46 protein-coding genes and 1 rRNA gene (1 of these 47 running past the window's edge) are annotated in these 57,671 nt (G+C 61.5%); 38 read left to right on the forward strand and 9 right to left on the reverse strand.

Annotation, left to right across the window (positions count from 1 at the left end; genetic code table 11):
* A 5S ribosomal RNA gene (gene rrf / locus ACQ4W6_RS09010) occupies nucleotides 1-96 on the forward strand; the annotation flags it as partial.
* Between the two features lie 155 nt (nucleotides 97-251).
* Here the strand turns inward: rrf and ACQ4W6_RS09015 are convergent.
* On the reverse strand, nucleotides 252-812 hold the full coding sequence (locus ACQ4W6_RS09015) for an acyloxyacyl hydrolase (protein ID WP_436566852.1): 561 nt from the start codon (nucleotides 810-812) through the stop codon (nucleotides 252-254).
* Nucleotides 813-932: 120 nt separating this feature from the next.
* Here ACQ4W6_RS09015 and ACQ4W6_RS09020 point away from each other — a divergent pair, with 120 nt between their 5' ends.
* On the forward strand, nucleotides 933-1,817 hold the full coding sequence (locus ACQ4W6_RS09020; RefSeq protein WP_436567091.1) for an NAD(P)-dependent oxidoreductase: 885 nt from the start codon (nucleotides 933-935) through the stop codon (nucleotides 1,815-1,817).
* 12 nt (nucleotides 1,818-1,829) lie between these two features.
* Here ACQ4W6_RS09020 and ACQ4W6_RS09025 read toward each other — a convergent pair whose 3' ends face one another.
* On the reverse strand, nucleotides 1,830-3,023 hold the full coding sequence (locus ACQ4W6_RS09025; RefSeq protein ID WP_436566853.1) for a M20 aminoacylase family protein: 1,194 nt from the start codon (nucleotides 3,021-3,023) through the stop codon (nucleotides 1,830-1,832).
* A gap of 205 nt (nucleotides 3,024-3,228) precedes the next feature.
* Between ACQ4W6_RS09025 and ACQ4W6_RS09030 the strand changes: the two genes are divergently transcribed.
* From ACQ4W6_RS09030 to ACQ4W6_RS09045, 4 genes are all read left to right on the forward strand, one after another.
* Nucleotides 3,229-5,304, forward strand: coding sequence for a molybdopterin-containing oxidoreductase family protein (locus tag ACQ4W6_RS09030; RefSeq protein WP_436566854.1), 2,076 nt, complete (start codon nucleotides 3,229-3,231; stop codon nucleotides 5,302-5,304).
* A 10-nt stretch (nucleotides 5,305-5,314) separates the two neighbouring features.
* Entirely contained in the window at nucleotides 5,315-6,373 is a 1,059-nt protein-coding gene (locus tag ACQ4W6_RS09035) for an aminopeptidase (RefSeq protein ID WP_436567092.1), read from the forward strand.
* A 277-nt stretch (nucleotides 6,374-6,650) separates the two neighbouring features.
* Entirely contained in the window at nucleotides 6,651-8,333 is a 1,683-nt protein-coding gene (locus ACQ4W6_RS09040; RefSeq protein WP_436566855.1) for a long-chain fatty acid--CoA ligase, read from the forward strand.
* Nucleotides 8,334-8,393: 60 nt separating this feature from the next.
* Entirely contained in the window at nucleotides 8,394-10,076 is a 1,683-nt protein-coding gene (locus ACQ4W6_RS09045) for a long-chain-fatty-acid--CoA ligase (protein ID WP_436566856.1), read from the forward strand.
* Nucleotides 10,077-10,093: 17 nt separating this feature from the next.
* Here the strand turns inward: ACQ4W6_RS09045 and ACQ4W6_RS09050 are convergent, their stop codons facing one another.
* Both ACQ4W6_RS09050 and ACQ4W6_RS09055 read right to left on the reverse strand, forming a co-directional pair.
* Nucleotides 10,094-11,683: an alkaline phosphatase D family protein gene (locus ACQ4W6_RS09050; protein ID WP_436566857.1), complete on the reverse strand. Its 1,590-nt coding sequence runs from the start codon at nucleotides 11,681-11,683 to the stop codon at nucleotides 10,094-10,096.
* A gap of 16 nt (nucleotides 11,684-11,699) precedes the next feature.
* Nucleotides 11,700-12,065 (reverse strand): acyl-CoA thioesterase, encoded by a 366-nt coding sequence (locus ACQ4W6_RS09055; protein ID WP_436567093.1) that lies wholly within the window; start codon nucleotides 12,063-12,065, stop codon nucleotides 11,700-11,702.
* Nucleotides 12,066-12,201: 136 nt separating this feature from the next.
* Between ACQ4W6_RS09055 and ACQ4W6_RS09060 the strand changes: the two genes are divergently transcribed.
* From ACQ4W6_RS09060 to ACQ4W6_RS09110, 11 genes are all read left to right on the forward strand, one after another.
* Nucleotides 12,202-14,052 (forward strand): ABCB family ABC transporter ATP-binding protein/permease, encoded by a 1,851-nt coding sequence (locus ACQ4W6_RS09060; RefSeq protein ID WP_436566858.1) that lies wholly within the window; start codon nucleotides 12,202-12,204, stop codon nucleotides 14,050-14,052.
* Nucleotides 14,053-14,246: 194 nt separating this feature from the next.
* Nucleotides 14,247-15,203: an amino acid ABC transporter substrate-binding protein gene (locus ACQ4W6_RS09065; RefSeq protein ID WP_436566859.1), complete on the forward strand. Its 957-nt coding sequence runs from the start codon at nucleotides 14,247-14,249 to the stop codon at nucleotides 15,201-15,203.
* A gap of 100 nt (nucleotides 15,204-15,303) precedes the next feature.
* Nucleotides 15,304-16,053 carry an amino acid ABC transporter permease gene (locus ACQ4W6_RS09070; RefSeq protein ID WP_436566860.1) on the forward strand — a complete coding sequence of 250 codons (750 nt, stop codon included), beginning with the start codon at nucleotides 15,304-15,306 and terminating at the stop codon, nucleotides 16,051-16,053.
* Between the two features lies 1 nt (nucleotide 16,054).
* A complete protein-coding gene (locus ACQ4W6_RS09075) occupies nucleotides 16,055-16,747 on the forward strand; it encodes an amino acid ABC transporter permease (protein ID WP_436566861.1) in 693 nt (230 codons plus the stop codon).
* A 19-nt stretch (nucleotides 16,748-16,766) separates the two neighbouring features.
* Nucleotides 16,767-17,492 carry an amino acid ABC transporter ATP-binding protein gene (locus ACQ4W6_RS09080; RefSeq protein ID WP_099376217.1) on the forward strand — a complete coding sequence of 242 codons (726 nt, stop codon included), beginning with the start codon at nucleotides 16,767-16,769 and terminating at the stop codon, nucleotides 17,490-17,492.
* Between the two features lie 157 nt (nucleotides 17,493-17,649).
* Complete coding sequence (gene pyrC / locus ACQ4W6_RS09085; RefSeq protein WP_436566862.1) at nucleotides 17,650-18,702, forward strand: dihydroorotase; 1,053 nt, start codon at nucleotides 17,650-17,652, stop codon at nucleotides 18,700-18,702.
* Between the two features lie 7 nt (nucleotides 18,703-18,709).
* On the forward strand, nucleotides 18,710-19,525 hold the full coding sequence (locus ACQ4W6_RS09090; protein ID WP_436566863.1) for a DUF3025 domain-containing protein: 816 nt from the start codon (nucleotides 18,710-18,712) through the stop codon (nucleotides 19,523-19,525).
* A 1-nt stretch (nucleotide 19,526) separates the two neighbouring features.
* Nucleotides 19,527-20,528 carry a Gfo/Idh/MocA family protein gene (locus ACQ4W6_RS09095; RefSeq protein WP_436566864.1) on the forward strand — a complete coding sequence of 334 codons (1,002 nt, stop codon included), beginning with the start codon at nucleotides 19,527-19,529 and terminating at the stop codon, nucleotides 20,526-20,528.
* A 13-nt stretch (nucleotides 20,529-20,541) separates the two neighbouring features.
* The gene (locus tag ACQ4W6_RS09100) at nucleotides 20,542-21,756 is read left to right on the forward strand and encodes an MFS transporter (protein WP_436566865.1); all 1,215 of its coding nucleotides are present in this window, start codon (nucleotides 20,542-20,544) and stop codon (nucleotides 21,754-21,756) included.
* The gene (locus ACQ4W6_RS09105) at nucleotides 21,756-21,881 is read left to right on the forward strand and encodes a hypothetical protein (RefSeq protein ID WP_436566866.1); all 126 of its coding nucleotides are present in this window, start codon (nucleotides 21,756-21,758) and stop codon (nucleotides 21,879-21,881) included. The genes ACQ4W6_RS09100 and ACQ4W6_RS09105 overlap by 1 nt, the downstream gene beginning before the upstream one ends.
* Nucleotides 21,882-21,902: 21 nt before the next feature.
* The gene (locus tag ACQ4W6_RS09110; protein WP_436566867.1) at nucleotides 21,903-25,217 is read left to right on the forward strand and encodes a DEAD/DEAH box helicase; all 3,315 of its coding nucleotides are present in this window, start codon (nucleotides 21,903-21,905) and stop codon (nucleotides 25,215-25,217) included.
* 5 nt (nucleotides 25,218-25,222) lie between these two features.
* On the opposite strand, the gene recG is transcribed toward ACQ4W6_RS09110, so the two are convergent.
* Nucleotides 25,223-27,325 (reverse strand): ATP-dependent DNA helicase RecG, encoded by a 2,103-nt coding sequence (recG, locus tag ACQ4W6_RS09115; protein ID WP_436566868.1) that lies wholly within the window; start codon nucleotides 27,323-27,325, stop codon nucleotides 25,223-25,225.
* Nucleotides 27,326-27,754: 429 nt separating this feature from the next.
* Here recG and queA point away from each other — a divergent pair, with 429 nt between their 5' ends.
* The 7 genes from queA to ACQ4W6_RS09150 all read left to right on the forward strand — a co-directional run bounded on the left by queA (nucleotide 27,755) and on the right by ACQ4W6_RS09150 (nucleotide 35,111).
* Nucleotides 27,755-28,810: a tRNA preQ1(34) S-adenosylmethionine ribosyltransferase-isomerase QueA gene (gene queA / locus ACQ4W6_RS09120; protein ID WP_436566869.1), complete on the forward strand. Its 1,056-nt coding sequence runs from the start codon at nucleotides 27,755-27,757 to the stop codon at nucleotides 28,808-28,810.
* A 2-nt stretch (nucleotides 28,811-28,812) separates the two neighbouring features.
* Nucleotides 28,813-29,952 carry a tRNA guanosine(34) transglycosylase Tgt gene (gene tgt, locus ACQ4W6_RS09125; protein ID WP_436566870.1) on the forward strand — a complete coding sequence of 380 codons (1,140 nt, stop codon included), beginning with the start codon at nucleotides 28,813-28,815 and terminating at the stop codon, nucleotides 29,950-29,952.
* Between the two features lie 196 nt (nucleotides 29,953-30,148).
* Nucleotides 30,149-30,478: a preprotein translocase subunit YajC gene (gene yajC / locus ACQ4W6_RS09130; protein ID WP_436566871.1), complete on the forward strand. Its 330-nt coding sequence runs from the start codon at nucleotides 30,149-30,151 to the stop codon at nucleotides 30,476-30,478.
* A gap of 95 nt (nucleotides 30,479-30,573) precedes the next feature.
* Complete coding sequence (secD, locus tag ACQ4W6_RS09135) at nucleotides 30,574-32,439, forward strand: protein translocase subunit SecD (RefSeq protein WP_436566872.1); 1,866 nt, start codon at nucleotides 30,574-30,576, stop codon at nucleotides 32,437-32,439.
* A 114-nt stretch (nucleotides 32,440-32,553) separates the two neighbouring features.
* Nucleotides 32,554-33,576, forward strand: a complete 1,023-nt coding sequence (gene secF / locus ACQ4W6_RS09140) for a protein translocase subunit SecF (protein ID WP_436566873.1) — start codon at nucleotides 32,554-32,556, stop codon at nucleotides 33,574-33,576.
* A 121-nt stretch (nucleotides 33,577-33,697) separates the two neighbouring features.
* Nucleotides 33,698-34,399 (forward strand): helix-turn-helix transcriptional regulator, encoded by a 702-nt coding sequence (locus tag ACQ4W6_RS09145; RefSeq protein ID WP_436566874.1) that lies wholly within the window; start codon nucleotides 33,698-33,700, stop codon nucleotides 34,397-34,399.
* Nucleotides 34,400-34,484: 85 nt separating this feature from the next.
* Nucleotides 34,485-35,111 (forward strand): glutathione S-transferase family protein, encoded by a 627-nt coding sequence (locus tag ACQ4W6_RS09150; protein WP_436566875.1) that lies wholly within the window; start codon nucleotides 34,485-34,487, stop codon nucleotides 35,109-35,111.
* Nucleotides 35,112-35,239: 128 nt separating this feature from the next.
* On the opposite strand, the gene ACQ4W6_RS09155 is transcribed toward ACQ4W6_RS09150, so the two are convergent.
* The 3 genes from ACQ4W6_RS09155 to ACQ4W6_RS09165 all read right to left on the reverse strand — a co-directional run bounded on the left by ACQ4W6_RS09155 (nucleotide 35,240) and on the right by ACQ4W6_RS09165 (nucleotide 37,018).
* Nucleotides 35,240-36,088, reverse strand: coding sequence for an HDOD domain-containing protein (locus tag ACQ4W6_RS09155; protein WP_436566876.1), 849 nt, complete (start codon nucleotides 36,086-36,088; stop codon nucleotides 35,240-35,242).
* A gap of 162 nt (nucleotides 36,089-36,250) precedes the next feature.
* A complete protein-coding gene (locus ACQ4W6_RS09160; protein ID WP_034745526.1) occupies nucleotides 36,251-36,535 on the reverse strand; it encodes a hypothetical protein in 285 nt (94 codons plus the stop codon).
* Nucleotides 36,536-36,583: 48 nt separating this feature from the next.
* The gene (locus ACQ4W6_RS09165) at nucleotides 36,584-37,018 is read right to left on the reverse strand and encodes a MarR family winged helix-turn-helix transcriptional regulator (RefSeq protein WP_436566877.1); all 435 of its coding nucleotides are present in this window, start codon (nucleotides 37,016-37,018) and stop codon (nucleotides 36,584-36,586) included.
* Nucleotides 37,019-37,151: 133 nt separating this feature from the next.
* Between ACQ4W6_RS09165 and ACQ4W6_RS09170 the strand changes: the two genes are divergently transcribed.
* The 9 genes from ACQ4W6_RS09170 to ACQ4W6_RS09210 all read left to right on the forward strand — a co-directional run bounded on the left by ACQ4W6_RS09170 (nucleotide 37,152) and on the right by ACQ4W6_RS09210 (nucleotide 51,099).
* On the forward strand, nucleotides 37,152-38,096 hold the full coding sequence (locus tag ACQ4W6_RS09170; RefSeq protein ID WP_436566878.1) for a GlxA family transcriptional regulator: 945 nt from the start codon (nucleotides 37,152-37,154) through the stop codon (nucleotides 38,094-38,096).
* A gap of 141 nt (nucleotides 38,097-38,237) precedes the next feature.
* On the forward strand, nucleotides 38,238-39,479 hold the full coding sequence (gene astC, locus ACQ4W6_RS09175; RefSeq protein WP_436566879.1) for an acetylornithine/succinylornithine family transaminase: 1,242 nt from the start codon (nucleotides 38,238-38,240) through the stop codon (nucleotides 39,477-39,479).
* A gap of 107 nt (nucleotides 39,480-39,586) precedes the next feature.
* A complete protein-coding gene (locus tag ACQ4W6_RS09180) occupies nucleotides 39,587-40,618 on the forward strand; it encodes an arginine N-succinyltransferase (protein ID WP_436566880.1) in 1,032 nt (343 codons plus the stop codon).
* Between the two features lie 13 nt (nucleotides 40,619-40,631).
* The gene (gene astA / locus ACQ4W6_RS09185) at nucleotides 40,632-41,696 is read left to right on the forward strand and encodes an arginine N-succinyltransferase (protein ID WP_436566881.1); all 1,065 of its coding nucleotides are present in this window, start codon (nucleotides 40,632-40,634) and stop codon (nucleotides 41,694-41,696) included.
* Nucleotides 41,674-43,179, forward strand: a complete 1,506-nt coding sequence (astD, locus tag ACQ4W6_RS09190) for a succinylglutamate-semialdehyde dehydrogenase (protein ID WP_436566882.1) — start codon at nucleotides 41,674-41,676, stop codon at nucleotides 43,177-43,179. The genes astA and astD overlap by 23 nt, the downstream gene beginning before the upstream one ends.
* An 18-nt stretch (nucleotides 43,180-43,197) precedes the next feature.
* On the forward strand, nucleotides 43,198-44,538 hold the full coding sequence (gene astB / locus ACQ4W6_RS09195; protein WP_436566883.1) for an N-succinylarginine dihydrolase: 1,341 nt from the start codon (nucleotides 43,198-43,200) through the stop codon (nucleotides 44,536-44,538).
* Between the two features lie 154 nt (nucleotides 44,539-44,692).
* Entirely contained in the window at nucleotides 44,693-49,432 is a 4,740-nt protein-coding gene (locus ACQ4W6_RS09200) for an NAD-glutamate dehydrogenase domain-containing protein (RefSeq protein ID WP_436566884.1), read from the forward strand.
* Nucleotides 49,432-50,451, forward strand: a complete 1,020-nt coding sequence (locus tag ACQ4W6_RS09205) for a succinylglutamate desuccinylase (protein ID WP_436566885.1) — start codon at nucleotides 49,432-49,434, stop codon at nucleotides 50,449-50,451. The genes ACQ4W6_RS09200 and ACQ4W6_RS09205 overlap by 1 nt, the downstream gene beginning before the upstream one ends.
* 138 nt (nucleotides 50,452-50,589) lie before the next feature.
* Complete coding sequence (locus ACQ4W6_RS09210; RefSeq protein WP_436566886.1) at nucleotides 50,590-51,099, forward strand: DUF1993 domain-containing protein; 510 nt, start codon at nucleotides 50,590-50,592, stop codon at nucleotides 51,097-51,099.
* A gap of 6 nt (nucleotides 51,100-51,105) precedes the next feature.
* Here ACQ4W6_RS09210 and ACQ4W6_RS09215 read toward each other — a convergent pair whose 3' ends face one another.
* A complete protein-coding gene (locus tag ACQ4W6_RS09215) occupies nucleotides 51,106-51,651 on the reverse strand; it encodes a glycine zipper 2TM domain-containing protein (protein ID WP_436566887.1) in 546 nt (181 codons plus the stop codon).
* 161 nt (nucleotides 51,652-51,812) lie between these two features.
* On the opposite strand from ACQ4W6_RS09215, the gene ACQ4W6_RS09220 reads away from it, so the two are divergent.
* The 5 genes from ACQ4W6_RS09220 to ACQ4W6_RS09240 all read left to right on the forward strand — a co-directional run.
* Nucleotides 51,813-52,925: an NADH:flavin oxidoreductase/NADH oxidase gene (locus tag ACQ4W6_RS09220; protein ID WP_436566888.1), complete on the forward strand. Its 1,113-nt coding sequence runs from the start codon at nucleotides 51,813-51,815 to the stop codon at nucleotides 52,923-52,925.
* Nucleotides 52,926-53,109: 184 nt separating this feature from the next.
* Complete coding sequence (locus tag ACQ4W6_RS09225) at nucleotides 53,110-54,693, forward strand: ATP-binding cassette domain-containing protein (protein WP_436566889.1); 1,584 nt, start codon at nucleotides 53,110-53,112, stop codon at nucleotides 54,691-54,693.
* Nucleotides 54,694-54,947: 254 nt separating this feature from the next.
* On the forward strand, nucleotides 54,948-55,406 hold the full coding sequence (locus ACQ4W6_RS09230; RefSeq protein WP_436566890.1) for a RidA family protein: 459 nt from the start codon (nucleotides 54,948-54,950) through the stop codon (nucleotides 55,404-55,406).
* 116 nt (nucleotides 55,407-55,522) lie between these two features.
* Nucleotides 55,523-56,953: an amino acid permease gene (locus ACQ4W6_RS09235; protein WP_436566891.1), complete on the forward strand. Its 1,431-nt coding sequence runs from the start codon at nucleotides 55,523-55,525 to the stop codon at nucleotides 56,951-56,953.
* Nucleotides 56,954-57,371: 418 nt separating this feature from the next.
* Nucleotides 57,372-57,671, forward strand: partial view of an amino acid permease gene (locus ACQ4W6_RS09240; RefSeq protein WP_436566892.1) — the 5' end (the start) only. Its footprint extends 1,176 nt past the window's final position; the window shows 300 of its 1,476 coding nt (coding positions 1-300); the start codon lies at nucleotides 57,372-57,374; its stop codon lies off the right edge, out of view.

Here is a 57,671-nt window from a genome sequence, read left to right on the forward strand (position 1 = left end):
GTTGGTCCCACCCCTTCCCATCCCGAACAGGACCGTGAAACAACTTTGCGCCGATGATAGTGCTGCAACCAGTGTGAAAGTAGGTTATCGTCAGGCTTGTTATTTGGAGAAATAGCCACGGCTGTTTTTCCTTGAGAAAAACCCAACCAGAAATGGTTGGGTTTTTTTTCGTCTGGTGATTTGAATTTCACGGCATAAGGACGTAAAAAAAGGCATCGCGTAGCGATGCCTTTGTCATTGCATCAAGCCAATTAAAAGTGATAAGCGACTTTGACATTCATATAATTGACGCCACTGTTCGGTTTCTTGTAGCCACCGTTCGAGAAATGCTGGATCTTGGCAGCGACTTCCCATTTATTATTGAAGATGTAGCCTACGCCGATATGGTCGCCGAACTGGAAATGGGTCGACAGGCGATTATCGTCGTTATCATACAGTTTCGACAGCATGTGCACGCCGATCCCGGCTTCCGCATAAAAACCCAGCCTATTGGTATTTTCAAAGCGGAATACGGGCGTAAGGCCCAGATCCCACAGTCTTTGATGCTGGCCAGGGACATTGCGATAGCTTTTGCCATCCCAGCCACCAATGCTTGCATCCCAGTAACCACTCAGTTGGGTGCCATTCGATACAAACCAGGCCTTATCCCAGTTCGAAGTCACGCCAGCGCGTACCATTTGCACTTTCACACCCTTGGCATATTCACCGTAGACAGAGTCGATCAGTTTGTCGTCGGCAGCAAAGCCGGTATTGGCTGCTATCAGCGCGGTAATGGCGGCGATGGATTTGAGGAGATTCTTCTTGAAGAACATAGAGACTTTCATCGTAAAATTGACCGACAGGCTATTGTCTTGTTTGCGCAGGCACTTAGCTATGCATGCCGTTCTCGCCACTCGTTGATCTCAGGGGTTTAATTGACACTTTCTACAAAAATTGCATTTCTCGGTATCGGCCTGATGGGCAATCCGATGGTCCGGTGCCTGCTACGCGCTGGATATTCTGTCACAGTTTGGAATCGCACGCACAGCAAGGCGCAAGTGCTGCGTGCGGCAGGCGCACAGCCGGTCATTGCCGTGGCTGAGGCGGTTGGCGGCGCGGACGTGATTATCTCGATGCTGGAAGCGGGCCCCATCGTGGCGCAAGTGTTGCAGGAGGCCATGCCAGCCTTGCCTGCTGGCGCAATCTGGATCGACATGAGCTCCACCAAGCAAGCCGAAGCCCAGCAATTTCATGCCAGCTTGCAAGCGGCTGGCCATGGTTTTGTCGATGCACCCGTGTCGGGCGGCGTCGGCGGGGCGCAGGCGGGGAGCCTGGCCATCATGGCTGGCGCCAGCGCCGGTGATTATGCCCGGGTCGAAGATATCCTGGCGGCAATGGGCCGGCCAACTCTGGTCGGGCCAGCTGGCAGTGGCCAGGTCGCCAAGCTGTGCAATCAGTTGATCGTGGGGGCCACGTTGAATATCGTGGCCGAAGCCTTGCTGCTGGCCCAGGCGGCAGGCGCCGATGCGGCTGCCGTGCGGACGGCGATCCGCGGCGGCTTTGCTGAGAGCAAGGTTTTGGAGGTGCACGGGCAGCGCATGCTGGAACGTAATTTTGTCGCCGGCGGCCAGGTAAAAAGCCAGATCAAGGATATGCACAATATCCTCGCGGCTGCCGAGGCCGCCCGCGTCACCCTGCCGCTGACACAACTGGTGACGCAGCGCTATGAAACCATCGCCGCTACCTACCCGACGGCGGATCATGCGGCGGCCTTGCTGGCCTTGGAAGCGTTGAATCCAGGCCAGCGCCTGGGGAACGGCCCGGACAAGCTGAGTTGATTACAAGCACAGTCAAGTGACGGGCAGGCTCGCCTCGGCCAATTTTACCCAGAAACTGGCGCCGATGGGCAACAGCTGGTCATTGAAGTCGTAGCTGCCGTTGTGCAAGACGCACGGCCCCAGGCCGTGGCCGCCATCGCGATGTTCGCCATCGCCATTGCCGATGAAGATGTAGCAGCCGGCTTTTTCTTGCAGGAAAAAGGCAAAATCTTCTGCGCCCATGGTCGGTTCGACATTAGCGTTGACCTTGTCGGCGCCCACCACGCTTTTCATTACCTCGACGGCAAAGGCCGTTTCCCTGGCGTGATTGACCAGCGGTGGATAGTTGCGCTTGAACTGAAAATCAACTTCGGCGCCAAAGGCGGCGGCCGTATGCACGGCGATGTCGCGCATGCGCTCTTCGATCAGGTCCAGCACGGGCGTGCTGAAGGTGCGCACGGTGCCGATGAGGCTGGCATCGTCGGGAATCACGTTGGTGGCGCTGCCGGCGTGGATTTGCGTGATCGACAGCACGGCCGTATCGAGCGGACTCTTGTTGCGCGTGATGACGCTTTGCCAGCTTTGCGCGATCTGCACGGCCACCATCACAGGGTCGATGCCCTTGTGGGGCTGGGCCGCGTGCGCGCCCTTGCCTTTGACGGTGACGTGAAATTCATTGCTGGAAGCCATCATTGGCCCTTCCACCACGCTCAGCGTGCCCGTTTCGGCGCCTGGCCAGTTGTGCATGCCGTAAATGGCATCCATGGGAAAACGGGTGAATAAGCCATCTTCGATCATTTCGCGCGCGCCGGCGCCGCCTTCCTCTGCGGGCTGGAAGACAAGATACACGGTGCCGTCGAAATGGCGGTGCTGCGCCAGATAGTGGGCCGCACCGAGCAGCATGGCCGTGTGGCCGTCATGGCCGCAGGCGTGCATCTTGCCCGGGTGGCGCGATGCATGCTCGAAAGTATTCATTTCTTGCATGGGCAGGGCATCCATGTCGGCGCGCAAGCCGATGGCGCGCTTCGAGGTGCCATTCTGGATGATGCCGACCACGCCCGTGCGGCCCAGGCCGCGCACTACGGGGATACCCCATTCGGTCAGTTTGGCGGCGACAACGTCCGAGGTGCGCTGTTCTTCGTAGCACAGTTCGGGATGCGCGTGCAGGTCGCGGCGGATGCCTTGCAGCTCGGATTGAAACGCCAATATGGGATCAACTAATTTCATCGGACTCTCCTGTGGATGCTGGCGCGCAGCCATGTAGGGCGCGCCGGACCGCGCATGTTTGATCAAAAACAGGCGCGGCTAATAGTGCATTGTAGCCCTTGTTTGCCGGGTAAATCCAGCGCACGGCAGAGCTTGCCTTAGCGCCAACAGCAAGTACGTGGAATGGTTTACAGTATTGCCTTCCCTCACGTTTTTGGATTGCCCCATGACCACCACCCAAGTGCGCGCCGCCTGCCCGCTCGACTGCCCCGATACCTGCGCCCTCTTGGTCACGGTGACCGATGGCGTGGCAACAAACGTCAAGGGCGATCCAGACCATCCCACCACGGCGGGCGTGCTGTGCACCAAGGTCTCGCGCTTCACGGAGCGGACCTACCATGCGGAGCGCCTGCTGACTCCGCTGCGCCGTGTGGGCAAGAAGGGCGAAGGCAAGTTCGAGCGCATCAGCTGGGAGGAAGCGCTGGCGGCCATCGCGGCGCGTTTACAACCCATCGCCGCGCGCGATCCGCAAGCGATCTTGCCGTACAGCTATTGCGGCACCATGGGCCTGGTGCAGGGCGAATCGATGTCGTCGCGTTTTTTCAACCAGCTGGGCGCTTCCTTGCTGGACCGCACCATCTGCGCCTCGGCCGGCGCTACCGGCTACCGCTACACTGTGGGCGCCAGCATCGGCACGGACCTGGAACAGTTTCAGAAGGCCAAGCTGATCATCATATGGGGCGGCAATCCGATCGCCTCGAATTTGCATTTCTGGATGCGCGCCCAGGAGGCCAAGCGGCACGGTGCCACCCTGATCGCCATCGATCCCTACCGCTCGCTGACGGCCGAGAAATGCCATCAGCACATTGCCTTGCTGCCCGGCACCGATGCGGCCCTGGCGCTGGGTTTGATGCATGTCATGATCACCGAAGATTGGCTCGATCACGATTACATCGAACGCTACACTGTGGGCTACGACGCGTTGAAACAGCGCGCTCTGGAATGGCCACCGGAACGCGTGGCCGAGGTGTGCGGCATCACCGCCACGGAAGTGGTGGAACTGGCACGCCTGTACGGCCAAACTTGCCGTAACGGCGAAGGTGCGGCCATTCGCGCCAACTACGGCGTGCAGCGCGTGCATGGCGGCGGCATGGCCGTGCGCAATATTGCCTGCCTGCCCGCATTGACGGGGGCCTGGCGCCATGCGGCCGGCGGCATGCAGCTGTCGAGCTCGGGTTCCTTCCCCATCAACCGCAAGGCCTTGCAGCGCCCAGACTTGCTGAAAGGCGCGCCGCGCACGATCAACATGAGCACCATCGGCGACGATTTATTGAAAGCAAGCTCACCCGAATTCGGTCCGCAAATCGAAGCCGTGATCGTGTACAACTCGAATCCGCTGGCGGTCGCGCCCGATTCCTCGAAAGTGGCGCAGGGCTTTGCCCGCGAAGATTTATTTACGGTCGTGCTCGAGCACTTCCAGACCGATACCGTCGATTACGCCGACATCGTGCTGCCCGCCACCACGCAGCTGGAACACGTCGATGCGCATGCCACTTACGGCCATTTGTACATGATGGCGAACAACGCGGCCGTGGCGCCGCTGGGCGAAGCGAAGGCGAATACGGAAATTTTCCGCCTGCTGGCGCAGCACATGGGTTTTGATGATCCTTGCTTCCAGGAAAGCGACGATGCGCTGGCGGCGCAGGCGTTCGATGCGACGGATGCGCGCGCCGTGCATTTCGACTGGGAATCGCTGAAACGCACGGGCTGGCAAAAGCTGGCCATGCCCGAGGCGCCATTTGTCACGGGTGGCTTCCCCACGCCGTCGGGCAAGTGCGAGTTGTATTCGGCCGCCATGGCGCAGGCAGGACTCGATCCCTTGCCCACCTACATTGCGCCGTATGAATCGCTGGCCAGCAATCCCGCGCTGGCGGCGCGTTATCCGCTGGCCATGATTTCCCCGCCGGCACGCAATTTTCTCAATTCCACTTTTGTGAACGTCAAAAGCCTGCGCGCGGCCGAGGGCGAGCCGCACCTGGACATGCATCCCGATGACTGCGCCGCGCGCGGCATTACGGCCGGCGACATGGTGCGCATCTTCAACGACCGTGGCACCTTTGTCGCCAGGGCCAGGGTGACGGACAAGGCGAGAAAAGGCTTGGTGGTGGGCTTGTCCGTGTGGTGGAAAAAGCTCGCCAGCGACGGCAAGAACGCCAATGAAGTGACCAGCCAGCGTTTGACGGACATGGGCCGCGCGCCCACCTTTTACGATACGCTGGTCGAAGTGGAAAAGGCGGCCTAAGGTGGCTCCTTTGGCACCCTTGGCGCGCTGGTCCGTCCGGTTTGCCTTGGGCATCGTGTGCCTGTCGCTGGGCGGCTGTACGCAGTTGCGCTATTACACCCAGGCGGCGCAGGGGCAATATGTGCTCTGGTCTGGCGCGCGCCCCATCGATGACTGGATGCAAGACCCGACCACCGAGCCGCGCCTGAAAGCGCGCCTGCGCAAGGCGCAGGAGATCCGCCGCTTCGCCGTCAGCGAGCTGGACTTGCCCGACAACGGCAGTTACCGGCGTTACGCCGCCTTGCCGCGTCCCTTCGTGCTGTGGAGCGTGGTAGCCACGCCGGAACTGTCGTTGCAGCCGCTGCAATGGTGTTTCCCCATCGCCGGCTGCGTCAGCTATCGCGGCTATTACAGCAAGGATGAGGCGCTGGCGTATGCCGCCGAACTGCGCGCGCAGCATTACGACGTGCAGGTGGGCGGCGTGCCCGCCTATTCCACCCTGGGCTGGTTCGATGATCCGCTGCTGTCGACCTTTATCAACTACAACGATGCGGAACTGGCGCGCCTGATTTTCCATGAACTGGCGCATCAGGTGGTGTACGTGCCCGGCGATTCGGCCTTCAACGAATCGTTTGCCGGTGCAGTGGAAGAGGCCGGTGTGCAGCGCTGGCTGGCGAGTGCAGGCAATGACACCATGCGCGCGGCCTATGTCCAGTACGCGGCGCGGCGCCAGGATTTCCTGGCCCTGCTGCTGCACTACCGGGGCGAACTGGAAGCCGTGTATGCGAGTGAGGCCAGCGATGCGGACAAGCGTGCGCGCAAGGCGCAGGTATTTGCGGCATTGCAAGATGCGTATCAGTTGCTCAAGCAAAACTGGGCTGGTTTTGCCGGTTATGACCGCTGGTTCGAGCAGCCATTGAGCAATGCGCACCTGGCTTCTGTCGCCACCTACAATGAATTTTTGCCTGCCTTCAAAAAATTGCTGGAAGAAAAAAAGAACTTTCGTGCTTTTTATGCTGCAGTGCACACAATGTCCCAGATCAAGAAGCCTGAGCGCAGGCGAGCGCTGGAACAATTGTCCAGCCCGTAACCCGTAAAGATTGTGCCGTGCGTCGAGTCGGGCGATCCTGCAACAGTGGATTTATCATGCTGCAAAGCAGCATAAAAAGCCTTTAGAGTTGCTGCTCGAATACTGTTGAAAGCACTTGCGTGGAAGCGCGGCGCCCGATAGCATCGCGTTAGTAGCATAGACAAATTGCTCGTTTAAATGCTCAAACTGACTGCAGGACGACAGAATCCACAGCAATGATCTGCGCCGGCAAGGTGCGCCGGCTCCCCCCACGATTATTCGAGACAAGAGGCACAGGATGGAAAAAATTTGGCTGAAGTCGTATCCTCCCGGCGTACCCGCCGACATCGATCCTGATCAATATCGTTCGCTGGTGCATTTGCTGGAGGAAGCGTTTCAAAAGTATGCAGACCGCAATGCCTATGTCTGCATGGACAAATTTCTCACCTATGCCGAACTCGATACCTATTCGCGCCAGCTGGGTGCCTGGCTGCAAAGCCGCGGCTTGAAAAAAGGCGCCAGAGTCGCCCTGATGATGCCCAACGTGCTGCAGTATCCGGTGGCCATTGCCGCCGTGCTGCGCGCCGGCTACACGGTGGTCAACGTCAATCCCTTGTATACACCGCGCGAACTCGAGCACCAGCTCAACGATTCGGGCAGCGAAGCCATCATCGTGCTGGAAAACTTCGCCCATACGCTCGAACAGGTGCTGGCCAAGACGGCCGTCAAGCACATCATCGTCGCCAGCATGGGCGAGATGCTCGGTGGCTTGAAAGGCATGATCGTCAATTTTGTCGTGCGTAACGTCAAGAAGATGGTGCCCGCATATTCCTTGCCGAACGCCATGCGCTTCAAGCAGGCGCTGGCACTGGGCAGCCGCATGAAACTCACGCCCGTCGAGCTGAACATCCAGGACGCTGCTTTCCTGCAATACACGGGCGGCACCACGGGCGTGTCGAAAGGCGCGACCTTGAGCCACCGTAATGTGATCGCCAACGTGCTGCAAAGCGAAACGTGGTCATCGGTGGCGCTCAATCCGAACAGCAAGGAACAGATGATCATCGTCTGTGCCTTGCCGCTGTACCATATCTTTGCGCTGACGGCGTGCGCGCTGTGGGGCACGCGCATGGGCGCGCTGAATATCTTGATCCCGAATCCGCGCGATATCCCGGGCCTGATCAAGGAGCTGGGCAAGTACAAATTCAACTTGTTGCCAGCGGTTAATACACTGTACAACGCACTGGTAAACCATCCCGACTTTGCCAAGCTCGACTTCTCGGGCTTGAAAATCGCCAATGGCGGCGGCATGGCGGTGCAGCAAGCCGTCAACGACAAGTGGCTGCAAGTGACGGGCGTGTCCATCATCGAAGGCTATGGCTTGTCGGAAACGTCGCCAGTGGCCACCTGCAACCGCGCCGACAGCACGGTGTTCTCCGGCACCATCGGCTTGCCCGTGCCATCGACCGATATCGCCATCCTCGACGATGACGGCAAGGAAGTGGCGCTGGGCCAAAGGGGCGAAATCGCCATCCGCGGCCCGCAAGTGATGACGGGCTACTGGAACCGTCCCGATGAGACGGCCAAGGTCATGACGCCGGACGGCTACTTCAAGTCGGGCGACGTGGGCATCATGGACGAGCGTGGTTACGTGACGATTGTCGACCGCAAGAAAGACATGATCCTCGTCTCGGGCTTCAATGTGTATCCGAACGAAGTCGAGGCCGTCATCGCGGCCCATCCGGGCGTGCTCGAGTGCGCATGCATCGGCGTGCCGGACGAACATTCGGGCGAGGCCGTCAAAGTATTCGTGGTGCGCAGGGACCCGAACCTGACGGCGGAGGTCTTGATGGCATATTGCAAGGAACAATTTACAGGCTACAAGCGGCCGAAATACATCGAGTTCCGTGATGAACTGCCGAAGACCAACGTCGGCAAGATTTTGCGTCGCGCCTTGCGTGACGAGAAGAAGATAGCAGCATAAACAGTGCCGGGTGCGCGTCAGGCCGCGCCCCCTTTCATACAGATAAAGATGAGGCAATAGATGGACAAGATTTGGTTGAAGTCGTACCCGGACAGCGTTCCCGCAGAGATCGACTGCACGCAATACCGCTCCGTCACGCATTTGCTGGAAGAGTCGTTCCAGAAATATGCGGAGCGCAACGCCTTCGTGTGCATGGATAAATTCATCACCTACCGCGAACTCGACAAGCTGTCACTGCAGATGGGCGCCTGGCTGCAAAGCAAGGGCCTGCAGCCGGGTTCGCGCGTGGCGATCATGCTGCCGAACGTGCTGCAGTATCCGGTGGCGATGGCGGCAATCTTGCGTGCCGGCTACACCGTGGTCAACGTCAACCCGCTGTATACGCCGCGTGAATTGCAGCATCAGCTGATCGATTCGGGCAGCGAGGCGATCATCGTGCTGGAAAACTTCGCCACCACGGTCGAGCAGGTGCTGCCGCATACCCAGGTCAAGCATGTGATCGTCGCCACCATGGGCGATTTGCTGGGCGGCCTGAAGGGCACGATCGTCAACTTCGTCGTGCGCAAGATCAAGAAAATGGTGCCAGCGTTCTCCTTGCCAGGCGCCATCAGTTTCAACAAGATGCTGGCCGAGGGCGCACGCCTGACCTTGACGCCGGTGCAGCAGGGGCATGACGATATTGCCTTCCTGCAATACACGGGCGGCACTACCGGCATATCGAAAGGTGCCATGTTGTTGCATCGTAATGTGATCGCCAACGTGCTGCAAAACGAGGCGTGGATCTCGCCCGTGATGACGCCCGAAATGCGCGCCACCTCGATGGGATTCATGTGCGCCTTGCCCCTGTATCACATCTATTCGCTGACGGTCAGCGCCCTGATGGGCATGCGCGTGGGCGGCTTGAACGTGCTGATCCCCAACCCGCGCGACATACCCGGTTTCGTGAAGGAATTGGCCAAGCACAAGATCGTCGTCTTCCCCGCCGTCAATACCCTGTACAACGCGCTGTTGAACAATGCCGAGTTCGCCAAGCTCGATTTCTCCAGCTACAAGGTGTGCAACGGCGGCGGCATGGCCCTGCAGCGCAACGTGGCCGAGCGCTGGTTGAAACTGACGGGCTGCCCGCTGATCGAAGGCTATGGCATGTCGGAAACCTCGCCCGTGGTGACGGGCAACCGCGTCGATATCACGGAATTTACGGGCACCATCGGCTTGCCATTCCCATCGACGGAAGTGGCCATTTTGAATGACGACGGCGTGGAAGTGCCGCTGGGCGAGCCAGGCGAAATTGCCGTGCGCGGTCCGCAAGTGATGGCCGGCTACTGGCAGCGTCCGGACGAAACGGCCAAGTCGATGACGGCGGACGGCTTCTTCAAGACGGGCGACGTGGGCGTCATGGACGAGCGCGGCTATGTGAAGATCGTCGACCGCAAGAAAGACATGATCATCGTCTCGGGTTTCAATGTGTACCCGAACGAAGTGGAAGAGGTGGTCGCTGCGTGCCCAGGCGTGCTCGAATGCGCATGCATCGGCGTGCCGGACGCCAACGCGGGCGAAGCCGTGAAAGTGTTTGTCGTGCGCAAGGATCCGAATTTGACGGTGGAGCAGATCCGCGAGCATTGCAAGCATGAATTGACGGCTTACAAGAAACCGAAATACATCGAGTTCCGCGATGAATTGCCGAAGACCAACGTCGGCAAGATCTTGCGTCGTCAATTGCGCGACGAAAAGAAAGTCGCTTGAGTTTTATTTCTGCAATCTTATCTCAGCAGGCCAGCTTTGCCGTCCTGGACGGTAAAACTGGCCAGTGTCGCGATGTTTGATTCACTGTCGCGTACATTTTCCAGGCCCTGGAACAGGGTCGTGGTCTTCTCCGGTGTGATTTCCATCAACATATAGCCGCGCTTGTCGCTGCGCCCGTAGCGGATGTGCGGGTTCATCGCCACGTACTCGGCCGTACGCGCCTGCGGGCGCGAGCTGGACGTGATTGAGGTGCCGCAAAACTCGGTCGCCAGCACGGGGTTGTCCGTGCTGGTGGGCCGCACGGCATCGCGGCTCAATTCCGTGGCATAAAACGTGTGCACGTCGCCCGACAGCACCAGCGGGTTGCGCGCGCCGCTGCTGTGCAGGGCGTCGAGCAGGCGCTGGCGTGCCATCGGATAGCCATCCCAGCCATCGGTCCAGATGCGTTCATCGCCGGGGCGGGCGATGGGTACCTGGCTCGATTGTGCCATCAGGGTTTGCTGGGCCAAAATGTTCCAGCGGGCGGGAGAGTTGTCGAGGCCCGTTTGCAGCCAGCGCTGCTGTTCCTCGCCCAGCATGGTGCGCTCCGGCTTGCCCAGTTCGGGGCAGTTGCGCGTAGTGACGGAATTCGAGCCGCCGCGGCCCGCTTTGGCGCAAGCGTGGTAGGCGCGGTATTGGCGGTCATCCAGCACGTGGAAGCGCGCCAGTCGGCCCCAGTCATAGCGCTGATAGATGCGCATGTCGACAAAGCCGCGCCGTCCCAGCGGCAGCAGGCGCAGCGGCATGTGCTCATAAAACGCCTGGTAGGCGGCCGCGCGGCGCTGCAGGAACGTGGGCGTGAGCAATTCGTCGCGGTCGTTGGCATAATCGTTGGCCACTTCATGGTCATCCCACGTCACGATCCATGGCGCGGCCAGGTGCGCGCCCTGCAAGTCCTTGTCGCTCTTGTACTGCGCGTAGCGGGCGCGGTAGTCGTCCAGGCTGAAACTTTCGTGCGTGCGTATGGCCCGGCTCGGATGTTGCAGCTGGTACGGCCCCCACTCATAAATGTAGTCGCCCAGGAAAGCCACCAGGTCGGGTGCGGCTGCGGCGATATGCCGGTGCGCTGCATACGCGCCAAATTCCCAGTGCTGGCACGAGGCCACGGCCAGTTTCAGCGATGCGGGCAGGGAATCGGCTGCAGGTGCCGTACGCGTGCGGCCCACGGGACTGACGGCGTCGCCAAACATGAAGCGGTACCAGTACCAGCGCCCGGGCGCCAGGCCGCCCACGTCGATGTGCACGCTGTGCGCCAGTTCGGGCATGGCCGTGGCTTGCCCCTTGGCGACGATGCGCCGGAATGCTGCATCGTCTGCCATTTCCCAGCGCACGTTCAAGGCGATGGCCGGCGTGGCTGCCGCTTGCAGCGGGTCGTAGCAGATGCGCGTCCACAGCACGATGGCGTCGGGCAGGGGCGAACCTGAGGCGACGCCGAGCGCGAATGGATAGCCGCTGCCGTTCAGGCGCGTGGCGGCGCCGGCACTGGAGCCTGACAGCACGCTGCCCGCGGCGGCCAGTGCGCCTATGCGCGCAGCACTGAGCAGGAAGATGCGGCGCTGGCTATCCATGTGGACGGTTGTGGAACTAATGCGACAGCAGGGTCTCGATCGGTGGCACCTGGCGCGGCTTGCGGTCGGAATCGGTGGCCACATAGATCAGGGTCGCTTCCGTGACTTTCACGATGCACGCCTGCAGGCGGTTGCGCTCGGCATATACTTCGACATTGACGGTGATCGAGGTATTGCCAATCTTGACGATATCGGCGTAGAAAGAGAGTAGATCGCCGACGAAGACGGGATTTTTGAAGATGAATGAATTGACGGCAATGGTGGCGACACGACCGTTGGCACGCCGCGTGGCGGGCAGCGAGCCGGCAATATCGACTTGCGCCATGATCCAGCCGCCAAAGACGTCGCCGTACACATTGGCGTCCGACGGCGCGGGCATCATGCGCAGTTCGGGCATTTTTCCGGCGGGCAGGCCGGAAGCGAGGCAGTTGTCAGGGCGGTTGGGGGAGGTGCTCATCTTTTATTCTCATGAAAGGCTACAATTGCCCCGATTGAACCATAAAAAGCCGACCTTCGCCATGCGCCGTTCCCAGACTTCCCCTCCGCCCCGCTCTCCAGCCTCCGCCAACCACAGCGATTTCGCCACCATCAAGACCTTGCTACCGTATCTGTGGGTCTACAAATGGCGGGTGCTGCTGGCGCTGCTATGCCTGGTGGGTGCCAAGCTGGCCAACGTGGGCGTGCCCCTGATACTGAAAAAACTCGTCGACGCCATGACGATCACGGTCACCCATCCGCAAGCGCTGCTGGTGTTGCCGGTAAGCTTGCTGGTGGTGTATGGCTTGCTGCGCCTGTCGACCACCTTGTTTACCGAGCTGCGCGAATTCCTGTTTGCCCGCGTCACGCAGCGCGCCGTGCGCACCATTGCGCTGCAAGTGTTCCGCCACCTGCATGCGCTCTCCTTGCGCTTTCACTTGAACAGGCAAACGGGCGGCATGACGCGCGATATCGAACGCGGTACGCGCAGCGTCGGTTCGCTCATTTCCTACACCTTGTTCAATATCTTGCCGACGTTGGTGGAAATTACCCTGGTGCTCGGCTATCTGGTCTTGCATTACGACATCTGGTTCACCGTGATCACGGCCGTCGCGCTGGTGTCGTACATTACGTTTACCGTACTGGTGACGAACTGGCGCACGCATTTCCGCCGGACCATGAATGACCTCGACTCAAAAGCCAATACCAAGGCCATCGATTCGCTGATCAACTATGAAACCGTGAAGTATTTCGGCAACGAGGATTACGAGGCGAAGCGCTATGACGAAGGCTTGCAGCGCTATGAATCGGCCGCTGTCAAATCGCAGACTTCCTTGTCCTTGCTCAATACGGGCCAGTCGCTGATCATCGCCACGGCCGTCACCTTGATTTTGTGGCGCGCCACGGTGGGTGTAATCGACGGCACGATGACCCTGGGCGACCTGGTGCTGGTGAACGCCTTCATGATCCAGCTGTATATTCCCCTCAATTTCCTGGGCGTGATTTACCGCGAAATCAAGCAAAGCCTGGCCGACATGGAGCGCTTGTTCTCCCTGCTGAACGAAAACCGCGAAATTGCCGATACGCCGGGCGCCAGGCCGCTCGTTACGCATGGCGCGGCCGTGCGTTTCGCGCATGTGGACTTCAGCTATGAAGCCAAGCGGCAAATCCTGTTCGACGTGGATTTCCATATCGCAGCCGGCACCACCACGGCCGTGGTGGGGCATAGCGGTTCGGGCAAGTCGACCCTGTCGCGCCTGCTGTTCCGCTTCTATGAAGTCGATGGCGGCGGCATCACCATCGATGGCCAGGATTTGCGCAATATCACGCAGGACTCGCTGCGCGCCGCCATCGGCATCGTGCCGCAAGACACGGTCTTGTTCAATGACACCATCGAATACAACATCGCCTACGGCAAGCCGGGCGCCAGCAAGGACGCCATCGTGGCGGCGGCCAAGGCGGCATCGATCCATGATTTCATTGAAAGTTTGCCAGATGGGTACAACTCCATGGTGGGCGAGCGGGGCTTGAAGCTGTCGGGTGGCGAAAAGCAGCGCGTGGCCATCGCCCGTACCTTGCTGAAAGATCCGGCCATCCTGATCTTCGATGAAGCCACTTCGGCGCTCGACTCCAAGGCCGAGCAGGCGATCCAGTCGCAACTGAAGGAAATCGCCAAAAACCGCACCACCCTGGTGATTGCCCACCGCCTGTCGACGGTGGCGGACGCCCAGCAAATCCTGGTGCTCGACCATGGCCGCATCGTCGAGCGGGGCACACATCCACAATTGCTGGCCGCGAACGGCCTGTATGCGCAGATGTGGCAACGCCAGCAGGCGAATATGGACGATGATGCGGAAGAGGACGAGCTGGCGGGGCTGGCACCGGCAAAATAAATCGGGAATGGGAAATCAGTAGGAAAAATGCTACAGGCGCCGTGATTCAGGCGCGCGTATAGCGCCTATTTGAGGGCAATCGCAGAAAACGGCTCGCCAGCGCTAAAAATGAAATAAAATTAATTCCATTGGTGGCGTCTGCACCACAGTTGTTTCGTCCGGAATACATTCGGTTTGTCCGCCCAGGAGAATTTATGAAATTGACCAAAATCATCGCCACACTGCTCAGCGTCGGCGTCTTCAGCAGCATGGCGCCTGCCCAGGCCCAGGAATTGACCGGCACATTGGCCAAGATCAAGAAAGCCGGTTCCGTCACCCTCGGTGTGCGCGACGGCTCCGTACCCTTCTCCTATCTTGATGACAAGCAGCAATACCAGGGTTACTCGATCGACCTGTGCATGAAAGTAGTCACGGCCCTGCAAAAGCATCTGGGCATGAGCGAATTGAAAGTGGTGATGAGCCCTGTCACTTCGGCCAACCGCATCCCGCTAATGGCCAACGGCACCATCGACCTCGAATGTGGTTCGACCACGAACAACCTGGAACGCCAGCAGCAGGTGGCGTTCGCCCCCACCATGTTCGTCATCGGCAACCGCGTGCTGTCGAAAAAAACCTCGAACATCAAGACGCTGGACGATTTGCGCGGCAAGACTTTGGTCGCCACGGCCGGTACCTCCACCGTCAAGCAGATGACGATACTGAACAAGGAAAAAAACCTGGGCATGAATATCGCCATCGCCAAGGACCATCCTGAATCGTTCCTGATGCTGGAAACGGGCCGCGCGGTAGCCGAAGCCAACGATGACATTTTGCTGGCGTCGCAAGTGGCCAATTCGAAGAATCCGAACGACTACGAAATTACCAAGGAAGCGTTGTCCGTCGAGCCCTACGGCATCATGCTGCGCAAGAACGACCCGGTCTTCAAGAAGGTCGTCGACGATGCGCTGATCCGCCTGTACAAGAGCGAAGACATCAACCGCATCTACGCCAAGTGGTTTACCTCGGCGATCCCGCCGAAAAACATCAACTTGAAATTCCCCATGCCGCCGCAATTGAAGGCGGTCTTCATGAATCCGACCGACTCCGGTGATCCGGCGGCGTATGCGGCCGTGCCCGAAGCGCAGAAGACGTCGGATAAACGGAAAAAATAACAAGACTGCGTAAAAAACCGGGGGGCGCAAGCCTCCCGTTTCATTTGCGGGGCGGGTGGCCGGCTGGCCGCTGCCCTTGAGCTGCAAGGGAAGGATGATCATGAATTACAACTGGAATTGGCGCATCTTCTGGGAGATGTCACCCGATGGCGTCGGCACGTATATGGACACCCTGTGGTCCGGTCTGGTCTGGACCCTGGCCACGGCCGGCGCGGCCTGGATCATGGCCCTGGTTTTGGGGCTGGTGATCGGCACCGTGCGCACCTTGCCGAATAAATGGGTGGTGGGCGTGGCCAACGCGTATGTCGAATTGTTCCGCAACGTGCCGCTGCTGGTGCAGATGTTCCTCTGGTATTTCGTCATGCCGGAACTGCTGCCCACCGACATGGGCAACTGGGTCAAGTCGTTGCCGAACGCGCCGTTCGTCACGGCTGTTTTGTGCCTGGGATTTTTCACGTCTTCGCGCGTCGCCGTGCAGGTGACGACGGGGATCGAGGCGCTGCCGCGCGGGCAGAAACTGGCCGGCACGGCGCTGGGATTGACCCTGCCGCAAACCTACCGTTTCATTTTGCTGCCGATGGCGGCGCGCGTCATCATGCCGCCCCTGACCAGCGAGTTTTTGAACATCATCAAGAACAGTTCCGTGGCACTGACCATCGGCCTGGTAGAACTGACAGCCAGCGCGCGCGCCATCCAGGAGTTTTCGTTCCAGGTATTCGAGGCGTTTTCGGCCGCCACCATCATCTACATCGTCGTCAATTTGCTGGTGGTGGTGCTGATGCATCTGATCGAGAAAAAGGCCGCCATTCCCGGCTTCATCGTCGCCGGCGCCAAGACGGGAGGACACTGACATGTTTGGTAATTTCGACTTCGACGTCATCTCCCGTTCGTGGGTGTACCTGTTCCAGACCGGCATGGTATTTACGCTGAAACTGACGGCGCTGGCCATGGTTGGCGGCATCGTGCTGGGCACCTTGCTGGCGCTGATGCGCTTGTCGGGCAACCGCATCGTCTCGGGCGTGGCATCGAGCTACGTCAACCTGATACGCTCGATCCCGCTGGTGCTGGTGATCTTCTGGTTCTACTTCCTGGTGCCGTATATCGCCGCCTGGATCATCGGTGCCGATGAACCCGTGAAGGTGGGCGCGTTTTCGTCCGCACTGATCACCTTCATCATGTTCGAGGCGGCATACTATTGCGAGATCATGCGCAGCGGCATACAGTCGATTCCCCGCGGCCAGGTGTGGGCGGGCCAGGCGCTGGGCATGAATTACGCGCAGACCATGGCCAGCATCGTGCTGCCACAGGCCTTCCGTAACATGATCCCTGTGCTGCTGACGCAAACCATCGTGCTATTCCAGGACGTGTCGCTGGTGTATGTGCTGTCGATTCCCGATTTCGTCGGCGCCGCCTCGAAAATCGCCCAGCGCGATGGCCGCCTGGTGGAGATGTACGTGTTTGTCGCCGTGGTGTATTTCGTGCTGTGCTTTGCCTTGTCGTTCCTGGTAAAACGCCTGCAGAAACGCGTCGCCATCATTCGCTAACCGAGAAAGAAAGAACAAGATGATCGAACTCAATAACGTCAGCAAATGGTATGGCCAGTTCCAGGTGCTGACTGACTGTACTACCAAGGTAGCCAAGGGCGACGTGATGGTCATTTGCGGCCCGTCCGGTTCCGGCAAGTCGACGCTGATCAAGACGGTCAATGGCCTCGAACCGATCCAGCAGGGGCAAATCATTGTCGACGGCATCAGCGTCAACGACCCGAAGACGAACCTGTCGAAACTGCGCGCGCGCATCGGCATGGTGTTCCAGAATTTCGAGCTGTTCCCGCACCTGTCGATCCGCGAAAACCTGACCATCGGCCAGATCAAGGTGCTGGGGCGCAGCGCCGATGAAGCCAATGCCAAGGGCTTGAAATACCTGGACCGCGTGGGCTTGCTGTCGCAGCAGGATAAATTTCCCGGCCAGCTGTCGGGCGGCCAGCAGCAGCGCGTGGCGATCGCCAGGGCGCTGTCGATGGACCCGATCGCCATGCTGTTCGACGAACCGACTTCCGCGCTCGACCCGGAGATGATCAACGAGGTGCTCGACGTGATGGTGGGGCTGGCGCAGGAAGGCATGACGATGATGGTCGTGACCCACGAAATGGGTTTTGCCAAGCGCGTGGCCAACCGCATCGTCTTCATGGACCAGGGCAAGATCATCGAAGATTGCAGCAAGGATGATTTCTTCAACACCACCCGCTCGGACCGTGCGCGCGACTTCCTGGCTAAAATCATTCACTAAGCATTCGGCAATTCACTGAACGGGCATTGGCAATGCCCGTACTCAGACAAATGTCCGGCGCCACACTGGCGCTGGACAAGCTGCCGCGCCGCCGGTAAAGGGGCTCTGCGGCTGGTAAAATGGAGTTATCCGCAATGACCGCCTGAGAGCAGCCGCCATGTCCACACTCGATCACACCCCAACTTCCATCACCATCACCCGTCCTGACGACTGGCATTTGCACCTGCGCGATGGCGCCGTCATGGCCAGCGTGCTGCCGCACAGCGCGCGCCAGTTCGGCCGCGCCATCGTCATGCCGAATCTGAAACCGCCCGTCACCACCACGGCCGATGCTGCCGCTTACCGCGAACGCATCCTGGCCGCCGTGCCGGAAGGCGTGAACTTTGATCCGCTGATGGTGCTGTACCTGACGAACAACACCTTGCCCGATGAAATCCGCCGCGCCCAGGACAGCGGCATCGTGCAAGCCGTGAAACTGTATCCGGCCGGCGCCACCACCAATTCCGATCTGGGCGTGACGGACCTGAAAAACTGCTACAAGGTGCTCGAAGTGATGCAGGAAGTGGGCATGCCCTTCCTCGTGCACGGCGAAGTGACGGACCCGGAAATCGATATTTTCGACCGCGAAGCCGTCTTCATCGAACGCGTGATGCGCCCGCTGCGCAGCGCCTTCCCGGCCCTCGCCGTGGTGTTCGAGCACATCACCACCAAGGACGCGGCGCAATACGTGGCCGAAGCGGAAGGGCCGATCGCCGCCACTATCACGGCGCATCATCTGCTGTACAACCGCAACGAGATCTTCAAGGGCGGCATCCGTCCCCATTACTACTGCCTGCCCATCCTCAAGCGCGAGGAACACCGCCTGGCGCTGATGACGGCCGCCGTCAGCGGCGACGAGCGTTTCTTTCTCGGCACCGACTCGGCGCCGCACGCGCAAGGCGCCAAGGAAATGGCATGCGGCTGCGCCGGCTGCTACACGGCCCTGCATGCGATGGAAATGTATGCCGAAGCATTCGAGCGCGCCGGCGCGCTCGATAAACTGGAGGCGTTTGCCAGCTTCCACGGCCCGGCCTTCTACGGCGTGCCACGCAACACGGATACCATTACCTTGAAGCGCGAAAGCTGGACCATGCCAGCCTCGCTGCCGCTGGGCGACAGCCATGTCATCCCGCTCAATGCCGGCGAGCAAATCAACTGGAAAATGGTGTAATCATTCCATGCTGCCATCGATAGACTGGACCCGTCCCTGGTATGCCACGGTGCTGCCGGCCCGACGGCAGCTGGACCTGCAGCGCGACACGGTGGTCCAGGCGCTCAACGGGCAGGCGCGGGCGCTGGACTTGCGTAATCCGTCCGGTTTGCCGCTGGCCTTCGTGCCGCAAAGCGATTTGCCCGAAGGTGTGGCCTACGAAGAGTTCATCGGCGCCACGGGCGGCGTGCCCACGCGCGATAATCTGCACGATTTTTTCAATGCGCTGGTGTGGCTGACTTTCCCCCGTATCAAGCGGCAGTTGAATGCGTTGCAGGCGGCGCAGATCGCCCTGTCCGGCGTGGGTAAATCGCGCGGCCCGGCGCGCGACGGCGCCACGATTTTTGATGAAAATTCAGCCTTGCTGGTGCTGCGCGACAGCGATGCCGGGCGTGCGCTGGAAGAGGCGTTGCGCGGGCATGACTGGCGCAGCGCCTTCATCGTCCAGCGCGACAAATTTGGCGTCGGCGGAGATGCCGATGTCTGGCTGTTTGGCCACGCACTGATGGAAAAACTGGTGGCACCCTACAAAGCCATCACGGCGCACACGCGCGTGATCTTCGCCAGCGATGCCTATTTCGCGCTGGACGATGCGGCGCGGCGCGCCTGGCTCGACGAACGGGTAGCGCAAGACCTGGCAGAGCAAGGCTTGAGCACGGCCGATTTTACGCCACTGCCCGTACTGGGCTTGCCCGGCTGGTGCGAAGGCCAGGACGACGATTTTTACAATGACGCGGCGGTGTTTCGGCCGAAACGAAGAGCACCCGCAGAAAGAGACCATTAGCATGGAAAACATCATCCGCTGGGGCATCCTTGGTACCGGAAAAATCGCCCGCGCGATGGCCAATGGCTTGCGCGATGCGCCCGGTGCGCAATTGGTGGCGGTGGCCTCGCGCAGCAGCGCCGGCGCGCACGATTTCGGCGCCGAATTCGGCATCGAACGTTGCCATGGCTCGTATCAGGCGCTGGCCGACGACGCCGGCGTGGACGTCATCTACATCGCCACGCCGCACACCCTGCATGCGGAAAATGCCCTGATGTGCCTGGCCGCCGGCAAGCATGTCGTCTGCGAAAAGCCGTTCACCATGAACGCGCGCGAAGCGCAGGCCGTGGTCGATCTGGCGTACGAAAAAAAGTTGTTCCTGATGGAAGCCATGTGGAGCCGTTTCCTGCCAGCCGTGCAGGAAGCCAGGCGCATCATCGCCAGCGGCGAGATCGGCGTGCTGCAGCAGGTGCAAGCCGATATCGGCTTTGTCGCCGATTTTCCGCCCGAACACCGCATGTTCAATCCCGAACTCGGTGGCGGCGCGCTGCTCGATGTCGGTATTTATCCGCTATCGATGGCGGCCTTCTTCCTCGGCCCCGTGTCGCAGGCTCAGGCGCTGGCAGAGATGGGCGCCACCGGCGTCGATGAGCAGGTGGTGTTCTCGCTGCTGCACGCGGGCGGCGGCACTTCGTCCTGCGCCTGCAGCCTGCGCGCGCTGACACCTACCGAAATGACCATTTCGGGCAGCCTTGGCCGCATCCGCCTGCCCAACCGTTTTTATAAACCGGAGTACCTGGTGGTCGAGCCGATGGATGGCGAGCGCCGCGTGATCGCCGTGCCGCACCTGGGCAACGGCTACGCGCACGAGGCGATCGAAGCGATGCGCTGCATCCGCGCCGGTTTGCTGGAAAGCCCTGTCATGCCGCACGCGGAAAGCGTGGCGCTGATGCACAACCTTGACACCATGCGCGGGCAGATCGGTCTGGTTTACAGTGCCGATGACGGCGCCGACCACGCATAATCAGGAACCATCCATGACCACGCATTCTTCCCGTCCCAGCCTGAAAACCGTCCTGATTGCCAGCGGCGTCGTGCTGACCCTGGCGATGGGCGTGCGCCATGGCCTGGGTTTCTGGATGCAGCCGATTTCGCAAGCCAATGGCTGGACACGCGAAACGTATTCGCTGGCGCTGGCCATGCAAAACCTGATGTGGGGCGTCTTCGGTCCCTTCGCCGGCATGGCCGCCGACCGTTTCGGCACCATGCGCGTCGTCATCATTGGCGCCATCAGCTATATGGCGGGCCTGGTGTGGATGGCGCTCGTGACGCATTCGACCCTGTTCATCGCCGGCTCTGGCGTCTTCATCGGCCTGGCGATGGCCTGCACGGCCTTTGGCGCCATCAGCGGCATCATCGGCCGCAGCGCGCCGCCCGAGCAGCGCTCATGGGCCTTCGGTATTTCCTCGGCGGCCGGTTCGTTCGGCCAGTTCCTGATGATGCCGGTCGAGCAGCAGCTTATTTCCGCCGTGGGCTGGCAAAACGCCTTTTATGTGCTGGCCGCGCTGGTGTTGCTGGCGATGATACCGATGGCGTTTTATTTGCGCGAACCGCCTGTGACGCACGCCAGCGGCCCGCAGCAAAGCATCGGCGCCGCGTTCAGCGAGGCAGTCGGCAACCGCTCGTTCTGGCTGCTGCTGGCAGGGTATTTTGTCTGCGGCTTCCAGCTGATCTTCATCGGCGTGCATTTGCCGGCCTACCTGAAGGACCAAGGCCTGATGAATCCGAACATCGCCGTCACGGCGCTGGCGCTGATCGGACTGTTCAACATCATCGGCTCCTACTATGCGGGCAAGCTGGGTGGAAAAATCGCCAAACGCTATCTGCTGTCGGCCATTTACGTGGCCCGCGCGGTGGTCATTACGCTATTCCTGCTGGCGCCATTGTCGGCGTGGTCGGTGTACCTGTTCGCCGCTGGCATGGGCGTACTGTGGCTGTCGACCGTGCCGCTGACGAACGGTATCATCGCCGGCATCTTCGGCGTGAAGCACTTGTCGATGCTGGCCGGGATGGTGTTCTTCTCGCACCAGGTGGGCAGTTTTCTCGGCGCGTGGCTGGGCGGCTATCTGTACGAGCACCAGGGAACGTACCACGCCGTATGGCTGATTACCATCGTCCTGGGCCTGCTGGCCGCGCTGATCAACCTGCCCATCGACGAGCGCGCGGTCAAGCGTGCGGCGGTGGCTGCGTAATGGATTCCTGGCGCACCTGGCTATGGCGCTTGGCTTGCGCCGCGTTGCTGGCCATCGTCTTCACGGCGTATCTGCGGCCTGACTTCATGCTGGACCTGGCAAACCGTTTCTGGATGTGCATGTAGGTCAATTTGAGGATAGCTGATTTGATTTCCCCTTTTATTGCGGCCGATGTTGCCGCCAGTTTTGATGCGGGCACCTTGAATCGCGGCCGTGATTATGCGCGCCGCGGCAAGGTGCTGGCCGTCACGGTCGATGGCGATGAGATCAAAGGCAAGGTTAGCGGGAGCGGCAGTCAAAGCTACCGGCAATCGGTGCGGATCAAGCCAGGCCCGCGCGGCGTGCATTTCGACGGCGATTGCAGCTGTCCCATGGATTACAACTGCAAGCATGTGGTGGCGGTCTTGCTGCACCATTTGGAGCTGACGCCGGAACAGCCCGCTGCCGTACCTGAGGATGGGCTGTCGCCGTCGCTGTTTTTCTGGCTGCGCGGCTTGGCGCAGGCCGTTGCGCCAAAGCCTGTAGTCAAGCGTGCCGGCGCTACGGCGCAAGCCATGTATCGCCTGGTGTATGTGCTGATGCCAAACTCTTCCGGGCGGTTGGAGCTGTTGCTGTGCCGCGCACGGTTGCGCGCCGGCGGCGCCATTGCATCCGTCTCCGTGCTGGCCAATCTCTACGATATTCGTCATCACCCGCCGGCGTATGTGACGGCGGCTGATCGCTATTCTGCGCATCTGTTTTTCCTGCTGCGCGGAGGCTCCGAGTTTTCCACCGCCGTTGCCGATGTGCGCGGTGCCATCGGCGCCGAGCTGTTGCAGGACCTGATGCAAGGGCAGCGGCTGTTCCGCGCCGCCACGCGCGATGCGCTGAAGGCTGGCCAGCTGACCCCGATGCAGGCGACTGGTGCGCGCCATGCGCGCCTGGCCTGGGCCGTACAAGACGACGACAGCGTGGTGCTGCGCTGGGAGCTTGACGACGGCGCGCCGCTGGAACATGTACTGGCGACGGAGCCGGCGATGTTTGTTCAGGCCGGAGAAATCGGGCCGCTGAACCTGCCCGAAGGCTTGGCTGGCCTGGCGCCGAACGAACTGAGCGCGCTGGTGGCCAGCGCGCCGCGCGTCGCCGGAAAACAGCGTGCCGTACTGGCGCGCGAACTGATGGCGCAAGGGCTGGAACGGTTCGTTGCGCCGCCGCCAGCGCCGCGCAAGATTGTCAGGCGCGATCTCGCGGCGCGTCCTTTCCTGCTGTTGGCTGGCATCGATAGCGACACCGCCAGCGCGCCACCGCACGACTTCGCACTGCTGGCGTTTGATTATGACGGCATGCGCGCTTCGGCCGATGCGGCGCAAAAGCTGCAGCGGCATACTGCCAACGGCAACGAGACGATCAAGCGCGATATGGATGCTGAAAAGGCTGCCATGAGCAGCCTGCATGCGCGCGGTTTTGTCGCCCCTGATGCCAGCATATCGGCGCTGCAGTCGGTGGCAGGCATCCTGCAAATGCCGAGCCAGGCCGCCTGGCTCGATTTTGCCGCGCACGGCGTGCCTGCCTTGCGCCAGCAGGGCTGGCTGATCGAATATGGTCCCGGTTACCGCTACGATCTGGCATCGATTGACGATTGGTATGCCGATGTGGCGGAAGACGGCGAGGGTGGCAGCGCCTGGTTCGAACTGGAACTGGGTATCGTCATCAACGGGCAGCGCGTGCCCTTGCTGCCGGTGCTGCTGCAATGGATACGCGAGGCGCCGGATCACTTCGATCCGGCCGTGCTGGCCCTGCACGACGATGCCGAACACCTGATTGCCAGTCTGCCAGGCGGCATCAAGGTGGCCTTGCCGTGGAGCCGTATCAAACCCATCCTGCATACCCTGGGCGAGCTGTACTTCAAGGAGCGTATCGGCGAGGGGTTGCGCCTGCCTGTGCTCGATGCGGCGCGCCTGGCCGAACTGGAAGCGAGTGCGAAAATGCGCTGGACCGGAGGCGAGCGGCTGCGTCAACTGGGCGCCAGACTGCGCGGTTTCGACGGCATTGTCCAAGTGGCTGCGCCGGCCGGCCTGCAAGCAAATTTGCGCCCCTACCAGGCAGAAGGGTTGGCCTGGATGCAGTTCCTGCGCGAGTACAATTTCGCCGGCATCCTGGCCGATGACATGGGACTGGGGAAAACCATCCAGACCCTGTCTCACATCTTGCTGGAAAAAGAGGCGGGGCGTTTGACGACGCCGGCGCTGGTGGTCGCGCCGACCAGCCTGATGGGCAACTGGCAGGCCGAGGCGGCGCGCTTTGCGCCAGGCTTGCGGGTGCTGCTGCTGCACGGGCCGCAGCGGGCGCAGCATTTCGAGCAGATGGGCCAGTACGACCTGGTGCTGACCACGTATGCGCTGCTGCCGCGCGACGAAGAAATCTTGCGCGGCCAGCGCTTTCATTTGCTGATCCTGGATGAATCGCAATACATCAAAAATAACCGCTCGAAGGCTGCGCAAACGGCCTGCTTGCTGCAGGCGACGCATCGCTTGTGCCTGACCGGCACGCCGCTGCAAAATCACCTGGGTGAGTTGTGGGCACAATTCCATTTCCTGATGCCGGGTTTGCTGGGCGAGGAAAAGGCCTTCAATGCGGAGTTCCGCAAACCGATAGAAAAGCTCGGTGATGGCGAGCGCAATGCTTTCCTGATTCGCCGCACCATGCCCTTCTTGCTGCGCCGTACCAAGGACAAGGTAGCCAAGGAGTTGCCGGCCAAGACAGAGATGGTGCGCGAAGTCGAACTGGCCGGCGCGCAGCGCGATCTGTACGAGACGGTGCGCCTGGCGATGGATAAAAAGGTACGTGCAGCGATCACCGCGAAAGGCCTGGCACGCAGCCAGATCGTGATTCTTGAAGCCTTGCTCAAGTTGCGCCAGGTGTGTTGTGATCCACGCCTGGTGGCGGGCGCCGACAAGAAAGGCAGCGCGCCATCGGCCAAGCTGCTTGCGTTGATGGAGATGCTGGAAGCCTTGCGGGACGAAGACCGGAAAGTGCTGGTGTTCTCGCAATTTACCAGCATGCTGGCGCTGATCGAAGAGCAGTTGCGCGCGCGCGGCATCGTCTACGCCTTGCTGACGGGCGAGACCAAGGATCGCAGCGCTCAGGTCGCTGCCTTCCAGCAGGGCAAGGTGCCGATCTTCTTGATCAGCTTGAAGGCGGGCGGGGTTGGCCTGAATCTGACCGCTGCCGATACCGTGATCCACTACGATCCGTGGTGGAATCCAGCGGTTGAAAATCAGGCCACTGACCGCGCCTGGCGCATAGGCCAGGACAAGCCGGTGTTTGTCTATAAATTGATCGCCAAAGGCACGCTGGAAGAAAAAATCCAGGAGATGCAGCGGCGTAAAGCCGAACTGGCCAACGCGGTGCTGGACCAGGGTTCGGTGCAAGCGCTGGCGATCACGCACGACGATTTGCAGGCTATTTTCGCCCCGCTGTAAGGCGTTTACACTTTCAAGAACTCTTCTTTTCCACCCAGCCAGCGTGCCAGGTGCGCTTCCACGGTGGCTGCACTTGCCGCCGTGGTGGCATACAGCAGCTCGTGCGCCAGGTCGCGCGCCTGGTCGACCAGCCATTGGTCCGTTTCCAGGTCGGCGAAGCGCAGCATGGCCTGGCCGGACTGGCGCGCGCCGAGAAACTCGCCGGGGCCACGGATTTCCAGGTCGCGGCGGGCTATTTCAAAGCCGTCTGTCGTTTCGCGCATGGTCATCAGGCGCTGGCGCGCCACGCCGCCCAGCGGGCCCTGATACAGCAGCAGGCAGGCGCTGGCCGCCGAACCGCGCCCCACGCGTCCGCGCAACTGGTGCAGCTGCGACAGGCCAAAGCGCTCGGCATGCTCGATCACCATCAGCGAGGCGTTCGGCACATCGACGCCCACCTCGATGACGGTGGTGGCCACCAGCACGTGGATATGGCCGGCGATGAAGGCGTCCATCACTTCCTGCTTTTCCGCCGGCTTCAAACGGCCGTGCACCAGACCCACCTGCAGCGCTGGCAGGGCTTCGGCCAGCATCATGCAGGTGTCGGTCGCCGTCTGCAGCTGCAGCGCTTCCGATTCCTCGATCAGTGGGCAGACCCAGTACACCTGCCGGCCTTCCAGCGCGGCTGCATGCACGCGGGCGATGACTTCGTCGCGCCGGTTCTGGTCGATGGCGCGCGTGACGATGGGGCTGCGTCCGGGCGGCAGTTCGTCGATCACCGACACTTCCAGGTCGGCGTAATAGGTCATGGCCAGGGTGCGCGGGATCGGCGTGGCCGACATCATCAGCTGGTGCGGCACGGCCGCGCTGTCGCCCTTGTTGCGCAGGCTCAGGCGCTGGCCCACGCCGAAGCGGTGCTGCTCATCGACGATTACCAGGCCCAGCTTGGCGAACTGCACGTTATCCTGGATCAGCGCATGCGTGCCGATCACCAGCTGCGCTTCGCCCGATTCGATCAGGGCCAGCGAGGCGGTCTTTTCCTTTTTCTTCAGGCTGCCCGTCAGCCAGGCCACCTTCACGCCCAGCGGCTCCATCCAGGCGGCGATCTTGCGAAAGTGCTGCTCTGCCAGAATTTCCGTGGGCGCCATCAGCGCGGCCTGGTAGCCGCTGTCGATGGCCTGCGTGGCCGACAGGGCCGCCACCACCGTCTTGCCGCTGCCGACGTCTCCTTGCAGCAGGCGCTGCATCGGATATGGCTGACGCAGGTCAGCGCGGATTTCGTCGAGCACGCGCGCCTGCGCGCCCGTCAGCTTGAAGGGCAGGGCGGCGCCGAAGGCCTGCGACAAGGCGCCCACGACAGGCAACGATGCAGCGCCTTTCGAGCGGCGCGCACGCTGGGCACGTTTCAGCGACAGCTGCTGCGCCAGCAGCTCGTCGAACTTCATGCGCACCCAGGCCGGATGCGAGCGGTCCATCAGCGCGCTTTCATCGATGTCCTGCGGCGGATAGTGCAGCAGGTGCACGGCAGCCTGGAATGGCGACAGCTGCATCTGCAGCAGCAGATGTTCCGGCAACGTGTCGTGCCAGTCGATGCGGCGCATGGCTTCGGCGATTTCGCGCCGCAAGACGTGCTGCGACAGGCCTTCGCCGGACGGGTACACGGGCGTCAGCGCGGTGGGCAGCGGTGCGCCTTCGTTGACAACCTTATACGTCGGGTGCACCATTTCAGCGCCGAAAAAGCCGTGTTTGAGTTCGGCCCGGGCGCGCACGCGCGTGCCTTCGGCCAGTTGCTTGACCTGGCTGCCGTAGAAATTCATGAAACGCAGCAATAAATTGCCCGTTTCATCGGCGATCGTCACCAGCAATTGCTTGCGCGGCTTGAAATTGACTTCACACTTGGTGACGACGCCCTCGACTTGCCACGATTCGCCGCCGCGCAGGCAGGCGTCGCGTATGGTGTAGACGCGGGTCTCGTCTTCATAGCGCATCGGCAGGTGCAGCACCAGATCCATATCCGTGCGCAAGCCCAGTTTGGCCAAGCGGCTTTCCGTACTCACCACTTTTTTGGCGGCTTTCGGCTTCGCGGCGGGCTTGGCTGTGGGAGGAAGATCGGGCTTTGGATCGGGCATATGCAAGGTTTTGGTACCGTTAGCGCAGGTTTGGGTGCCGTTAAGTAAGTCGTAATAAATTATTATAATTTCTGACTGCCATAACCGGCGCTCTGCGGCGTTGCCCGCTGCTAGCAGTGCTCGCACTGCGTCGCAACGGACGCCTTTGCGGGAGTACTGCCCGTCAAGGGGCAGTACCGTTACGCAGGCGCGGGACTTGTCCCGCGAAACTCCTGCTGCACCATCCGGTTCTGTTCGTCATAACTTCACAATAATTTCCCACGACCTACTTAGCGTAAAATAGAGGGTTGTCCGGCACACCCTGTGCGTACCGCAGTCATATATTGTTGCGGCGGATTATTGTAATGCCTGTATAGGCGCACAGTATAGTGCCAGATGTTCAGTTGCGCACTCCTAATCATTTTTGATGTACTTTTGAAGCAAAAACGCATGTATTCGCTTTCCGATTTCGATTTTAATTTGCCGCAAGAAAACATTGCGCAAACTCCGTTGGCCGAGCGCAGCGCCTCGCGCCTGTTGCACCTGGACGGCGACACCCCGATAGACCGCAGCTTTGCCGATATCGTCGAGCTGTTGCAGGCCGGCGACTTGCTGGTGATGAACAACACGCGCGTGCTGAAGGCGCGTTTCTTCGGCGTCAAGGAAAGCGGCGGCAAGATCGAGGCGCTGGTCGAGCGCGTGCTCGACGAGCGCACCGTGCTGGCCCAGGTGCGCGCCTCGAAGTCGCCGCCGCCCGGCTGCCGCATCCGCCTGGCCGATGCCTTCGATGTGACCGTTGGGCAGCGCGCCGGCGAATTCTTTACACTGCACTTCGATGCCGACGTGTTCGAGCTGATCGAGGCGCATGGCCGCCTGCCGCTGCCGCCCTACATCGAGCACGACGCGGACGAGTTCGACGAGACGCGCTATCAAACCGTGTTCAACAAGGTACCGGGCGCCGTGGCTGCGCCGACGGCGGGCCTGCATTTCGACCAGGCCCTGCTCGACCAGCTGAAAGCGAAGGGCGTCAATTTTGCCTATGTGACGCTGCACGTGGGCGCCGGCACCTTCCAGCCCGTGCGCACCGAAGTGCTGTCCCAGCACAAGATGCATACCGAGTGGTACACCATGGCGCAGGAAACCGTGGACGCCGTGCGCGCCACGCAACTGGCTGGACGCGACGTGGTGGCCGTCGGCACGACCAGCCTGCGCGCGCTGGAATCGGCCTCGCAAAGCGGCCAGCTGGTGGCCGGCAGCGCCGATACGGCCCTGTTCATCACGCCCGGCTATGCTTTTAAAACGGTGACGCGCCTGATCACCAACTTCCATTTGCCGAAATCGACCCTGCTGATGCTGGTGTCGGCCTTTGCCGGCTATGCGCCGATCCGCAGCGCCTACGCGCACGCGATCGCACAGAACTACCGTTTCTTCAGCTATGGCGATGCGATGCTGCTGACCACGCAATCGCGCGCTCCGCTGAACCTTCATACTCCCGTGAAAGACTGACCATGCTGGAATTTACCCTTCTCAAGACCGACACGAGCGGCCTGACCAAGGCACGCCGCGGCACCTTGAAACTGAACCATGGCGTCGTGCAGACGCCGATCTTCATGCCAGTGGGCACTTACGGCACCGTCAAGGCGATGTCGCCGCTGGAGCTCAATGAGATCGATGCACAGATCATCTTGGGCAATACCTTCCACTTGTGGTTGCGTCCAGGCAATACCGTCATGGAGAAATTCGGCGGCTTGCATGGTTTCATGGGCTGGAACAAGCCGATTTTGACGGATTCGGGCGGTTTCCAGGTGTTTTCGCTGGGCGCCATGCGCAAGATCACGGAAGAGGGCGTGCATTTCAATTCGCCGATCAACGGCGACAAGCTGTTCCTGTCGCCGGAAGTGTCGATGCAGGTGCAGCGCGTCTTGAATTCCGACATCGTCATGCAGTTTGACGAATGCACGCCTTATGAGATTGAGGGCCGCCCGGCCACCCTCGAGGAAGCGGCCAAGTCGATGCGCATGTCCTTGCGCTGGGCGCAGCGCTCGAAAGACGAGTTCCAGCGCGGTGAAAACCCGAATGCGCTGTTTGGCATCGTGCAGGGCGGCATGTTCGAGATGCTGCGCGATGAATCGCTGGCCAAGCTGGAAGAGATCGATTTCCCCGGTATCGCCATCGGCGGCCTGTCAGTCGGCGAGCCGAAGGAAGACATGATGCGCATGCTGGCCCACGTGGGTCCGCGCCTGCCGGCCAACAAGCCGCATTACCTGATGGGCGTGGGTACGCCGGAAGACCTGGTGGCGGGCGTGTCGAATGGTATCGACATGTTCGATTGCGTCATGCCGACGCGTAACGCGCGCAATGGCTGGCTGTTCACCCGTTTTGGCGATATCAAGATCAAGAATGCCAAGTACAAGGAAGACCAGGCGCCGCTCGATGAAACATGCAGCTGCTACGCCTGCCGCAATTTCTCGCGCGCGTATCTGCACCATCTGCACCGCTCCAAGGAAATCCTCGGCGCGCGTCTCAATACCATCCACAACCTGCATTACTACCTGGACCTGATGCGCCAGATGCGTGAAGCGCTGGACGAAGACCGTTTCCACGCATTTACGCTGCAATTCCACGCCGAACGCGCGCGCGGAACTTAAGAATCACTTAGGGCCAAGGGTGCTGGCGCCGTGGCATGATGTTTTATGCATTGGTGCTTGGTCTGGGGCGATAAAGCATTGCATAATGCTTTTTTAGCCCCATATAAAGTTGCTATGCCTGCAATTCGGGTTATGACGTATAGCCAATGCTAGAATACAGCGCTATTTTTTCAAACTGATTAGAACTGGAGTCACCGTGTTTTTCATTTCCAACGCTTATGCGCAATCGACCGACGCCCTGGGTTTCGGCGGCAACCTGACCAGCTTCCTGCCGCTGGTATTGATGTTCGTGGTCATGTATTTCCTGATGATCCGTCCACAGCAAAAACGCGCCAAAGAACAACGGGCGATGATGGACGCGCTGGGCAAGGGTGACGAAGTCGTCACCTCTGGCGGCATGCTGGGCCGTGTTGTCAAGGTAGTGGACGCTTACGTCACCATCGAAGTGGCAACCGGCACTGAAGTCACCGTGCAAAAGAGCTCCATCACGACCTTGCTGCCTAAAGGCACCCTGAAGGCACTGTAATTCCTCGCTGTCATTATCAAGGTAATGACGACCGGGGCGGCTATCGGCCGCCCCTCGCGACGCCTCCGACGCTCAACACTGAACGCTGAATCAATATGAATCGCTATCCTGCCTGGAAATACATCATCATCGTCGTCGCCTTATTGCTGGGCGCACTCTATACGGCGCCCAATTATTTCGGTGAATCACCGGCGCTGCAAGTAACCAGTGGCAAGTCGACCGTCAAAGTGACGAGCGAGCTGATGACGCAAGTCGATCAAATATTGACGAAAGAGAACGTCAAGTCGGAAGGTGTCACCATGGACGGCGCCGGCAACCTCGTCTCCGTACGCGTGCGTTTCGCCGATCCTGATACCCAGTTCAAGGCAAAACTGGTGCTGGAAAAGGATCTGAACATGGATCCGAGCGACCCCGCATATATCGTGACGGTCAACCTGCAAGCCAATACCCCGCTGTGGATGCAAAAATTGCATGCCTTGCCCATGTACATGGGCCTGGATTTGCGCGGTGGCGTGCACTTCCTGATGCAGGTCGATGCAAAAGCCGTGCTGAACAAGAAAATCCAGGGCGTCCAGTCCGCCGCGCGTAGCGTGCTGCGCGACAAGAATATCCGCCACGCCGGCATCGAGCGCGTGGGCGACAGCGTCCAGATCAACTTCCGCGACGCGGAAACGCGCCTGAAGGCAAAAAATGTGCTGTCCGACCAGATGTCGGAACTGGCCTTTGCCGATGCGGGCGAAGGCAGCGACCTGAAACTGAACATCACCCTGAAGCCGGCGGCCCTGAAGGCCACCATCGATGAAGGCGTGAAACAAAATATCTCTACCCTGTCCAAGCGCGTCAACGAGCTGGGCGTATCCGAGCCACTGATCCAGCAGCAAGGTCCTGACCGTATCGTGGTGCAACTGCCTGGCGTGCAAGACGTCGCCCGTGCGAAAGCCATCATCGGCCGTACGGCGACGCTGGAAGTGCGCCTGGTCGATGAAGGCATCGTGCCTGGCACCGAACTGTCGAGCGCCATCCCGTTCAATTCGGAATTGTTTACCGTCGGCAAGGGCGTACCTGTCGTACTGTCGAAAGACGTGATCCTGACGGGCGACTATATTTCCAGCGCCACAGCCAGCTTCGACCAGAACCAGCAAGCGGCCGTATCGATCGACCTGAACGGCGACGGCGGGCGCAAGATGCGCGAAGCGACGCGCGAACGCGTCGGCAAGCGCATGGCCATCGTGCTGTTTGAAAAGGGCAAGCCGGAAGTGCTGTCGGTTGCAACCATCCAGCAGGAACTTGGTTCGCGCTTCCAGATCACCGGCATGGGCGGTGCGGAAAACGCCAACGAACTGGCGCTGCTGCTGCGCTCGGGCGCCTTGTCGGCACCGATGAGCGTCATCGAAGAACGCACGATCGGACCGCAACTGGGCGCGGAAAATATCGCCAAGGGTTTCCACTCGACGCTGTACGGCTTCATCGCCATCGCCATCTTCATGATCGCCTACTACATGCTGTTCGGTGCCTTCAGCGTGCTGGCCCTGGCCTCGAACCTGTTGTTGCTGATCGGCTTGCTGTCGATGATCCAGGTGACCTTGACCTTGCCCGGTATCGCCGCTATCGCGCTGGCGCTGGGTATGGCGATTGACGCCAACGTCTTGATTAATGAACGTATCCGCGAAGAGCTGCGCGCCGGCAATACGCCGCAAGCGGCGATCTCCGCCGGCTTCGACCGCGCCTGGGCCACGATTCTGGACTCGAACGTGACCACCCTGATCGTCGGTGTCGCCCTGCTGGCCTTCGGCAGCGGTCCGGTGCGCGGCTTTGCCGTGGTGCATTGCCTGGGCATCCTGACCTCGATGTTCTCCTCCGTCTTCGTCTCGCGCGGCGTGGTCAACCTCTGGTATGGCCGCAAGAAAAAGCTGACCACCTTGTCGATCGGCACGGTCTGGGTACCGGACGCCAGCAAGTAAGCGACAAGTAAGCGACGGCCCAGCCCAACCTAATAGCGTCAACAGCGAGCGTCAACAGCGATAGCGTCCGGTGGCACAGCCGCCGGACGCACAGAACAGAACTCAGAGGATTTCATGGAATTTTTCCGCATCAAAAAAGATATTCCCTTCATGCGCCATGCGTTGATTTTCAACGTCATTTCGGCGGTGACCTTCATTGCCGCCGTGTTCTTCCTGGTGCACAAGGGCTTGCACCTGTCCGTTGAATTCAAGGGCGGCACCGTGATGGAGGTGAAGTACCCGAAAGCGGCCAACCTCGAAAGCATACGCGGCACCCTGATCGGCATGGGCTATGAAGAGCCGGGCGTGACCAGCTTCGATACGGCGCGCGACGTGATGATCCGCCTGCCGGTGGAAAAGGGCGTCAGCGCCGCGAACAGCTCGCAGCGCGTGTTTGAAGCACTGTGCAAGGCCGAGCAAGGCACGACCAAGGGCATCGATACCGTCACCGACAAGGGTGAGCATGTGCTCAAGAGCGCGTGCATGGACGCCGCCGGCAACGAGGCGGTCGTCTTGCAGAAAGTCGAATTCGTCGGCCCGCAAGTGGGCGAGGAACTGGCGCAGAATGGCTTGAACGCGCTGGTGATGGTGATTCTTGGCGTGATGATCTACCTGGCCATCCGCTTCGAGTGGAAATACGCCGTCTCGGCGATTATCGCCAACTTGCATGACGTGGTGATCATCCTGGGTTTCTTCGCCTTCTTCCAGTGGGAATTCTCGCTGACGGTACTGGCGGCGATCCTGGCGGTGCTGGGCTACTCGGTCAATGAATCGGTGGTCATCTTTGACCGTATCCGCGAAAACTTCCGCAAGCAGCGCAAGGCAAGCGTACATGAAGTGATCGACAACGCGATCACCAGCACCATTTCGCGTACCATCATCACCCACGGTTCGACGCAGATGATGGTGCTGTCGATGCTGGTCTTCGGTGGCCAGACGCTGCACCACTTTGCCCTGGCATTGACCATCGGTATCTGCTTCGGTATTTACTCGTCCGTGTTCGTGGCGGCATCGATTGCCATGTGGCTGGGCGTGAAGCGCGAAGACTTGATCAAGCCGGTCAAGGAAAAAGACGAAACTGACGGCGCAGTGGTGTAAGCGCAGCTTGTTGCATGTGGAATTGAAGAACGATCACCCTCGCGGTGGTCGTTTTTTTTTGGTAATGGATGACGATGAAGCGTTTCTTATTGATGGGCGACCGAGCCTTGCGGGACTGCCCATGAGCCGCAGCGGCCGGCTGTTCTTGCTGATGGACGCCATGCGTGCGAAACGGGTGCCCGTCACGGCGGCCCAACTGGCGCAACAGCTGGGCGTGTCCGAACGTACGATTTACCGCGACATCCAGACCCTGGCCGAACTGGGCGCGCCGCTGCAGGGCGAGGCCGGCATTGGCTATGTGCTGCGCCGTGGTTCCTTCTTGCCGCCGCTGATGTTCGGCCCTGATGAACTCGAAGCGCTGGTGCTCGGTGCGCGCTGGGTGCGCCGCCAGGGCGATGCGGGCCTGGCGCAGGCGGCCGAAGCTGCCCTGGCGAAGATCGCCGCCGCCTCGCCGCGCGACCTGCGCGACAGCATGGCCGACACCAGTTTGTGGGTGCCGCTGGGCCGCCCCGCCGATGGCACGGAACCGGCCGACCGCTATGTGCAGCCGGTGCGCGAGGCCATCCGCCATGAACAGAAGCTGACACTGGGCTACCAGGACGAACACGGCAGCGTCACGCAGCGCACGGTATGGCCGTTCGCCCTGGCCTTTTTTGAAGGCAAGCGCCTGCTGGCGGCCTGGTGCGAACTGCGCAGTGATTATCGCCATTTCCGCATCGACCGCATCGCCAGCGTGCAGCAGCATGCCGAACGCTATGCCACGCGCCGCCATGCGCTGCTCGATACCTGGCGAAAAATGTACGCTATCGACCCGGAAGGGTAGGTGTCGCGGCAGGCAGGCTCCTGACAAAAACTGTCAGTGCATGGCCCTACGATGGTGGCTTCTTCACTCACCGGAGTCTTGCATCATGCGCCTGTACCACCACCCCATGTCATCGAATGCCCGCCGCGCCCTGATGACGGCGATCCACCTCGATTTGCCCCTGGAACTGGCCGAAGTCGACCTGATGAATGCGGATGACCGCCGCCGCCTGGCCGAACTGAACCCGAACGGCAAGCTGCCCGTGCTGGCCGATGGCAATTTCCTGCTGTGGGAGTCGTGCGCCATCATGCAATACCTGGCCGAGCAAGTGCCGGGCCAGACGATCTATCCTTTGGTGCCGCAGACGCGCGCCGACGTCAACCGCTGGCTGTTCTGGGCCGCGCAGCACTTTGCGCCGGCCATCGGCGTGCTGGCCTGGGAACGCGCGTGGAAGGGCATGACGGGCGGCGGCCCAGCGGATCGGCTGGAAGTGGCGCGCGGCGAGCGCGAACTGGCTGAGTGTGCCCTTGTGCTGGACGCGCATCTGGCGGGGCGCAGCTGGCTCAGTGGCGATGCCTTGACCCTGGCCGATTTTGGCGTGGCCGCGCCGCTGATGTACAGCGAGGCGGTGCAGCTGCCGCTGGGGCAGTATCAGCATATCCAGGCCTGGTTTGCACGCGTGCGGCAACTGCGTGCCTGGCAAGAAACGGAAGTGGACCTGACTGCCCGATAAATGTGTGCGCTAAGTGTGCCAGCGCACGGAGTCGTTGCTGCGCTGGGCATAAGATGGGCTTGTCTCTTTCAGGACATCCCTAGCTTTGGACTTTACCCGCTTTCGAGCGGGTTTTTTTTGTTCACAGATTAGTGCACCAGCACCTTCAGCAGTGACTGCACTTCGTCGTCCGATTCTTCCATGATGCTCGACAGGGTCGCGTCATCGCCGATGACGCAGTCGATGCTGCGCGCGGCGCGGGCGGTGCGCACGGCGATGGCGGCAGGATTTTCATTCAGGGGCGAGGCCACCGGCGCCAGGTCGTTCGCCAGCAGCAGGGTGTCGCCCAGCGATTCGGGCGGGATGGCGCGCAAGCCTTCCCACAGCGCATCGATGGCCTGCATCACCGCTTCTGGCACCTTGAGCTTGGTCAATACGCCGTGGCCGATGGCTTGTTCGCCATGTTCGATCCAGTCCTGCGGTTCGCCGTCGAGGATGCCGGGAAATTCGGCCGCGCGCGACAGCATGTAAAAGCCGCCCACTTCATGCATGATGCCGGCAAACAGGGCCGTATCAGGATCGACCTTGGTGACGCGGCGCGCGATGACCTGCGCCAGTGCCGCCACATGGGCCGTATGCTCCCACAACTGGTTGGCCTTGGCTTGCAGCACGGGGTCGGTGATCGTGCTGCCCAACTGGCGCACGATCAGCGACGCCACGACCGACTGCAAGGTGCGCACGCCGAGCCGCTGCACGGCATTGCGCACGCTGGTGATTTCGTTGCCGGAACGGTTGAAGGCAACCGAGTTGGCAATCGCCACCGTGCGCGCCGCCAGCAGCGGGTCGGCCTGCACCAGCTTGGCGGCTGCTTCGATATGGCAATCGGGATCGGCCAGCGCCTGCTGCAGCTTGAGCGAAGCGTCCACATTGGCGGGGAAAGTGAGCTCGCCGCGACCGGCAAGTGCAGCGATACTTTTAAAGGCGTCGAGTCTATTCATTGAAAAAATTATACTCGCAATATTTCCGTACGGAACTTTTTAAGCGTGATCTTTTCGCCAGCAAGCACGCAAATAAGCACGCAAATGGCGAGTAAAGCCCCACAAACGAAAAAAGGGCATGCCGCTGGATCAGCGGCATGCCCTTTTTGCAGAGATGGCTATTTAGTCAGCTTCGCTGAAAATGGCATCGCAGCCTTCGACCAGTTCGTCGCTGTCTTCCAGTTCATCGGTCAGGCCCAGGTCGAACAATTCTTCGACGGCGTTCATGAAACTGTTGTGCTTGGTAGCGCCGATCAGGCGGTAGATTTCGCCGTCTTCATTGCGTACGCCGATGATCAGCTTTTCCTGGCGCACCAGCTCAGGCGTGCTGGCGTTGAGCAACAGGTTGCCGATGATGTGCTTATCGAAATGAGCGGGCTTTTTGCCTTCGAGCAGGGAGGTTTTCAACTTGTTTCCTTTGTCTTGTTTGAATTTGAATCTGTGCTTGGTGAATTTTCAGCTGTGACCGTTAGCAATGGCGCGTTTCAGGCCCGTCAGGGTCGTTTCCAGGCGACTGAAATCGTCGTCCGTATAATTGGCAAACAGGCGCTGGCCTTGCCTGGTCAGCTTGGGGAACACGTCCTGGAACAGTTGTTCACCCTCGCAGCTCAGGCGCACGAAGTAGGAGCGCTTGTCGCGAGGACAACGTTCCCGTATTACCAGCCCCTTTTGTTCCAGGCGGTCCACCACGCCCGTCAAGGTGCCCTTGGTAATCAGGGTTTGCTGGCCCAACTCCTTGTAGGACATGCCAGAGGTGTTGCCGAGCGTGGCAATGATGTCGAATTGCGCATGCGTCAAGCCGTACTGGCGCACGAAGTCGCCTGAAAACCGCTCGAAGTCTTGCATGCATTCGGCCAGCAGCCGGATACTTTTTAAATATCGTTCACCCATGGGGTGTGATTATATCCTTCCGCCCCGCTTTTTTTCCGCTGCGCCACAGCGCGCTATTGCATGAGGGGTTCGCTGGGGCTGAAGTCCGGTATCATGTGGGCAACTCAGCCCTTGCCCCGACTCTGCCCCGCCGATGTCTTTCGCTAATCTTTCCCGTATCGGCCTCGACAAACCGCTGCGTTTGCTGTTGGTGCATGCCGGCGATGCCGAGTCGATCACCTGGGCCGGCCTGGTGCAGCCGCTGCGCCTGTGCGCACGCGCGCTGGGGCCGGATGCCTTGCAGCTCGATGTGCGCACACCCGAGCAAGTGGCCCAGCAGGGCGGCAACTGGCATATCGCGCTGCTGGTGGCCGATGAAACGGAGGCACCCCTGCGCGCAGAGCTGTGCCGTGCCGTGATCGAGCGGTGCCGTTCGGCGCCGTTCTGGGGCGGCGTGGGCGCCGCCGTGCTGTGGCTGGCCGATGCGGGCGTGATGGATGGCGTGCGCATCGCCTTGCCCTGGGCCCTGTATGCGGACGCGGAAGCAAAGGCCGAGCGCGCCATCCTGACGCCGCACCTGTTCGATATCGACGGCCCGCACATCACCTGCTGCGGCGGCGCGGCCAGCATCGACTTTTCGCTGACCCTGATCGAGACCATATTCGGCGCCGACGTGCAGGCGCTGGTCAAGGAAGCGCTGTGCGTGGACAAGGTGCGTGGCAAGGAAGAGCGCCAGCGCGTGGCCCTGCAGGCGCGTTTCGGCGTGCTGCAGCCGAAATTGTCCGAAGCGGTCACCTTGATGGAGGCCAATATCGAGGAGCCGCTGTCGACCGATGATATCGCCAGCCTGGTGGGACTGTCGCGGCGCCAGCTGGAGCGGCTGTTCAAGCAATACCTGGGTAGCCTGCCGTCGCGCTACTACCTGGAGCTGCGCTTGCAACGCTCCAGGAAAATGTTGCTTGATACGCATTATTCTATCGTGCAAGTGGGGCTGATGTGTGGTTTTTCGTCCGGTTCGCACTTTTCCACGGCTTTTGGCACCCTGTTTGGCAATACCCCCCGTGAAGAGCGGCAAAGAAAGCTCATGCCTCCGGCCTAGCCGGCGCAATGCCAGCTGTGATGAATTGTGAAAATCCTTGTCGCAGATTCAAAAGAGTTTTAGCATCCCGCTTTTTATAATGCTGTACACACGTAGCTGTCGTAGCTGCGGGAGTACCTAACATATTGATGGGGAAATGCTATGAATGCCAAGCTTGAATCGACCGTAACGGCTCGTCCAGTCACCCGGGAAACCTTTGACCAGGTCCTGGTTCCTACCTATGCTCCCGCTGCCATGGTGCCCGTGCGCGGTGCCGGCCTGGATCTGTGGGACCAATCGGGCAAGCATTACCTCGATTTCACCTCCGGCATCGCTGTCAACAGCTTGGGCCACTGCCATCCGGCCCTGGTCGACGTGCTGACCAAGCAAATCAACAGCCTGTGGCATTTGGGCAACGGCTACACCAACGAACCCGTGCTGCGCCTGGCGCTGGCACTGACGGAAGCGACTTTCGCCGACCGTGCCTTCTTCTGCAACTCCGGCGCGGAAGCCAATGAGGCGGCCCTGAAACTGGCGCGCAAATACGCGCACACCAAGTTTGGCGCGCACAAGTCGCGCATCATTTCGTGCTTCAGTTCCTTCCACGGCCGCACCCTGTTCACGGTGTCCGTCGGCGGCCAGGCCAAGTACACGGAAGGCTTCGAGCCGCTGCCGCCATCGATCGACCATATCGCCTACAACGACATCGAAGCGGCGCGCGCCGCCATCGGTGACGACGTATGCGCCGTGATCGTCGAACCGGTGCAAGGCGAAGGCGGCGTCGTGCCGGGCAATCCTGAATTCCTCAAGGAGCTGCGCGCCCTGTGCGACAAGACCGGCGCCCTGCTGATTTTCGACGAAGTCCAGTGCGGCATGGGCCGCACTGGCGCGTTGTTCGCATACATGGGCTATGGCGTCACGCCGGACATCCTGACGGCCGCCAAGGCGCTGGGCAATGGCTACCCGATCGGCGCCATGCTGACCACCGATGCACTGGGGCAAACCCTGGCCGTCGGCACCCATGGCACCACCTACGGCGGCAACCCGCTGGCCGCTACCGTGGCCTTGAAGGTGCTGGAAACGATCAACACGCCAGCTTTCCTGGCGCGCGTCAAGGAAGCCAGCATCAACACCATCGCCATGCTGCAAGGCTTGATCACGGATTACCCGCAAGTGTTCTCGGTGGTGCGCGGCAGCGGTTTGCTGCTGGGCCTGGTAGTCAGCGATGCCTGGAAGGGCCGCGCGAAAGACATCCAGAAAGCGGCCGAAGCGCAAGGCTTGATGGTGCTGATCGCCGGCATGGATGTGGTGCGCCTGGCACCGGCCCTGATCGTCTCGGACGAGCAGATTGCCGAAGCGGGCCGCTTGCTGCGTGTCGCCGTCGACGGCATGCTGAAAGCCTGAGGCTAGCCTCGCTCCCTGTTTGAGCACCGGCCCGCCGCACTGCTGCGGGCCGGCTTGGTTCTACCCGGGTTTTCTGCCCAAGTATTGTCAGCATTGAAGGAGTACCCATGTATGTTGTCCGTCCGGTAGAAATTGCGGATATTGCAGCCCTTGAAGCGCTGGCTGCGGTGACCATGCCGGGTGTCCATACCCTGCCGAAGACGCGCGAGAAAATCGCCGCCTCCGTCGAGCGTTCCCTCGCCTCGTTTGCCGCCCACGTCGATATCCCCAGCGAAGAGTCGTATCTCTTCCTGCTTGAATCCCTGCTCGACAAAACCATCTTTGGTACGGCCGCCATCTTCGCCTCGGCCGGCTCGAACGGCACCTATTTTTCCTTTCGCAACGACGTCATCCAGCAAGTCTCGCGTGACCTGAACATTAGCCACAGCGTGCATGCGCTGACCCTGTGCTCGGAGCTGACGGCCTATTCCCAGTTGTCCGGCTTCTATGTGCGCAACATGGAGCAGGCGGGCCTGGAAGCGGCCTTGCTGTCGCGCGCGCGGCTGCTGTTTGCCGTGCTCGCGCCGCACCGTTTCGGCGATCGCTTCTTCGTGCCGCTGGCCGGTATCACGGATGCCAACGGCCAGTCGCCGTTCTGGGATGCGCTGGGCCGCAAGTTCTTCCAGATGGATTTCCTCGATGCCGAAAAAGTCATCGGCGGCGCGCGCAACCGCACCTTGATCGTCGAACTGATGCCGCATTACCCCGTCTATGTGCCGCTGTTGCCCGGCGACGCGCAGGCGGCCATGGGGCAGATTCACCCGAGCGGCGAACTGGCCTTCAACCTGCTGACGGAAGAAGGTTTCGAGGCCGACGATTACATCGACATCTTCGATGGCGGTCCGATCCTGCAGGCGCACAAGAATTCGCTACGCTCGTTTACGGGCTCGCTCACGCGCCGCGCGGTGCCAGGCGCCACGCCGAGCCGCACGGGCATGAAAGTCAATTATGCGATCGCTTCCGGCGCCGAACGCAACTTCCGCGCCGTGACCTTCGCCTGCGATGCGCTCGAAGCGCAAGACACCGTCGGCTTGCCGGCCGAGCTGCTTGACGCGCTGGCCGTCGCCGAAGGCGACAGCGTCATTTGCGTGCGTATCTAACCGAGAGAATCTTATGCTAGTAGTACGCGCCATCAACGCTTCTGACCTCGATGCCTTGTACGGCCTGGCGAGCCAGGTCGGCACCGGCATGACCACCCTCAAGGCGGACATGAAAATGCTGGGCGACCGTCTGGCGATTGCCTGCGCCTCGTTCGCCGAAACCATTCCGCCCGAAAAACGCGACTACATGTTTGTCATGGAGGATACCGACACGGGCCGCCTGGCCGGCGTGTGCGCCATCAAGGGGGCCGTGGGCCTGGAAGAGCCATTCTATAACTACCGTATCGGCACCCTTGTGCATTCGAGCCGTGAACTCGACGTGTTTACGCGCATGGAGACGCTGTATTTGTCGAACGACCTGACGGGTAGTACGGAACTATGTTCGCTGTTTTTGCACCCGGATTACCGCAGCGGCAACAATGGCAAGCTGCTGTCGAAAAGCCGTTTTCTTTTCATCGCCCAGTTCCCGCACCTGTTCACGGAAAAGCTGATCGCCGAAATGCGTGGCTACCAGGCGCCGGACGGCAGCTCGCCGTTCTACGAGGGCCTGGGCCGCCATTTCTTCAAGATGGATTTCCATCACGTCGACGATTTGACCAGTTTGGGTAAAAAATCCTTCATCGCCGAATTGATGCCGCGCCAGCCAATGTACGTGGCTTATCTGCCAGACGAAGCGCAAGAAGTGATCGGCAAGGTCCATCTGAGCACCGCGCCAGCGCGCCGTTTGCTGGAGCAGGAAGGCTTGCACTTCGAAGGTTATGTCGACATCTTCGACGCCGGCCCCGTGTTGCAGGCGCGCGTCTCCGAGCTGCGCGCCCTGCGCGACAGCATGCCGGCAGTGCTCGATGCCGAGGCGGCCGCAGATAGCTGCGAGGTGGTGCAAGCCGAACCGTACCTGGTGTCGAACACCGACCTGAAAAATTTCCGCATGATCGTCACCAACGCCAATCCCCACAGCGGCAAGATCGCGCTGGACGACGCTGAACTGCATCTGCTGCGTAGCCACAACGGCGACACCGTGCGCACGCTGTCACTCAACCCGAGGAAGCATACCCATGTCTCAATTGTCCTACCTTAACGTGTTTAATTCATCGACCGCCGCATCTAACTTCATCGACGGCGCCTGGCTGCCGGGCACTGGCCGGGAACTGGTCACCATCGACCCGTCGAACGGCAAGCAGACCTGGGCCAGCCTGGAAGCGACGGAGAGTGACGTGGAACAGGCTTGCCAGGCTGCCCGCGCTGCCTTTGCGGCGTGGGCCGACACGCCCGTCGAAGAGCGCATCGCCATCTGCGTGCGCTTTCGCGAGCTGCTCAAGGAGCATGCCGAGGTCTTGGCGCAGTTGATCTCGGAAGAAGTGGGCAAGCCGTTGTGGGAAGCCGTCACGGAAGTGGCCACCATGGCCAACAAGATCGACATTTCGGTGCAGTCGTACAACGCGCGCACTGGCATCGCGCAAAGCAAGATCGCCGATGGCGACGCCGTGCTGCGCCACCGCCCGCACGGCGTGTTCGGCGTGTTTGGCCCGTATAACTTCCCAGGCCACTTGCCGAACGGCCACATCGTTCCGGCCCTGATCGCCGGTAACACCATCGTCTTCAAGCCCAGCGAATATGCGCCCCGCACCGCCGTGAAAACCGTGCAGCTGTGGCAGCAGGCAGGCTTGCCGGACGGCGTCGTCAATCTCGTCAACGGTGGGCGCGACACGGGCGTGGCGCTGGGCGCGAATGCCTTGCTCGATGGCGTGCTGTTTACCGGCTCCTGCCAGACGGGTATCAGCCTGCACCGCCAGTTCGGCGGCCAGCCGGGCAAGATGCTGGCACTGGAAATGGGCGGCAACAACGCCCTGGTCGTGTGGGATGTCAAGGATGTGGACGCTGCCGTGCACCATGCGGTCTTCTCCGCCTTTGTCTCGGCCGGCCAGCGCTGCACCTGCGCGCGCCGCCTGGTAGTGCAAGACAACGCCGCCGGGGTTGCTTTCGTGGCGCGCCTGGTGGAAGTGGCGGCGAAACTGGGCATCGGCGCCTCCGACGCCCAGCCACAACCGTTCATGGGGCCTGTCGTATCAAGCGCCGTGGCAGCACGCCTGGTGCAGGCGCAAGCCGACATGGTCGCCAAGGGCGGCACCACCCTGCTGCAGATGCGCCAGTTGAACCCGCAAGCGGGCTTCGTCACGGCCGGCATCGTCGACGTCACCCATGCTGCCGGCATCGCCGATGAAGAATGGTTTGGCCCCTTGTTGCAAGTGATCCGCGTCGCCAGTTTTGACGCGGCCCTGAAGGTCGCCAACGCCACCGAATTCGGCCTGGCCGCCGCGCTGCTGTCGGACGATCCGGCGCTGTGGCAGACTTTTCAAACGCGTGCGCGCGCCGGCATCATCAACTGGAACCGTCCGACCACGGGCGCGGCCAGCACGGCGCCGTTCGGCGGCATCGGCAAGTCGGGCAATCACCGTCCGAGCGCCTATTACGCGGCCGATTACTGCGCCTATCCGGTCGCCTCGATCGAGAACAGCGTGCTGGCAATGCCGGCCAAGCTGTCGCCTGGCCTGAATTTTTAAGTTTTAAAGGAAATACCCATGCACAGCACGCGCGAATACAACTTTGACGGCCTGGTCGGCCCATCGCATAACTATGCTGGACTCTCGTTCGGCAACGTGGCCTCGTTCAGCAATGTGAAAAGCGCTTCGAATCCGAAGCAGGCCGCCTTGCAGGGCCTGGCCAAGATGCGTGCGCTGGCTGCGCGTGGCTTTGCGCAAGCCTTGCTGCCGCCGCAGGAGCGGCCGAATTTTCGCCTGCTGCGCAGCATCGGCTTTACGGGGAGCGATGCGGAGGTCCTGGCGCGTGCTTACAAGGAGTCGCCCGTGATACTGGCCTGTGCGTATTCCGCTTCGCCCATGTGGACGGCGAACGCCGCCACGGTCAGCCCGTCGGCGGACACGCAGGACGGCCGCGTACATTTCACGGCCGCCAACCTGAATAACAAGCTGCACCGTGCCTTCGAGCACGCGCAGTCGGCGCGCAGCCTGCGCGCCATCTTCAATGATGACAAGCACTTTGCCGTGCACGCTGCGCTGCCGTCGACGCCAGCCTTTGGCGACGAAGGCGCGGCCAACCATACGCGCCTGGGCGCTGGCCACGGCGCGCCATCCGTCGAGATGTTCGTGTATGGTCGGGTGGAGTTCGATCCATCGGCAACTAGCCCCAGGCGCTACCCGGCGCGCCAGACCCTGGAAGCGTCGCAAGCCGTGGCGCGCCTGCATGGCCTGGACGCCAGGCGCACCGTGTACGTGCAGCAGAATCCAGAGGTGATCGACCAGGGCGTGTTTCATAACGACGTCATCGCCGTTGGTAACGGCAATGTACTGTTTTACCATGAGCAGGCATTTGCCGACGAGGAGGCGAGCCTGTCGCAGCTGCGCCGCGCCGTCGCCACCACGGGCGTGCAACTGAATGCGCTGCGCGTCGATACTGGCCAGGTACCGATTACAGACGCCGTCAGCAGCTATCTGTTCAACAGCCAACTCTTGAGCAAAGAGGGCGGCAAGATGGCGCTGGTGATCCCGCAGGAGTGCCAGGAAAACCGCGCCGTCTCGCGCTACCTGGAAAGCCTGGTTGCCAGCGGTGGGCCGATCGATGAACTGATTCATTTTGATTTGCGCCAGAGCATGCGCAACGGCGGCGGGCCTGCTTGCCTGCGTTTGCGCGTGGCGCTGACGGAAAACGAAGCGCGCGCCATGCACCAGGGCGTGATCATGACGGAAGCGCTGTACCATCGGCTGGTGGCCTGGGTGGAAAAACACTACCGCGACCATCTGCAGCCGAGCGACCTGGCCGACCCGAAGCTGGCGCTGGAAGTACATGCGGCGCTTGAAGAATTGACGATCATCCTCAACTTACCGGGATTGTACGACTTGTAGGCGACAGAAAAACACAGAGAAAACCGAGACTCCTACCCGCAACACCGCATAACAAGAATTGGACGGGTGACCCCTGTCTCACACATCGCTGCCGCCCAGCCATAAGCCCGAACGACAGCGTTGGACATTCACATTACCGTAATGGAGATGCAAGATGAATCACACGCCACAAGATTTGCGTACACAGACGCTGGAGCTGGTCAACGCCGCGAGCAATGCAGGCAAGGCGGCAGCGCCCGTGACCGCGCTGGTGCAAGCCTGGCTCGCTTCCCTCGACGCCGAAGACCTGGCCGACATCGCACCCGACAGCCTGGCGCCCGTACTGCTCGATGGTTTTGCGCAGGCGGCCAGGCGCACCGGCAACGGTTGCCAGATCGCCACCTTGCGTTATGCGGATGGCCGTGGTGGCCAGGCGAGCGCCTTGCTGATCCTGAACGAAGACATGCCTTACCTGGTCGACTCCATCGTCATGGCCATGCGCCGCCAGCACCTGGCCGTGCGCGGCGTGATGAACACCGTGCTGCCCGTGCGCCGCGCCCTTGACGGTAGCGTGGAAGCGGTGCGCCAGCCGGGCGACCCGCTCGAATCGTATGTGCTGGTGCTGCTCGACGAAGAGCTGGCGCCAGACGCGCTGGCCGCACTGGTTGCCGCCATCGACATGGTGGCGCGTGACGCCTTTGTGGTGCGCCGCGATGCCGCCGCCATGAGCGAGCGCCTGGCTGCCGTCGCCAAGGTTATTGACACTGCGACCGCCCCGCATGGCGAAGAGGGCGCGGAAGTTGCCGCCTTCCTGGAATGGGCCCGCAGCGGCGGTTTTGAAGTGTTTGGCTACGCCTACTACCGCGTCAAGCCGGGCGTGCGCGAACTGGAGCGCGATATCCCTAGCCGCGTCGGCGTGCTGCAAGACACGGCGCACCCTGTGTACGGCACCTGCCTGGCGAATATTCCCGGCGACTTCGACACCCTGGCCAAGCGCGAATCGGCGCTCTCCATCGTCAAGGCCGACGTGGCTGGCACCCTGCACCGCGACCAGCAGCTGGACTTCATCGGCGTGCGCGACACGGATGCGCAAGGGGCGATTTTGGGCGAGCATTGCTTCGTCGGCCTGTTTACCCGCGCCGGCAACTCCACCCCGCTGGCGGCGCTGCCTTACGCGCGCGGCCGCGTGGCCAAGGTACTGAGCCTGGCCGGCGTGCGCCAGCAAGGCTTCCGCGCCGAGAAATTCCGCGAAATCCTCGAGTCGCTGCCGCGCACCGAAGCGCTGGAAGCGGATCTCGACTGGCTGGTGCAAGTGTGCGGCGCCGTCGTCTCGCTGTACAAGCAGCCGCGCACCAAGGTCTTCGCGCGCCGCGACGTGTATGCGCGCCATCTGAATGTGCTGGTGTATCTGCCACGCGAGCGCTACAGCGCCAGCGTGGCTTCGAGCCTGGCGAAAGCCCTGCAAGCGAGTTCCGGTGCGACCCACGTCAGCATGCAGACGCTGGTCGCTGATGGCCCCCTGGCGCGCGTCTACCTGATCGCCCATGCCGCGCGCTATCCGCTGGACCTGGAAACGGATATCCAGCAGCCGCTGCTGGGCGTGCTCGATGGCTGGCATAACGGCTTTTCTGCCGTGGCCGACGCCGTGCCCGACGTGGCGCTGCGCACCAGCCTGCGCAAACTGTGCGCCACCTTGCCGCTCGACTACGTGGCAGCCACCGCGCCGGCCGTCGCCTTCCGCGACCTCGACACCATCTTGCGCAATACCGATCCATCGCACGTGGCCGTGCGCATCGAGACGGGCAACGTCACCACCATCCGTTTGTATTCGGCCAATCGCGTACCGTCCCTGTCGACCATCCTGCCGGCGCTGCACAACGCGGGCGTGGCCATCGACCGCGAGCAGGCGTACTCGATTTCGCCAGCCGAGGGCACGCGTTATTTCGTCACCAGCCTGACGGTCGATGCCGCCAGCGCGGCGAAACTGGCGCAGCCGGAAGTCGTCGCCGTGGCGCAGGAACTGTTTGCCGCGTTGTTCAACGATGAGGCCGAAGATGGCCGACTGAATGGCCTGGTCATCGAAGGCGGCCTGTCGACGCGCGAAGTGCAACTGGTGCGCGCTTACACCAGCTACTGGCGCCAGGCGGGCAGCAGTTTCTCGGTACGCTACATTGCCGAAAGCCTGCGCAAGCAGCCGGCCCACGTGAAAGCCCTGGTCGATGCCTTCTTGCAGCGCTTCGACCCGTCGCTGCCAGGCGAGCAGCATGCCGCTGCACTCGAGATGATTGCCACCATCAAGGCCGGCCTGCCATCCGTGAACCACGCAGATACCGAGGAAATCCTCGGCGCGCTGGCCGACCTGATGGCCGCCACCCTGCGCACCAGCTACTTCCAGAACAATCAGGCCGGCGACAAGATCATCTTCAAGTTCGACACCAGCAGCCTGGCGCTGGTGCCGGAACCGCGTCCTTACCGCGAGATATTCGTCTTCTCGCGCCGCTTCGAAGGTGTACACCTGCGCGGCGGCCCTGTCGCCCGCGGCGGCTTGCGCTGGTCCGACCGCATGGAAGACTACCGCACCGAGGTGCTGGGCCTGGTCAAAGCCCAGATGGTCAAGAATGCCGTCATCGTGCCAGCCGGCGCGAAGGGTGGTTTTGTCTGCAAGATGATGCCGAAAGACGCCGTGCGTGAAACCATCGCGGCCGAAGGCGAAGCCGTCTACCGCCTGTTCATTTCCAGCCTGCTGGAAGTGACGGACAACCGTTCCTTGGGCAATATCGTCCCGCCAGTCGACACCGTCTGCTTCGATGAAGCCGATCCTTACCTGGTGGTGGCTGCCGACAAGGGCACGGCCACTTTCTCCGACATCGCCAACGGCATCGCCGTGCAGCGCGGCTTCTGGCTGGGCGACGCCTTCGCCTCGGGCGGCTCGAACGGTTACGACCACAAGAAGCTGGGCATCACCGCCAAGGGAGCGTTCGAAGCCGTGAAGCGCCATTTCTATGAAATGGACCATGACTTGAATACCACGCCGATCACCATGGTCGGCGTGGGCGACATGTCGGGCGACGTGTTCGGCAACGGCGTACTGTTGTCGCGCCAGCTGAAACTGGTGGCCGCATTTGATCATCGTCACATCTTCCTCGACCCGGCACCGGATGTCGCCGTCTCGTTCGCCGAGCGCGAGCGCCTGTTCGCCTTGCCGCGCTCGTCGTGGGATGACTATAACAAGGAACTGATATCAAGCGGCGGCGGCATCTATCCGCGCTCCGTCCGCACGATCGAATTGTCGCCGCAGATCCGCGCCGCGCTCGATATTGCGGAAACGGCGCTGTCGCCGGAAGAACTGATGCACCGTATCCTGAAGTCGCCCGTGGACCTGTTCTACAACGGCGGCATCGGTACCTACATCAAGGCCTCAAACGAGACCCACGCGCAAGTGAAGGACCGCGCGAATGACCATATTCGCGTCAATGGCAATGAGCTGCGCGTGAAAGTGGTGGCAGAAGGCGGCAACCTGGGTGCGACGCAGGCGGGCCGCATCGAGTTCGCGCTGGCGGGTGGGCGCATCTTCACCGATGCGATCGACAACTCGGCCGGCGTGGATTGCTCGGACCATGAAGTTAATGTGAAAATCTGGCTCGATGTGGAAGTCAATGCCGGCAAGCTGACGGAAGAAGAACGCAACCGCGAACTGTATGCGATGACGGATGACGTCGAGCGCCTGGTCTTGCGCGACAACACGCAGCAGACGCATTTGCTGGTGCGCGAATTGCAGGCGCAAAGCGAGAGCGCCGTGCAGGATGGCTATGCCGCGCTGATCGCCAGCCTGGAAGAAGAGGGCGCCCTGTCACGCGAACTGGAGCAATTGCCGTCGGTGGCCGAACTGGCGCGCCGCAAGGCCGACGGTCGTGGCTTGACTACGCCGGAACTGGCGGTGGTGATCGCCAACGTCAAGAACCGCTTCAAGCGCATCCTGTCCGCGCTGCCGTTGACGATTGAGTCCTGGGCCGAGCCGGTGCTCAAGCCCTACTTCCCATCCCTGCTGGTGGAAACGCGTTCGGCGCTCGATCACCCACTGGCCAACGCCATCCTGGCGACCGTGCTGGCCAACGAGGTGATCAACCGCTGCGGCCCGTTGATGATACGCGACCTGGCGTTTGAGCATGGCGTGGATGAGTCGGCTGTGATCCTGGCCTGGGGCCAGGCATGGGTGGCGTTGAACCTGGCGCCCGTGTTTGACGCGCTCGATTTTGACGCCTTGACGATTCCGCGTGACGTGTCGATCAAGGTCGATGCGCAAACGCGCGTGCTGCAGCAGACGATGATCGCCGGCGTGCTGTCGGTGCCCGCCGAGCAGCTGCGCGGCGCCGGTCTGGCCGAACTCACGCGCCTGTTTGGCGCGGAATCGAAGCGCGAGCTGCTGAAAGCGGTCGGCATCAAGTCCGAAGCGGCGCTGGTACCTGGCCTGACGCCGGCCTTCGTGCAGGCGTGGGATGCAGTGGACGCGCTGGACGTCGTTGCCGGCTTCCTGTTCCCGGCGCTGTCCGTGCCGCGTCCTGCCAGCATGGACCTGGCGGCCTTCTTGCAAGTGGGCCTGGCCCTGCGCAGCCAGGCGGGCATCGATACGCTGGAACGTGGCCTGAAGCTGGCCGCGCAAGGCAAATCGCAGGAACAGCTGCGCAACTACGCGCAGCAAGCCCTGCGCCGCACGCAACAGCGTTTGCTGACGCAGGTGCTGGCGCGCGCCGAGCAAGGCAACGCTGGCCAGGCCGTCGATGCGGTGACGGGCGCACTGGGCCTGCCGGCTTACGTGGCGGCGACGGAACTGGAGCAAGCCATGCTGGACGTGTGGACTCTCTCCGAAGCGGTGAATAAAATCGCGGCGAAAGTCACAGCGGAAGCGGCGGTGTAATGACGCAAGAAGCAATACAGGCAGTCCAAGCCGCTGGCGGCTTGCCGCCAGCGGTGCAGGCGCTGGCCGAAGCTGATTTCAGCGCCGTGGCGCAGCTGTTCGCGGACGCCGGTTTCACGGTCGCCTTGCCGGCGCCAGGCATGCTGCAAGTCGTCAAGCCGCAGGCCGATCACGGCCGTGCCAGCGTGGTCGTCTCGGTGGGCGTGCATGGCGACGAGACGGGTCCGATCGAAGTGCTGGCGCACCTGCTCGACGCCCTGTCGCGCGATGCGTCTGCACTGGCCGTCGACTTGCTCGTTTGCGTAGGCAATGTCGATGCGATCCGGGCTGGCAAGCGTTTCATCGACGCCGACCTGAATCGCATGTTCCGCCCCGTGCGCGGTTCCCTGGCGCAAGCGGCGGAAGCGGCGCGCGCCGATGACATGATCGCCGCGACGCGCGACTTTTTCAGCGCCGCCGGTCCCGTGCGCTGGCATCTGGATCTGCACACGGCCATCCGTCCTTCCGTGTATCCGACCTTTGCCATCGTGCCAGACCTGGTGGCCGACGAGGCCAAGGCGCAGCTGGTAGCCTGGCTGGGCCAGGCATCCATCGGCGCCATCATCATGAATCCGCAATCGGCCGGCACGTACAGTTATTATTCGGCCGAGCATTTTGGCGCGGCCGCCAGCACGGTGGAACTGGGCCGCGTGGGCACCCTGGGGCAGAACGACCTGAGCCTGTTCGACGACGTGTCGCGGGCGCTGGACGCGCTGTTGCGGCGGCTGCCTGCGCCGCCCATCAAGGCGCAACCGCACGTGTTCAAGGTGGCGCAGGAAATCATCAAGCATAGCGATCAATTCCGCATGGCGTTCGACCGCAGCACGCAGAACTTCACGTCGCTGCCGCAGCACGCCGTGATCGCCAGCGATGGCGGCCATGTGTATACGGTGCAGCACGCGGAAGAGCTGGTGGTGTTTCCGAACCCGGATGTGCGCGTGGGCCTGCGCGCGGGCCTGATGGTGGTGCGCGTGTCCTGACGGATGGAAACTGCAGCATGGCATGGCATGGCGCCAGCGGGGGAAACCCGGCTGGTGCCATTTTTCTTGCGGGGCGTGCGCAGCCGTTGACGCGGCCTCGGGTACACTGGTTCATCGTTCACTATCGAGGAGTTTGCCATGTCCGTGTCCATGTATCAAGCCAGCGTCCCCGTCTTCATCCGCGGCTTGCGCGTCGTCTCCGCCTTGCTGGAAAAAGCGCAAGCGCATGTCGAGCAGGACGGTATCGTGCCGGAAATTGTCCTGGGTGCGCAGCTGGCGCCCGACATGCTGGACTTGACGGCGCAGGTACAGCGCGCCAGTGATACTTCCAAGATGTCCATCGAGCGCCTGAGCGGCGTGCCCGCGCCGACATTCGAGGATAACGAAGCGTCATTCGAGCAATTGCAGGAGCGCATCGCCAACACCATTGCCTATATCGACAGTGTCAGCGCGGGGCAGATGGCAGGCAGCGCCCAGAAAGAAGTAGTGCTGAACTGGACCGACGAGGGAAAAAAATTCTCGGGCGGCGATTATCTGCTCAGCTTTGCCTTGCCCAATTTTTACTTCCATGTTGCCATGGTGCACGCCATTCTCAGAAACAATGGCGTGGCCGTGGGCAAGCTGGACTATCTCGGCCCATACGATTAAGTTTGCTTAACGTTGCGGTTGCTGGACCTGGTTTTGCACCGCATTGCCCAGCATGCCGCCGCCGATCACGCCGGCCACCGTGGCCAGTGCCTTGCCGCGGCCGCCACCTACCTGATTGCCGATCAAGCCGCCGATGACGGCGCCCGTGCCGATACCCACGTAGTTGGGTTGGGCGGGAGCTGGCGCTGGCTGCTGCTGGCGCACAGGCTCGCGGTAGCCATTATTGCTGTCATTGTAGGATGGGCGCGCTTGCGCCACTTGCGTGTGCTGCACGACGCGCTTGTGCACGACTGGCGCTGGTGCCGGTGCCGCTTCAGGTGCGGCCTGCGCCACGACGGGGGCGGCCAGCGGTGCTGGCACGGAAGCTGCCAGGGCTGCCGCGCTGGCCGGCGTCAGGGCTGCCACATCGGCTGGCACGGCAGGGACATTCGCCCGCGAATTGGGCAAGATGCCGGCGATGGACGCCGCGCCCACCAGGCACAGGACCGTGACGGAAATGGCGGCGCCGGCCATCAAGGGGTGGATGCGGTTGGCGGTGGTCGTCGTGTTCATGTGTTCTCCTGGGGTGGCGATGCCGGTGTTGTTGATGCGTCCAGATTAACTGGGCGCCGGCCGCAAGGCTAGACCTTGCGCTGTATCAAACGTAAGCAGGTGTAAGCCGCCGATTTCCAAAGCACAGTAGAATCGGTGCTTCCCTTTTCACGGAGTGTGCCATGAGCCAGTTATTCACGCCGTATGCGCTGGGGCCCTTGCAGGTGGCCAACCGCATCGCCATCGCGCCCATGTGCCAGTACTCGGCCGACAATGGCAGCGCCACCGACTGGCACATGATCCACCTGGGCCACCTGGCTTTGTCCGGCGCGGGCTTGCTGATGACGGAGGCGACGGCTGTCTCGCCCGAGGGGCGCATCTCGGCCGATGACCTGGGCCTGTGGTCGGACGCCAACCAGGCGGCGCTGGCAAACGTGGTGCAGGCGATACGCCGCCATGCACCGATCCCGCTGGTGGTGCAACTGGGCCACGCGGGGCGCAAGGCGTCGAGCCGCGCGCCATGGCAGGGCGGCGCTTGCGTGCACCTGGCCGAGGGCGGCTGGCAAACGGTGGCGCCGTCCGCCATCGCCCATGCGCCGGGTGAAACGGTGCCGATCGCGCTCGACGAGATGGGCTTGCTGCAAATCAAGGGCGCCTTTGTCGCCGCCGCGCAGCGCGTGCATGCGCTGCGCGGCGAGGGTATCGAACTGCATGCGGCGCACGGCTATCTGCTGCACCAGTTCCTCTCGCCGTTGGCCAACCAGCGCACGGATGCGTATGGCGGCAGCCTGGAAAACCGCATGCGCTTCCCGCTGGAAGTGTTCGAGGCCGTGCGTGCCGCCGTGCCGGCCAGCGTGGCCGTGGGCGTGCGCATTTCCGCCACCGACTGGGTCGATGGGGGCTGGGAGATCGAGCAAAGCGTGCGTTTCGCGCAAGAGCTCAAGCGCCTGGGTAGCGACTTCATCCATGTTTCCAGCGGCGGCATTTCGCCGCAGCAGCAAATTCCCGTCGCTCCCGGCTACCAGGTGGCGTTTGCCGAACGCATCAAGCGCGATAGCGGCCTGCCCACCATCAGCGTCGGTCTGATTACCGAAGCGCAGCAGGCGGAAGATATCATTGCGCAAGGCCAATCCGACATGGTGGCGCTGGCGCGCGCCATCCTGTTCGACCCGCGCTGGCCATGGCATGCCGCGGCCCAGCTGGGCGCGCAGGTGCAGGCGCCGCCCCAGTACTGGCGCTCGCAACCGCGCGAATTGAAGACTTTGTTCGGCGACACGACGCTGGGCCAGCGCTGACAGGCAAGGAGCCGCGTGTGATCGGCAACGCACGCCATCTTCTGCTAAAATGACGCTTCTTACCTTATTCCCACGGATGATTTCGACATGCGCCATTGATACTGCCGTGCTGTGCACGGCCTAGCCCTTCCCGCCAATGCGTCTTGCGCCGCGCGGGTTTGCCAGCCTTGCTCAAGGAGTATCCATGCCTGCATTACTACAACTCGATCGTCTTTCCTATCTGCTGCCCGATGGCCGCGCCCTGTTTTCCAATTTGCAATTGAACTTTGCCCCGCAGCGTATCGGCCTTGTCGGCGATAACGGCGCGGGCAAGAGTGTCTTGGCACGCCTGTTGGCGGGCCTGGCGCAGCCGTCCAGCGGCACCGTGCGCTGTGACGGCACGCTGCATTATGTGGCGCAGGAACTCGACCCGGAACGCTATCCCACCGTGGCGGCGCTTGCCGGCATGGGCGCTTTGCTCGCTGCGCTGGCCCGCATCGCCGCCGGCAGCGTCGACGCGGACGACTACTCCCTGGTGGGCGAGCGCTGGGATGCCCACGCCCGCCTGCGCCAGGCGCTCGATGAGCTCGATTTACGCCATGTGGAGGCGGACACGCCGACAGTCAGCCTGAGCGGTGGCGAACGCCAGCGCATCGCGCTACAGGGCGCCTGGCTGTCGCAGGCGGACTGGATCGTGTTCGATGAACCGAGTAACCATCTCGATGCGCAGCAGCGCGCACGGCTGGTGACGCAGATGGCGCGCTGGCCGCGCGGCTTGCTGCTGATCAGCCATGACCGCGGCTTATTGGCGCACGTCGATGAAATCGTCGAATTGTCACAGCAAGGCTTGCGCAGTTATGGCGGCAATCATGCTTTTTACGCACACCAGCGGGCGCTGGAGCAAGCCAGCTTGACGGCCGTCCTGCAAGCAGAAAAGGCGAATGCCAAACGCGAGCAGCGCGAGGCGCAGCAGCAGGCCGAACGCCAGCAGAAAAGAGTCATGCGCGGCGAGAGAGAAGGGCGTGAAGGCAATCAAAGCAAGCTCTTGCTCGATGCGCGTAAGGAAAAAAGCCAGGGTAGCCAGGGCAAGCTGCGTTTGCACGCGCTAGAGGCGCAGCAAGCGCGCCAGCAGCGGGTGCTTGAGGCCAGCGCCCGCTGCGCACCAGATGCCGAACGCCTGCTGCTGGCGCCAGGGAGCGGTGTGCCCAACGGCAAGCTGATGCTGGAGTTGCACCAGCTGGTCTTGCCGCATGGCCAGGCGCAGCCCCTGGAGCTGGTGCTCAGTGGTCCGCGCCGCCTGGCCGTCACGGGCCAGAACGGCAGTGGCAAATCGACCTTGCTGCGCGTCATCGCCGGGCAATTGGCGCCCGCCAGCGGCGAGGTGCGGTGCCATGCGCGGGTGGCGTGGCTGGGCCAGCATGCAGGGGCGCGCGAAGGGGGCTGGAGCGCCGTGCGGCGCTTGCAAGAGCGCAACAGCACCCTGGCGGAAGGCGAGTTGCGCACGCGGCTGGCGCTGCTGGGCATTGCCGGCGCGCGCGCTGCCATGCCCAGCCGTTTGCTCAGCGGTGGCGAGCGCATGAAGGTAGCGCTGGCGGCCGAGCTGTACGCGCAGGCGCCGCCCCAGTTGCTACTGCTTGACGAGCCCGACAATCACCTGGACCTGGCCAGCCTGCAGGCATTGGAGCGGATGCTGCTGCAATATCAAGGCGCGTTACTTGTGGTATCGCATGACCAGGCTTTTTTGGACGGCTTAAACCTTGACCCGCAAGGCTTGACATTGCATAAGTGATAGTTGAATGAAAAAATACACGTACGATGCCTGTAGAGCATGCTTCATGAAACGATGCTGAATTTTGTTTGATTGTCGGTATAATCCACTGAATAACCGGGCCTATTTGTGAACTAAAACTGCTGGTTCACCAATATGATGACGTTTAATCTGGCACTGTTGGCGCTCCATTAACGCGCTGCCGTGACGTCTTCATCTGTGCCCCGCCGCTCATATAGTCGGTTTCGTTTATATTGTTTTCTTGGAGAAATAGCATGTCGTTTTACGAAAAACTCAAGGCTCTCAACATCGAATTGCCAGTCGTTGCCGCACCTGCTGCCGCCTACGTGATGCATGCCCGCACGGGCAACACCGTCTTCCTGTCCGGCCACCTGGCCAAGAAAGACGGCAAGATCTGGGTCGGCCAACTGGGCAAGGACGTCACCACGGAAGAAGGCAAAGTGGCCGCGCGCGGCATCGCCATTGAACTGATCGCTACCCTGCAAGACGCGTGCGGCGGCGACCTGAGCAAGGTCAAACGCATTGTCAAGGTCATGAGCCTGGTCAATTCCACCTCCGCATTCACGGAGCAGCACCTGGTCACCAATGGCGCCTCGGAACTGTTCGTCGAAGTCTTCGGCGACAGCGGCAAGCACGCCCGCTCCGCCTTCGGCGTGGCGCAAATCCCGCTGGGCGCTTGCGTCGAGATCGAACTGATCGCCGAACTGGCCTGATCATCTGAGCATGCCGGCGCTCACCCGCCGGCCAGTCCTTTCCTCCTTTCCAGCAAGAGCGGAACCGCCATTGGGGTGGAGGGATAGGTGCATTCAAGAAAAAACGGAGACACGTAATGAAAACGAGTGAACAAGGCTTGCACCGCGGCCTGGGCGAGCGGCAGATCCGCCTGATGGCGCTGGGCGCCGCGATTGGCGTGGGCCTGTTTCTGGGTTCCGGCAACGCCATCAAGATGGCCGGTCCCGGCATCATGCTGTCGTATATTATCGGTGGCGCGGTCATTTTCATGATCATGCGCGCCCTGGGCGAAATGGCCGTGCACAACCCGGTCGCCGGCTCCTTCAGCCGCTATGCGCAGGACTATCTGGGCCCGCTGCAAGGCTACCTGACGGGTTGGAATTACTGGTTCCTGTGGCTGGTTACTTGCGTAGCGGAAATTACTGCCGTCGCCATCTACATGGGCATCTGGTTCCCTGACGTGCCGCGCTGGATCTGGGCCCTGGCGGCCCTGGGTTCCATGGGCGCTGTCAACCTGCTGGCAGTGAAAGCCTACGGCGAATTCGAATTCTGGTTTGCCCTGATCAAGGTGGTCACCATCATCCTGATGATCATCGGCGGCACCGGCATGATCGTCTTCGGCCTCGGCAACGATGGCGTGGCCATCGGCATTTCCAACCTGTGGACGCATGGCGGCTTCTTCCCGAACGGCGCGCAGGGCGTGCTGATGTCCTTGCAGATGGTGATGTTTGCCTATCTGGGCGTGGAAATGATCGGCCTGACGGCCGGCGAAGCGGCGAACCCGAAGAAATCGATCCCGGACGCCATCAATTCGGTGTTCTGGCGCATCCTGATTTTCTACGTCGGCGCGCTGTTCGTCATCCTGTCGATCTACCCATGGAATGAAATTGGCACCACCGGCAGCCCGTTCGTGATGACGTTTGAGCGCCTGGGCATCAAGACGGCCGCCGGCATCATCAACTTCGTCGTGCTGACGGCGGCCTTGTCGTCGTGCAATGGCGGTATCTTCAGCACGGGCCGCATGCTGTACAACCTGGCGCAGCAAGGCCAGGCGCCGAAAGCGTTTGCGCAAACCACGGCCAGCGGCGTGCCGCGCCGCGCCATTTTGGTGTCCGTCGTGGCGCTGCTGCTCGGCGTGTTGCTGAACTACATGGTGCCAGAGAAAGTATTTATCTGGGTCACCTCGATCTCCACTTTCGGCGCCGTCTGGACCTGGGGTGTGATCCTGGTCACGCAGCTTCAGTTCCGCAAGACCTTGACGCCGCTGGAAATCAAGAACCTGGCTTTCCGCATGCCGTTCGCGCCGTATGGTTCCTGGATTTCCCTGGCCTTCCTGGCGCTGGTGATCGGTTTGATGGCGTATTTCCCCGATACGCGCATCGCCCTGATGGTGGGGCCTGCCTGGCTGGTCCTGCTGACGGTGCTGTATTACGTGCTGGGCCTGGCGCCGAAAGAGCGCCACGATGACGTGCCGCAGGGCTATGAAGCGGGCTGGCCGCCGGCCGATGCGCCGCACGGCAAAAAGTAATCCAGCTGAATGTAGCTGACCCTAGCGCGCCCCTGCTCTTGCAGCGGCGCGTTTTTTATTTCATATTAACAATTCCACACCCCACTAGCCGCCCATGCACGTTTGGCGGCGCACCCCTGACGTTGTTTCCGTACATCAAAGTTCTGTTTAGTTGAGCCGATGAAAGCCCTATAATCGCTTAGTTTCGAAAATGGATGCGATCTTTCCGGTTTTTTGCCAGGTAGGGCCGGAGCGCCGTTTTCTCTTGTTTTTACCCGTCATGTGCCTAGCAACACCTACCAAAACCGTAGCGAGCGGATGTGAGTTGTGGTTGAGAAGCGCAGCTGTGCGGATGCACAGTGAGCATCGCAGGCCGCAAATCGCGACGCGCAGTAGGTTTTGGTAGGTGTTTAAGTGCATGCCTCATAAAGGAATGTTAGTGAGCCAAACCCTGGTCCAGAAACTTTGCCGCACCAAGCCGATCGATACCACGGTCGAGTATGGTGAAGGCCTCAGCAGCAGTGGCTTGAGCCGATCCATCGGCCTGTTTTCCCTCACCATGATCGGCGTCGGCGCCACCGTCGGTACGGGTATCTTCTTTACCATGGTTGAAGCCGTCCCCAAGGCGGGCCCGTCGGTCATCCTGTCGTTCCTGATCGCCGCCATCACGGCCGGCCTGACGGCCTTGTGCTATGCGGAACTGTCGTTTCGCATCCCCGCCTCCGGTTCTTCGTATTCG

The organism is Janthinobacterium woesei, assembly GCF_051380875.1.
Taxonomy (GTDB): Bacteria; Pseudomonadota; Gammaproteobacteria; order Burkholderiales; family Burkholderiaceae_D; genus Janthinobacterium.

What these genes read in the sequence shown, in the direction of transcription:
- ACQ4W6_RS09070 (WP_436566860.1), top strand. Translation starts at nt 15,304, where the DNA reads ATGAATTACAACTGGAATTGGCGCATCTTCTGGGAGATGTCACCCGAT.
- ACQ4W6_RS09165 (WP_436566877.1), bottom strand. Translation starts at nt 37,018, where the DNA reads ATGGGTGAACGATATTTAAAAAGTATCCGGCTGCTGGCCGAATGCATG.
- ACQ4W6_RS09055 (WP_436567093.1), bottom strand. Translation starts at nt 12,065, where the DNA reads ATGATGCCCGCGCCGTCGGACGCCAATGTGTACGGCGACGTCTTTGGC.
- ACQ4W6_RS09060 (WP_436566858.1), top strand. Translation starts at nt 12,202, where the DNA reads ATGCGCCGTTCCCAGACTTCCCCTCCGCCCCGCTCTCCAGCCTCCGCC.
- ACQ4W6_RS09015 (WP_436566852.1), bottom strand. Translation starts at nt 812, where the DNA reads ATGTTCTTCAAGAAGAATCTCCTCAAATCCATCGCCGCCATTACCGCG.
- ACQ4W6_RS09235 (WP_436566891.1), top strand. Translation starts at nt 55,523, where the DNA reads ATGAAAACGAGTGAACAAGGCTTGCACCGCGGCCTGGGCGAGCGGCAG.
- astD (WP_436566882.1), top strand. Translation starts at nt 41,674, where the DNA reads ATGTCTCAATTGTCCTACCTTAACGTGTTTAATTCATCGACCGCCGCA.
- astB (WP_436566883.1), top strand. Translation starts at nt 43,198, where the DNA reads ATGCACAGCACGCGCGAATACAACTTTGACGGCCTGGTCGGCCCATCG.
- ACQ4W6_RS09210 (WP_436566886.1), top strand. Translation starts at nt 50,590, where the DNA reads ATGTCCGTGTCCATGTATCAAGCCAGCGTCCCCGTCTTCATCCGCGGC.
- ACQ4W6_RS09095 (WP_436566864.1), top strand. Translation starts at nt 19,527, where the DNA reads ATGGAAAACATCATCCGCTGGGGCATCCTTGGTACCGGAAAAATCGCC.
- ACQ4W6_RS09030 (WP_436566854.1), top strand. Translation starts at nt 3,229, where the DNA reads ATGACCACCACCCAAGTGCGCGCCGCCTGCCCGCTCGACTGCCCCGAT.
- ACQ4W6_RS09045 (WP_436566856.1), top strand. Translation starts at nt 8,394, where the DNA reads ATGGACAAGATTTGGTTGAAGTCGTACCCGGACAGCGTTCCCGCAGAG.
- secD (WP_436566872.1), top strand. Translation starts at nt 30,574, where the DNA reads ATGAATCGCTATCCTGCCTGGAAATACATCATCATCGTCGTCGCCTTA.
- ACQ4W6_RS09040 (WP_436566855.1), top strand. Translation starts at nt 6,651, where the DNA reads ATGGAAAAAATTTGGCTGAAGTCGTATCCTCCCGGCGTACCCGCCGAC.
- queA (WP_436566869.1), top strand. Translation starts at nt 27,755, where the DNA reads ATGTATTCGCTTTCCGATTTCGATTTTAATTTGCCGCAAGAAAACATT.
- ACQ4W6_RS09220 (WP_436566888.1), top strand. Translation starts at nt 51,813, where the DNA reads ATGAGCCAGTTATTCACGCCGTATGCGCTGGGGCCCTTGCAGGTGGCC.
- ACQ4W6_RS09100 (WP_436566865.1), top strand. Translation starts at nt 20,542, where the DNA reads ATGACCACGCATTCTTCCCGTCCCAGCCTGAAAACCGTCCTGATTGCC.
- ACQ4W6_RS09215 (WP_436566887.1), bottom strand. Translation starts at nt 51,651, where the DNA reads ATGAACACGACGACCACCGCCAACCGCATCCACCCCTTGATGGCCGGC.
- tgt (WP_436566870.1), top strand. Translation starts at nt 28,813, where the DNA reads ATGCTGGAATTTACCCTTCTCAAGACCGACACGAGCGGCCTGACCAAG.
- ACQ4W6_RS09050 (WP_436566857.1), bottom strand. Translation starts at nt 11,683, where the DNA reads ATGGATAGCCAGCGCCGCATCTTCCTGCTCAGTGCTGCGCGCATAGGC.
- ACQ4W6_RS09090 (WP_436566863.1), top strand. Translation starts at nt 18,710, where the DNA reads ATGCTGCCATCGATAGACTGGACCCGTCCCTGGTATGCCACGGTGCTG.
- astC (WP_436566879.1), top strand. Translation starts at nt 38,238, where the DNA reads ATGAATGCCAAGCTTGAATCGACCGTAACGGCTCGTCCAGTCACCCGG.
- ACQ4W6_RS09155 (WP_436566876.1), bottom strand. Translation starts at nt 36,088, where the DNA reads ATGAATAGACTCGACGCCTTTAAAAGTATCGCTGCACTTGCCGGTCGC.
- ACQ4W6_RS09170 (WP_436566878.1), top strand. Translation starts at nt 37,152, where the DNA reads ATGTCTTTCGCTAATCTTTCCCGTATCGGCCTCGACAAACCGCTGCGT.
- astA (WP_436566881.1), top strand. Translation starts at nt 40,632, where the DNA reads ATGCTAGTAGTACGCGCCATCAACGCTTCTGACCTCGATGCCTTGTAC.
- ACQ4W6_RS09080 (WP_099376217.1), top strand. Translation starts at nt 16,767, where the DNA reads ATGATCGAACTCAATAACGTCAGCAAATGGTATGGCCAGTTCCAGGTG.
- ACQ4W6_RS09065 (WP_436566859.1), top strand. Translation starts at nt 14,247, where the DNA reads ATGAAATTGACCAAAATCATCGCCACACTGCTCAGCGTCGGCGTCTTC.
- ACQ4W6_RS09180 (WP_436566880.1), top strand. Translation starts at nt 39,587, where the DNA reads ATGTATGTTGTCCGTCCGGTAGAAATTGCGGATATTGCAGCCCTTGAA.
- ACQ4W6_RS09225 (WP_436566889.1), top strand. Translation starts at nt 53,110, where the DNA reads ATGCCTGCATTACTACAACTCGATCGTCTTTCCTATCTGCTGCCCGAT.
- ACQ4W6_RS09075 (WP_436566861.1), top strand. Translation starts at nt 16,055, where the DNA reads ATGTTTGGTAATTTCGACTTCGACGTCATCTCCCGTTCGTGGGTGTAC.
- ACQ4W6_RS09105 (WP_436566866.1), top strand. Translation starts at nt 21,756, where the DNA reads ATGGATTCCTGGCGCACCTGGCTATGGCGCTTGGCTTGCGCCGCGTTG.
- pyrC (WP_436566862.1), top strand. Translation starts at nt 17,650, where the DNA reads ATGTCCACACTCGATCACACCCCAACTTCCATCACCATCACCCGTCCT.
- ACQ4W6_RS09200 (WP_436566884.1), top strand. Translation starts at nt 44,693, where the DNA reads ATGAATCACACGCCACAAGATTTGCGTACACAGACGCTGGAGCTGGTC.
- ACQ4W6_RS09025 (WP_436566853.1), bottom strand. Translation starts at nt 3,023, where the DNA reads ATGAAATTAGTTGATCCCATATTGGCGTTTCAATCCGAGCTGCAAGGC.
- ACQ4W6_RS09145 (WP_436566874.1), top strand. Translation starts at nt 33,698, where the DNA reads ATGAGCCGCAGCGGCCGGCTGTTCTTGCTGATGGACGCCATGCGTGCG.
- ACQ4W6_RS09230 (WP_436566890.1), top strand. Translation starts at nt 54,948, where the DNA reads ATGTCGTTTTACGAAAAACTCAAGGCTCTCAACATCGAATTGCCAGTC.
- secF (WP_436566873.1), top strand. Translation starts at nt 32,554, where the DNA reads ATGGAATTTTTCCGCATCAAAAAAGATATTCCCTTCATGCGCCATGCG.
- ACQ4W6_RS09150 (WP_436566875.1), top strand. Translation starts at nt 34,485, where the DNA reads ATGCGCCTGTACCACCACCCCATGTCATCGAATGCCCGCCGCGCCCTG.
- ACQ4W6_RS09205 (WP_436566885.1), top strand. Translation starts at nt 49,432, where the DNA reads ATGACGCAAGAAGCAATACAGGCAGTCCAAGCCGCTGGCGGCTTGCCG.
- recG (WP_436566868.1), bottom strand. Translation starts at nt 27,325, where the DNA reads ATGCCCGATCCAAAGCCCGATCTTCCTCCCACAGCCAAGCCCGCCGCG.